Source organism: Listeria aquatica FSL S10-1188 (assembly GCF_000525795.1).
Taxonomy (GTDB): Bacteria; Bacillota; Bacilli; order Lactobacillales; family Listeriaceae; genus Listeria; species Listeria aquatica.
In genome coordinates this window covers 1-57,671 of the sequence record NZ_AOCG01000007.1, presented here as the reverse complement: position 1 = coordinate 57,671, position 57,671 = coordinate 1, and the positions used below count along the sequence as shown (strand labels likewise).

43 protein-coding genes, 1 tRNA gene, 1 rRNA gene and 11 pseudogenes (1 of these 56 running past the window's edge) are annotated in these 57,671 nt (G+C 42.6%); 6 read left to right on the top strand and 50 right to left on the bottom strand.

The genetic code is table 11. The annotated features are described in order from the left end of the window. Positions 1-753, top strand: partial view of a rod-share determining protein MreBH gene (mreBH, locus tag MAQA_RS06090; protein WP_036072297.1) — the 3' portion only. Its footprint begins 243 nt before the window's first position; 753 of the gene's 996 nt are visible here — the last part of the coding sequence; its start codon lies off the left edge, out of view; it ends in the stop codon at positions 751-753. 109 nt (positions 754-862) lie between these two features. Beyond that, positions 863-934, top strand: a tRNA-Arg gene (locus MAQA_RS06085). 201 nt (positions 935-1,135) lie between these two features. On the opposite strand, the gene MAQA_RS06080 is transcribed toward MAQA_RS06085, so the two are convergent. The 9 genes and pseudogenes from MAQA_RS06080 to gltB all read right to left on the bottom strand — a co-directional run bounded on the left by MAQA_RS06080 (position 1,136) and on the right by gltB (position 15,244). Next, the gene (locus tag MAQA_RS06080) at positions 1,136-1,675 is read right to left on the bottom strand and encodes a DUF1697 domain-containing protein (protein WP_036072295.1); all 540 of its coding nucleotides are present in this window, start codon (positions 1,673-1,675) and stop codon (positions 1,136-1,138) included. Between the two features lie 169 nt (positions 1,676-1,844). After that, complete coding sequence (locus MAQA_RS06075; RefSeq protein ID WP_036072293.1) at positions 1,845-2,273, bottom strand: arsenate reductase/protein-tyrosine-phosphatase family protein; 429 nt, start codon at positions 2,271-2,273, stop codon at positions 1,845-1,847. Positions 2,274-2,402: 129 nt separating this feature from the next. Beyond that, positions 2,403-3,491: a DUF871 domain-containing protein gene (locus MAQA_RS06070; RefSeq protein WP_036072291.1), complete on the bottom strand. Its 1,089-nt coding sequence runs from the start codon at positions 3,489-3,491 to the stop codon at positions 2,403-2,405. 59 nt (positions 3,492-3,550) lie between these two features. Beyond that, positions 3,551-3,865, bottom strand: coding sequence for a PTS sugar transporter subunit IIB (locus tag MAQA_RS06065; RefSeq protein ID WP_036072289.1), 315 nt, complete (start codon positions 3,863-3,865; stop codon positions 3,551-3,553). Positions 3,866-4,007: 142 nt separating this feature from the next. After that, positions 4,008-6,688 (bottom strand): annotated as a pseudogene (locus MAQA_RS06060) (sigma-54-dependent transcriptional regulator). 93 nt (positions 6,689-6,781) lie between these two features. After that, positions 6,782-7,948: a DEAD/DEAH box helicase gene (locus tag MAQA_RS06055; protein ID WP_052008493.1), complete on the bottom strand. Its 1,167-nt coding sequence runs from the start codon at positions 7,946-7,948 to the stop codon at positions 6,782-6,784. A 92-nt stretch (positions 7,949-8,040) separates the two neighbouring features. Beyond that, complete coding sequence (locus MAQA_RS06050) at positions 8,041-9,030, bottom strand: Gfo/Idh/MocA family protein (RefSeq protein WP_036072335.1); 990 nt, start codon at positions 9,028-9,030, stop codon at positions 8,041-8,043. A 129-nt stretch (positions 9,031-9,159) separates the two neighbouring features. Then, complete coding sequence (locus tag MAQA_RS06045; RefSeq protein ID WP_036072287.1) at positions 9,160-10,629, bottom strand: glutamate synthase subunit beta; 1,470 nt, start codon at positions 10,627-10,629, stop codon at positions 9,160-9,162. 17 nt (positions 10,630-10,646) lie between these two features. After that, a pseudogene (gene gltB / locus MAQA_RS06040) lies at positions 10,647-15,244 on the bottom strand (glutamate synthase large subunit). A 182-nt stretch (positions 15,245-15,426) separates the two neighbouring features. Here gltB and gltC point away from each other — a divergent pair. After that, the gene (gltC, locus tag MAQA_RS06035; protein WP_036072285.1) at positions 15,427-16,317 is read left to right on the top strand and encodes a glutamate biosynthesis transcriptional regulator GltC; all 891 of its coding nucleotides are present in this window, start codon (positions 15,427-15,429) and stop codon (positions 16,315-16,317) included. Positions 16,318-16,439: 122 nt separating this feature from the next. On the opposite strand, the gene MAQA_RS06030 is transcribed toward gltC, so the two are convergent. The 14 genes and pseudogenes from MAQA_RS06030 to MAQA_RS05980 all read right to left on the bottom strand — a co-directional run bounded on the left by MAQA_RS06030 (position 16,440) and on the right by MAQA_RS05980 (position 27,005). Continuing rightward, positions 16,440-16,958, bottom strand: coding sequence for a GNAT family N-acetyltransferase (locus MAQA_RS06030; RefSeq protein WP_036072283.1), 519 nt, complete (start codon positions 16,956-16,958; stop codon positions 16,440-16,442). A 2-nt stretch (positions 16,959-16,960) separates the two neighbouring features. Continuing rightward, positions 16,961-18,064 (bottom strand): iron-containing alcohol dehydrogenase family protein, encoded by a 1,104-nt coding sequence (locus tag MAQA_RS06025; protein ID WP_241463130.1) that lies wholly within the window; start codon positions 18,062-18,064, stop codon positions 16,961-16,963. A gap of 83 nt (positions 18,065-18,147) precedes the next feature. Beyond that, a complete protein-coding gene (locus MAQA_RS06020) occupies positions 18,148-19,188 on the bottom strand; it encodes a sensor histidine kinase (RefSeq protein ID WP_036072279.1) in 1,041 nt (346 codons plus the stop codon). A gap of 15 nt (positions 19,189-19,203) precedes the next feature. Beyond that, a complete protein-coding gene (ade, locus tag MAQA_RS06015; RefSeq protein WP_036072276.1) occupies positions 19,204-20,940 on the bottom strand; it encodes an adenine deaminase in 1,737 nt (578 codons plus the stop codon). A gap of 14 nt (positions 20,941-20,954) precedes the next feature. Continuing rightward, a pseudogene (locus tag MAQA_RS16380) lies at positions 20,955-21,425 on the bottom strand (hypothetical protein). A gap of 20 nt (positions 21,426-21,445) precedes the next feature. After that, positions 21,446-22,330: an NAD-dependent epimerase/dehydratase family protein gene (locus tag MAQA_RS06005; RefSeq protein WP_036072274.1), complete on the bottom strand. Its 885-nt coding sequence runs from the start codon at positions 22,328-22,330 to the stop codon at positions 21,446-21,448. Between the two features lie 72 nt (positions 22,331-22,402). Further along, a pseudogene (locus MAQA_RS06000) lies at positions 22,403-23,081 on the bottom strand (response regulator transcription factor). 57 nt (positions 23,082-23,138) lie between these two features. After that, on the bottom strand, positions 23,139-23,774 hold the full coding sequence (locus MAQA_RS15460) for a hypothetical protein (RefSeq protein ID WP_241463126.1): 636 nt from the start codon (positions 23,772-23,774) through the stop codon (positions 23,139-23,141). Positions 23,775-23,779: 5 nt separating this feature from the next. Beyond that, entirely contained in the window at positions 23,780-24,595 is an 816-nt protein-coding gene (locus tag MAQA_RS15455) for a hypothetical protein (protein WP_420911936.1), read from the bottom strand. After that, the gene (locus MAQA_RS16590) at positions 24,585-24,920 is read right to left on the bottom strand and encodes an ABC transporter permease (protein ID WP_420911937.1); all 336 of its coding nucleotides are present in this window, start codon (positions 24,918-24,920) and stop codon (positions 24,585-24,587) included. Before MAQA_RS16590 ends, MAQA_RS15455 begins: the two co-directional genes overlap by 11 nt. Further along, entirely contained in the window at positions 24,871-25,128 is a 258-nt protein-coding gene (locus MAQA_RS15445) for a hypothetical protein (RefSeq protein ID WP_241463125.1), read from the bottom strand. The genes MAQA_RS16590 and MAQA_RS15445 overlap by 50 nt, the downstream gene beginning before the upstream one ends. Beyond that, positions 25,115-25,882 carry an ABC transporter ATP-binding protein gene (locus MAQA_RS05990; RefSeq protein WP_036072272.1) on the bottom strand — a complete coding sequence of 256 codons (768 nt, stop codon included), beginning with the start codon at positions 25,880-25,882 and terminating at the stop codon, positions 25,115-25,117. Before MAQA_RS05990 ends, MAQA_RS15445 begins: the two co-directional genes overlap by 14 nt. 132 nt (positions 25,883-26,014) lie before the next feature. Next, entirely contained in the window at positions 26,015-26,443 is a 429-nt protein-coding gene (locus MAQA_RS05985) for an Ohr family peroxiredoxin (protein ID WP_036072270.1), read from the bottom strand. 46 nt (positions 26,444-26,489) lie between these two features. Beyond that, complete coding sequence (locus MAQA_RS05980) at positions 26,490-27,005, bottom strand: hypothetical protein (RefSeq protein WP_052008492.1); 516 nt, start codon at positions 27,003-27,005, stop codon at positions 26,490-26,492. Between the two features lie 249 nt (positions 27,006-27,254). Between MAQA_RS05980 and MAQA_RS15440 the strand changes: the two genes are divergently transcribed. Both MAQA_RS15440 and MAQA_RS05975 read left to right on the top strand, forming a co-directional pair. After that, positions 27,255-27,431, top strand: coding sequence for a shikimate kinase (locus MAQA_RS15440; RefSeq protein WP_241463124.1), 177 nt, complete (start codon positions 27,255-27,257; stop codon positions 27,429-27,431). Then, entirely contained in the window at positions 27,403-27,729 is a 327-nt protein-coding gene (locus MAQA_RS05975; RefSeq protein ID WP_241463123.1) for a shikimate kinase, read from the top strand. Before MAQA_RS15440 ends, MAQA_RS05975 begins: the two co-directional genes overlap by 29 nt. Before the next feature lie 64 nt (positions 27,730-27,793). On the opposite strand, the gene rlmD is transcribed toward MAQA_RS05975, so the two are convergent. The 11 genes and pseudogenes from rlmD to MAQA_RS05920 form a co-directional block, all read right to left on the bottom strand. After that, a complete protein-coding gene (gene rlmD, locus MAQA_RS05970; protein WP_149023322.1) occupies positions 27,794-29,164 on the bottom strand; it encodes a 23S rRNA (uracil(1939)-C(5))-methyltransferase RlmD in 1,371 nt (456 codons plus the stop codon). A 139-nt stretch (positions 29,165-29,303) separates the two neighbouring features. Then, a complete protein-coding gene (locus MAQA_RS05965; protein ID WP_036072268.1) occupies positions 29,304-30,002 on the bottom strand; it encodes a hypothetical protein in 699 nt (232 codons plus the stop codon). A 147-nt stretch (positions 30,003-30,149) separates the two neighbouring features. Continuing rightward, positions 30,150-31,097: a diacylglycerol kinase gene (locus tag MAQA_RS05960; protein WP_036072265.1), complete on the bottom strand. Its 948-nt coding sequence runs from the start codon at positions 31,095-31,097 to the stop codon at positions 30,150-30,152. Between the two features lie 137 nt (positions 31,098-31,234). Then, positions 31,235-32,666: pseudogene (gene gatB / locus MAQA_RS05955) on the bottom strand (Asp-tRNA(Asn)/Glu-tRNA(Gln) amidotransferase subunit GatB). Positions 32,667-32,681: 15 nt separating this feature from the next. Further along, positions 32,682-34,133, bottom strand: coding sequence for an Asp-tRNA(Asn)/Glu-tRNA(Gln) amidotransferase subunit GatA (gene gatA / locus MAQA_RS05950; RefSeq protein WP_036072263.1), 1,452 nt, complete (start codon positions 34,131-34,133; stop codon positions 32,682-32,684). 36 nt (positions 34,134-34,169) lie between these two features. After that, complete coding sequence (gene gatC / locus MAQA_RS05945) at positions 34,170-34,463, bottom strand: Asp-tRNA(Asn)/Glu-tRNA(Gln) amidotransferase subunit GatC (RefSeq protein ID WP_036072330.1); 294 nt, start codon at positions 34,461-34,463, stop codon at positions 34,170-34,172. Positions 34,464-34,610: 147 nt separating this feature from the next. Further along, entirely contained in the window at positions 34,611-35,369 is a 759-nt protein-coding gene (locus MAQA_RS05940; protein WP_052008491.1) for a metallophosphoesterase family protein, read from the bottom strand. Between the two features lie 206 nt (positions 35,370-35,575). Continuing rightward, a pseudogene (locus tag MAQA_RS05935) lies at positions 35,576-36,695 on the bottom strand (CamS family sex pheromone protein). A 3-nt stretch (positions 36,696-36,698) separates the two neighbouring features. Continuing rightward, positions 36,699-38,709: pseudogene (gene ligA, locus MAQA_RS05930) on the bottom strand (NAD-dependent DNA ligase LigA). A 23-nt stretch (positions 38,710-38,732) separates the two neighbouring features. Continuing rightward, positions 38,733-40,928 carry a DNA helicase PcrA gene (pcrA, locus tag MAQA_RS05925; protein WP_036072261.1) on the bottom strand — a complete coding sequence of 732 codons (2,196 nt, stop codon included), beginning with the start codon at positions 40,926-40,928 and terminating at the stop codon, positions 38,733-38,735. 54 nt (positions 40,929-40,982) lie between these two features. After that, positions 40,983-41,630: a geranylgeranylglyceryl/heptaprenylglyceryl phosphate synthase gene (locus MAQA_RS05920; RefSeq protein ID WP_241463129.1), complete on the bottom strand. Its 648-nt coding sequence runs from the start codon at positions 41,628-41,630 to the stop codon at positions 40,983-40,985. A gap of 212 nt (positions 41,631-41,842) precedes the next feature. On the opposite strand from MAQA_RS05920, the gene MAQA_RS05915 reads away from it, so the two are divergent. After that, a complete protein-coding gene (locus MAQA_RS05915; RefSeq protein ID WP_036072257.1) occupies positions 41,843-43,186 on the top strand; it encodes a sodium-dependent transporter in 1,344 nt (447 codons plus the stop codon). A 46-nt stretch (positions 43,187-43,232) separates the two neighbouring features. Here the strand turns inward: MAQA_RS05915 and MAQA_RS05910 are convergent, their stop codons facing one another. The 16 genes and pseudogenes from MAQA_RS05910 to rrf all read right to left on the bottom strand — a co-directional run bounded on the left by MAQA_RS05910 (position 43,233) and on the right by rrf (position 57,606). Continuing rightward, positions 43,233-43,487, bottom strand: coding sequence for a hypothetical protein (locus MAQA_RS05910; protein WP_036072255.1), 255 nt, complete (start codon positions 43,485-43,487; stop codon positions 43,233-43,235). A 15-nt stretch (positions 43,488-43,502) separates the two neighbouring features. Then, entirely contained in the window at positions 43,503-43,802 is a 300-nt protein-coding gene (locus tag MAQA_RS05905) for a YerC/YecD family TrpR-related protein (protein WP_036072253.1), read from the bottom strand. A 124-nt stretch (positions 43,803-43,926) separates the two neighbouring features. After that, positions 43,927-45,186, bottom strand: coding sequence for a phosphoribosylamine--glycine ligase (gene purD / locus MAQA_RS05900; protein ID WP_036072251.1), 1,260 nt, complete (start codon positions 45,184-45,186; stop codon positions 43,927-43,929). Positions 45,187-45,202: 16 nt separating this feature from the next. Then, positions 45,203-46,732, bottom strand: coding sequence for a bifunctional phosphoribosylaminoimidazolecarboxamide formyltransferase/IMP cyclohydrolase (gene purH, locus MAQA_RS05895; protein ID WP_036072249.1), 1,530 nt, complete (start codon positions 46,730-46,732; stop codon positions 45,203-45,205). After that, a complete protein-coding gene (purN, locus tag MAQA_RS05890) occupies positions 46,713-47,300 on the bottom strand; it encodes a phosphoribosylglycinamide formyltransferase (protein WP_036072247.1) in 588 nt (195 codons plus the stop codon). The genes purH and purN overlap by 20 nt, the downstream gene beginning before the upstream one ends. Further along, on the bottom strand, positions 47,297-48,337 hold the full coding sequence (gene purM / locus MAQA_RS05885; protein WP_036072245.1) for a phosphoribosylformylglycinamidine cyclo-ligase: 1,041 nt from the start codon (positions 48,335-48,337) through the stop codon (positions 47,297-47,299). Before purM ends, purN begins: the two co-directional genes overlap by 4 nt. 14 nt (positions 48,338-48,351) lie before the next feature. Then, on the bottom strand, positions 48,352-49,788 hold the full coding sequence (purF, locus tag MAQA_RS05880) for an amidophosphoribosyltransferase (RefSeq protein ID WP_036072243.1): 1,437 nt from the start codon (positions 49,786-49,788) through the stop codon (positions 48,352-48,354). Next, positions 49,773-51,991, bottom strand: a pseudogene (gene purL / locus MAQA_RS05875) (phosphoribosylformylglycinamidine synthase subunit PurL). The gene purF and the pseudogene purL overlap by 16 nt, the downstream one beginning before the upstream one ends. Further along, positions 51,978-52,667: a phosphoribosylformylglycinamidine synthase subunit PurQ gene (purQ, locus tag MAQA_RS05870; RefSeq protein WP_036072241.1), complete on the bottom strand. Its 690-nt coding sequence runs from the start codon at positions 52,665-52,667 to the stop codon at positions 51,978-51,980. Before purQ ends, purL begins: the two are co-directional and overlap by 14 nt. 2 nt (positions 52,668-52,669) lie before the next feature. Beyond that, positions 52,670-52,916: pseudogene (gene purS / locus MAQA_RS05865) on the bottom strand (phosphoribosylformylglycinamidine synthase subunit PurS). Continuing rightward, positions 52,909-53,629 (bottom strand): annotated as a pseudogene (purC, locus tag MAQA_RS05860) (phosphoribosylaminoimidazolesuccinocarboxamide synthase). The pseudogenes purS and purC overlap by 8 nt, the downstream one beginning before the upstream one ends. A 58-nt stretch (positions 53,630-53,687) precedes the next feature. After that, the gene (gene purB / locus MAQA_RS05855) at positions 53,688-54,980 is read right to left on the bottom strand and encodes an adenylosuccinate lyase (protein ID WP_036072239.1); all 1,293 of its coding nucleotides are present in this window, start codon (positions 54,978-54,980) and stop codon (positions 53,688-53,690) included. Between the two features lie 18 nt (positions 54,981-54,998). Further along, entirely contained in the window at positions 54,999-56,123 is a 1,125-nt protein-coding gene (purK, locus tag MAQA_RS05850; protein WP_036072237.1) for a 5-(carboxyamino)imidazole ribonucleotide synthase, read from the bottom strand. Next, entirely contained in the window at positions 56,116-56,604 is a 489-nt protein-coding gene (purE, locus tag MAQA_RS05845) for a 5-(carboxyamino)imidazole ribonucleotide mutase (protein ID WP_036072236.1), read from the bottom strand. Before purE ends, purK begins: the two co-directional genes overlap by 8 nt. A gap of 199 nt (positions 56,605-56,803) precedes the next feature. Next, positions 56,804-57,362, bottom strand: a pseudogene (locus tag MAQA_RS05840) (DUF2179 domain-containing protein). Between the two features lie 128 nt (positions 57,363-57,490). After that, a 5S ribosomal RNA gene (gene rrf, locus MAQA_RS05835) occupies positions 57,491-57,606 on the bottom strand. Between the last annotated feature and the right edge of the window lie 65 nt (positions 57,607-57,671).

Sequence of the window (57,671 nt, the reverse complement as noted above, 5' to 3'; positions counted from 1 at the left end):
CAACAAATTATGAAGCGCATCAATGCTTCTGAAGGAAGTTTTCGTAAACCCAATGTCGTCGTCTCAACACCAAGTGGCGCTACTTCTGTAGAACGCCGTGCAATTAGCGATGCCGTGCAAGCGGTTGGAGCAAAATCTGTAGTTTTGATGGAAGAGCCCGTAGCAGCTGCGATTGGCGCAGATCTTCCAGTTTCTGAACCTGTTGCTAATACAGTAGTTGATATTGGCGGGGGAACGACAGAAATCGCTATTATTTCTTACGGAGGCGTTGTTTCAAGTACTTCCATAAGAACTGGGGGCGATCACATTGATGAAGAAATTATTAACTATATTCGTAAAGAATATAATTTATTAATTGGTGAAGCTACTTCAGAGCGAGTGAAAAAAGAACTTGCCTATGCACCAGTTCCGCATGCAGAACTTAAAGCAGAAATTCGTGGACGTGATCTTGTAACTGGTCTTCCAGAAACTGTCACAATCTCCTCCAATGAAATTCAAAGTGCAATTGAGGAATTGCTTGAACGCGTTCTCGAAGCAATTCGTCTCACACTTGAAAAATGCCCAGCTGAACTTAGTGGGGACATTGTTGATCGAGGTATCGTACTTACAGGGGGCGGAGCACTTATCCAAGGATTTAAAGAATGGCTAGTTGAGCGGATCGATGTTCCCGTACATATGGCGCCAGAACCGCTTAAATCCGTAGCAATTGGAACTGGCAAATCACTTGATTATGTCAAAATGATCTCCAAATAATAAAAAGACCGCTAACGTTGATTTAGCGGTCTTTTATTTGAAAAAAATGGGGAATTTTGCTAGAATAAAACCGTTGGGCTTCTTTTTGCCTGAAACGTTCATTCATCTTGTCCCCTTAGTAAAATGGATATTACAAGACCCTCCTAAGGTTTAGTTGTAGGTTCGATTCCTACAGGGGACGTTTATTTTAAAGTTCTAATAGATGACGCGAGAATGAGTTTCGATTTTTATCGAGCTCGTTTTTTGTTGTTTGGGGCTGAAATGGGGCTGAGGCTTCGGATTTTAATTTTTAACATTATGTAGCGTTACACAAAAATAAGCCAAAAAAGCGGTCTTATTTTATTCGTCTACATTTTCGAGTCTTTAAGACAAGCTTTTCTAATCACATTCCCGCTATTCTTCTAACCGTATTCGCTGTACGAATAGTGATCTTATTTTTTACATTCGAGTTGGCAGTTTTTGACCACCAATTTGTTTTCTGATAGTCTTTTCGACTGAATGACCAGAAAACAACATTTTTATGATGATGTATTTTCTCAAACTCGACTTTAGGACTCCCCATTTCATCGTAAAACGTCTCATAAACTAAAGGGAACAAGAGAAAAATCAAATTGTCGTAGATGGCCTTATCCGCATTTCCCCACCAATCAGGCGCATTTTCAATAATTTCCTTTAGTTCTTCTTGTAAAAGGACATGAACAGGTAATTCTAAGTTAAACTTATTTTTAATCATTGATTTTATATTTTTAGCAAGTAGTAGTGTGTCTTCAAGTCTACTGGAAAAAATCACATTTCCACTATTTAGATGCGTTGTAACCTCAACAAAGTCAAGTTCTTCAAATCCTGTTTTTAATTCCGTCATGACTATTTTATTTTTGCCGCTTACATTGATTCCTCGCAGCAAAGCGATATACCTTTTCACATCATTTCCCTCCTTGTGGTTAATCGATCTTAAGTTAAAACGAATTCCCCCCACTTATTCCACGTTCCATTTGTAGGATATGTAAAATTAAAAATAGCTCCATTCTATTCTATCATATCAAAGAAACTCGAAAGCTTTTTTCAGCACTCAGTAGTAAAGAATCCTAAGGTTAGTTTCTAACCTTAGGATTCTCATAATCAATCTTGCCCGTTTCGATTCGTCTTTTTAAATCTAAAACTTTTTTCTCGATTGTTTTTGCAGTCCTTTCGAACTCTGTTTGACTCTTACCCGTAGGATCATCAAGTCCCCAGTCCTCACGGTGACTACATTTGACTTGCGGACATTGCACATTACACCCCATTGTAATCACGATATCCACTTCTGGAATGGTTTCTAATGTTTTTGACCTTTGTTGTGACATATCAAATTGATATAGATCATAAATCGTTTGTATAGCATCTTCGTTGATTTTAGGGACACTTTCGGTTCCTGCGGAAAAGCTTTCAAAAGTCTCACTTGCTAGCCATTTCCCGAGCGCTTCCGCCATTTGACTACGGCAAGAGTTGTGCACACAAATAAATCCAACTTTAGGCTTCATATTTCTCCTCCTTAAAAAAATCGCTTTGTTAACCCAAAAACAAGCACAATGAATGGATAGATGATTGCTAGTGTATCCTATTAAATAAAGCCCGTCTCATTCGCTAAGTAAACAAGACGGGCTTAGATATCATTTGTTTTTTTCAATCAAACGGAAGTGTTGCCAAGGTTGAATCGTTTCAAGTAAATAACGTTCTTCTGGCACTACCCGTGCTACAACATTCGTATTTCCTGAATTCTCCATCGCTTGAAGCGCGATTTGCATTTCGCCCTTATAACGCTCATAGCCATTATTATCAACCGTCACGTCGCCTAATTCAAGCGAAACCGTGTCATGGGGTGCGAAATCATACTGCTTGTAATTCACACGTGTCATCGTCGAACGGATCACATATGCAGACACATCACCACGATTGAAATGTTTTTGTGTCAAGACGAGCTCTTTTTCAGTAGCAGTGGCTTCATCCACAAACTCAACAGAAAGCTCAAGTTCATTGCGATTTAGTTCACTCAAAGCTTTTAATTCCGCTTCAGAAGCAAACATATTTCCAACAATCACATCATCAATAAGCCCTGTATTCCAAAGATCTTTCGCTTGAACCGCAATATCCATTCCGCGGTGTTCTTCAAGGGTTGGAAGTCCCCCATCTACGACAAACCATGGCCCATATTCTCCTTCATTTGAAGAAACAAAAGCGGCTGTTCGCAAGTTTAATTCTTTAAATTGCTTACTAGTCCGTAAGAATTGTTCACGTGACAAAGCCGTGTAGCGACGTGGATAGAAATTATGGCAACCAATGATATTCGCTCGATTGGCTTCATAACTCAAAATATTATTCACATAACTTGTTCCGTTACTAATATTTAGTTCAATCATCAAATCATTATCATCAAATGACATTTCCGCTTCTTCAGAACCTGAGAAACCAAGATCTAATCGAAGTCCAGCAAGACCGATTTCTTTAAAACGATCAAGTTCTTTATAGGTAATATTAAGAGATTCAAAAACCGTTGGATCTACATCAGCAATTACTTCAAATCCAAGTTCATTCGCACGCTTACAAATTTTTTCAAGCTTCGCAAATTCTTCTTTATCATTTGCTGAGATTAAACATGTAAAAATACGACTAAAACCATATTTTGCTGCCATTTCCACATAATTTAACGAATCCTCAAGTGGTACATGTTGCGGAAAAACCGAAATTCCTAATTTTCTCATAACCTAAAAATCCTCTCTTTGAACGTTTTTTTAGCACAAGTTTGAGCGCCACGCAACTCTTAATCCCTTTCTTCCATCATCGCATATGCTTGATTCAAAACATTTTTGCCATCCATCGTCCCATAATCAATCGCATCAATAATTTCGACGGGAATCTCACGTGAACCAAATTTGCGCTTAAGTCCTTTTGCTAAAAAGCGCACTTGCGGGGCAAGCAAAACTACATCAACCTCTGAAACGTACTTCGAAACATCTGCTTCAGCAACGGCAAGAACCTCTGCATCCAGTTTTTGTAACGCAATTTCTTCCTGCATTTTTTGCACGAGCAAACTCGACGACATGCCGGCAGAGCAAATTAACATAATTTTTTTCACGCTTTTTTACCTCCAACAATGATGATTCACTGTTCATTTCATATTAAATGCAAGTTTTATGCCAATGAAAACAGCGTCACACCAGGTTTTTAGATTCTTTTTACAAGAAGGTGAAGTGTGTAGAAGCTACACACTTCACAGTTTAAGCTTCTACTCGATTAGCGAGCATCATTTGTGTTAAATACGCGATCTCAGATTGCGGAACCGTAATTTGATATTCACGTTCCACATTTTCCATCATTTGTTGTGTCACTTGCATTTCCACCAAGTGCTTTTTAGCAAATTCGTTCAAGTCAGGAAATTCCCGGTCAACTGCTCCAAGACGCATCCGCTCAATCAAGAACGCCATGTGTAAAATCATCCCAATATCAACGCCAGGTTCAAGAATCAAATTCAATTGAATTTGTAGTTCCGAAATCAGCTTCCGCAAAAAGTAAACCAAATCCTCTACAGAATCAACTGCTTTAAGATTCCCCGAAAGAGAAGCAATCAATTTTTCATAAGGGACTTCATCACTGATAATTCGCTTCGCAATATCCAAGCCATCATCAGAAAAGACTTCTAACGCACTGAAAAACGGGATATCCTGATATTCAAACTCAACAGAACCCATAATTGCTAGAATATGGAATTCCTCTTTCAATTGATCGATCCGTTCACGGAAAGCATCCTTATGCAAGAATTGTAAAATGATAATCTCCACTTTACTTTCATCAATAATCGGGGCAATTCGTTTCCGCAGCTGTTCTGCAACGCCTTCACCCGTAAAACAAGTCAAAACAACCGCATTTTTAACCGGCTTAGCGCGTAGCGCATGCGCTTTATATTTATTTTCAAATAGCTGCTGACAGCTTTGATAAATATCCTCTAACCCTCGTCCGAGTGAAGCTTTTCGAATTGCTTCTAAAACAACTGGCGTGCTCGTCATCGTCACTGTTTTTGTCCGAATCCCGAGTTCTTCCACCAACATATTTCCAAAAGAAGCAAGAGAACCCATGTCGGATAAAATGAGCAAGCCTTTTTGCGGGTCCAGTTTCAAAACACGATTTTTCACTTTTTCATACATCGTTTTGACATCCATCGTAAGTGGCATATCAATGGCCGTTCCCGTTTCAATACTAAGAAGCTCTTGGACCGTTTCAACCATACTTGTTGCAGTACTTCGACCATGCATCAATACGAGAACTTCCACTTGTGCTTCACTGCTTACAAACATCGAATCCACCACTTCAGCCGTCAAGAACATGGTTAAAAAGCCTATTTCATCAAAGGGAATTTCAATTTGAAGCGCTTGCTCAATCATCGCTGAAAGCTCAATTGCCGCTTGGAATTCCTTCGGATATTTTTTTTCGAACGTTATTCAAATCCGGATGCACAATGTGCTTTTGCTCTCGAATCCGCTCAATTGTACTTTGCAAGTGAAGCGCAAAAGCAAACCTCATCTTATCATTATAACTGCGCTCAAGCCGTTTTTCCGCAACGTGATAAACCGCTTCCGTTAACTCCCAAATAGCAGGATCAATGATTTCTTTCGCAGTCTGTTGCGTAGGGAGTTGCTCCATGTAATCATGAAAGTATTGATCGACATCTACATAAAGTTCCGCTTCAAGCTCGCTACCATCTTTCCCTTCTTTGAGCAACTCCTCAGCGCGATCTTGAATCGCTTGATAAACATCATCTACTTCTACTACAAGATCTGGACCCGGTTCACTCGCATCAGCAAATTTGAAAATCGTCTTATTCACATCGATTAAACGATTTAGTTTTTCTGGTTCATCCTTCATGTGTAGTAAACCTTTTTGAACATGAATGGGTAAATCATCTTGCTCAATCAAAATATAATTGGCAGCTTTTGTCTTATAATGCAAGAAAGCCTTTGCACAAGCAAGTTTCAAATCGCGTTGCAGTTGCCCAACGTTTGCGCTTGCATGGTAAAGCAAGAACGCAATCAAAGCTTGCCGGTGCACACGAATTGACTGATTGAGTCTCCTTGCTTCCTGCTTCAAAAAGAATTCCACTAACTGGTAGCGCTCTTCCATGCTCCGTTCAGCGAGTTGCGGCAAAGTAATCGTCATGGGAATCCGCCGCGTAAATGTTTCAAGTAAAAAATTATCTGGAGATTCCGTTGTCGCACCAATGATCTCGACTTGTGCGCGGTGCACTTTCGAGCTTTCTCCAAGCGGCCTGAACTCTCCCTTATCAATAAACGTAAACAACATTTCTTGCCCTTCTGGCGGCAAGCGATGAATCTCATCTAAGAACAAAATTCCACCATCAGCCTGCGCAAGAAGCCCATCACGTGTTTCTTCCGCACCTGTATAAGCACCTTTTACGACACCAAAAATATGCCCAAATAAAAGTTGCGGGTTTTGAGCGTAATCGGCACAGTTAAAAGAAATAAACGGGGCATCTTGCGGGATCACCGCCGATTCGCGAGCAAATTCATACATGCATTCGGCAAAAAGAGATTTCCCTGTTCCCGTTTTTCCTAAAATTAAAGTGTGTAAACCATTCGGCGGATAAAGAATGGCCGCCTTCGCTTGCTGGATGCTGATCTTCAAACTTTGATCCGACCCGATCAAGCGATCAAAAGCCGTTGCATCCCCTTTTTCGCGTTTTGCTTCAGCAAGCGCATTTTTCAAAGTTTCGTAATAAACAGGTTTTCCTGGAAGCTTCTTGATCTTGTTTTCTTTAAACAAATCGTTCAGATAACGGCTGACATTGGCACGATCCATGTTGAGTTTACTAGCTACGTCAACCGCAGTCGTTTTTTTGATTCAGCTCATCTAAGAAGGCTAAAACTTCCTCTTTTCTACTCGCCATCCTCTTCGCTCCTTTAAACGCTATGCCCCCATTATACACTTTTACACACATAAGTCGCAATAGCCGTTTTTAAGCAAGAAAAAAACCGCCAAATCAGCGGTTTCTCTTCTTCGTATTCTTTGTCACTTTGTTTTCCTTTGCATCTTCTGGAGAAACAAGCTTGCCGCCAAAAAAGCGAACTGCAAGAGCTGACTTTCCGAGCTCCTTCAAATACTGCTTCAGCGACCGAAGCTCCCGTTGGTTTACAAACGACAGCACCGTTCCCGCTTTCCCCATCCGACCCGTTCTTCCTGCCCGGTGTGTGTATTCCCTTGCACTTTCCGCAAGATCATATTGAATCACATAAGGTAAATCTGGAATATCTAGACCACGAGCCGCAATATCTGTTACTACTAAATATTGTAACTTTCCTGCCTTAAATTCGCGCAATACTTTTTGCCTGGTTTCTTTACGTAAATCCCCATGAATCCCCGCAGCCGAAACGCCATCAAATTGAAGTTTTTCAAGCAAAATATCCATCCGCGGCTTATCGCGCACAAACACAAGTGCTTGCATCCCTTCCACTTGAGCGATCCGCCGTATCAAGCTCGCCTTCTCGCGATTTTCCACTTCCATGTAAAGATGCGTTACATTTTCCGTTGCTCGCGATGTCGGCTTCACTTCCATTTCGACGGGATCCCGCTCAAATTGCCTGAAAAAACAATCCGGATCTAAAGGACGCGTCGCAGAAGCGAGCACTAACTGCACATCCCGCTTCGCATGGCGGACAATATCCATCGTCATCCGGCTATTTTCTTTTGTTAACAACTGATCTGCCTCATCAAGTGTAACCACCTGCACACTGTGCATCTTCACTTTTTTTCGTTCGATTAATTCTAGCAACCGTCCCGGTGAAGCCACAATAATTTGCGGCTTTTTCTTGAGTCGTTCGAGTTGCCTTTTTATGTTAGCCCCGCCAATAATTGGCATCACAGAAATCTTCTTATCAGCATCTAAAAACAAACGGATCGCATCCGCAATTTGCATCACAAGTTCATGACTTGGCGCGAGAACAAGCCACTGCAGTTCCGGTTTCGCTTCGATTTTTTCAAGAATCGGAAGCGTATAGGCAACCGTCTTCCCCGTTCCAGTTGGCGAAATCGCAAGCGCATCACTTCCTGCTTTAAGCACTCCGTAAAGAGCTGTTTGAATCTCCGTTGGCTCATCAAAACCATTCGCCGTAAAAGCCTTCTGCCAGCGCTCCATTAAATTCTCTTCCATGCGTATACTCCTTTTTCTTCTATCATTCCATCATCATACCACAAAAAACAAGTCGCTTCACCCCTCTTTCAGGAAAAGCGACCTGAGTTTACTTACTTTTCTGCATCGAAATAAATATCATTTTGATGGCGAAGTTCATTTGAAAGTTTTAAAACCTGTATACTTAAATCCCGAAGCGCCTCATAAGCACTTTGATCTTTTTTTTCAATAATTTTAGCAAAACGGCCCGCTTCAAACTGCATATCATTTTCAACGATCGGCTCAGCCAGTTCAAGCACTTCTTCGCCGTGATTTCCGTGAAATGACAACTTTTCAATCGAGGTAAGAGGTTCAATCAAAAGCGTGCCTTTTTCACCATAAATCTCACTATTTAAAAATGACGTTGAGTTTTTCCCTTGAATGATTGTGACATTAAAATCCCCATATTCCAAAATAATAGGTCCATTCGCATCAACACCCGTCCGCATTTTTGTTGCAAAGTAATGAGCTGCTTTTGGTTCCCCAAACAGCGCAACCGCAGAATAAAGTGGATAAACACCAAGATCCGTAAGCGATCCTCCTGAAAAATGTAACGAGAAAATATTCGGTTCTTGCCCAGAAAGCACCTGATCATACCGTGAAGAATATTTCATGTAAGCAAGCGTAGCCCCGTGCAATTTACCCACTTTTCCAAGATTTTCCTGTAAAATTTTAAAGTTTGGTTCTTGAATGTGCCGAGCTGCTTCAAATAAAAAGACGTCATTTTCTTTCGCAACTTGGTGTGCCTCGGAAAGTTCACGAACCGTTGAAAAAATAGGTTTTTCAACAATCACATGCTTGCCAGACTTCAAAAATTGAAGCGCATGCTCAAAATGCAGGCCATTAGGCGAAGCAATATAAACCCCATCAATCGCATCACTAAGCGCCATACTTCCAATATCTGTAAAAAGTTCTTGTGTCGCTCCATATTTTTTAGCAAAGTCTGCCGCTTTTTCCATCGTTCGTGAGTAGACCGCTCGTAGTTCCCATTCTCCTGAGCGCGTAGCCCCATCAATAAAAGAATCTGTAATCCAATTCGTCCCAACTATTCCAAGTTTTAGCATAATTCGCTCCCCCAATCATTCATTTCCCCTTTAGTATAACCTAAAAAAGCTTTTTTTACCCGCAAGAAAAACGGACACTAAAAGCCTTCCGCTTCCAAGTGCCCGCTATCCCTTTATCTTTCTTCCGCCTCACGGTAAAAAAGTTTCTCCCATCAAATAAAAATCCACTTCCCTTGCCGCTTCACGACCTTCTGCAATAGCCGTTACAACAAGACTTTGACCATAGCGAGCATCCCCACAAGCAAAAATTCCTTCTTCGCTTGTTCTGTAAAATCCCTTCGCTGCTTCAATTGTCTGTTGCTTCGTCTTCTTCACCTTAAAGTTTTCGAAAATCGCATCTTCCGCTCCTTCAAAGCCCGCCGCAATTAACACCATATCCGCATCCAAAATGCGTTCTGAATTTGGCACTTCTCGGTAGCGTTTAGTCTCCTCATCTCGTTCAACTTGCACCGTCCGGATCCCCGTCACTTCACAAGCCTCATTCTTTACAAAACTCACTGGACTTAGCAAATATTCACGCGGATCCATTCCGTACACTGCTTCTGCTTCTTTGTGGGCATAGTCCATTTGAAAAACATGGGGGTATTCCGGCCAAGGATTATTTTCCGATCGTTCTTCCTCAAGCTTTCCGCGCCTTCCCAACTGCAAAATAGATTTTGCTCCTTGACGAAGCGCTGTTGCTACACAGTCTGCTCCCGTGTCTCCACCGCCGATAATAATCACTCTTTTTCCAGCAGCCGAAAGCGACTGTTCCGTTTTATTTAAAAGCAAATCCCGAATACTCGCCGTTAAATATGGCACTGCCAAATGAATCCCTTTACTATCACGATTTGGGACAGCCACTTCACGTGGCTTCCCAGCACCAGTTGCCAAAACGAGTGCATCGAAATCCCGTTTCAATTCCTGAAAAGAAAGATCCTTCCCGCAGTCCACATTAGTCACAAAACGAATCCCTTCTGCTTCAAGCAATTGGACGCGTCTTGATACACTTTCTTTATCCAGCTTCATCGTTGGGATACCATACATTAAAAGCCCACCAATACGATCACTTTTTTCGAACACCGTAACAGTATGCCCCGCTTGATTGAGCTGATCGGCACAAGCAAGACCTGCTGGCCCAGAACCAATCACTCCAATTTTCTTTTCCGTCCGCACTTTCGGTGGAGTCGGCTTAATCCAACCTTCAGCAAACCCTCGGTCAATAATAGCCCGTTCAATGGACTTAATTCCCACTGCCGGTTCCGAAATGGCTACCGTACAACTCCCTTCACAAGGAGCTGGACAAACACGCCCAGTGAATTCCGGAAAGTTATTTGTTTTAAGCAAAAGCTCAAGTGCCTCTTTCCAGTCCCCCCGGTAAACCGCATCATTCCATTCCGGAATTAAATTATGGAGCGGGCATCCCGATACCCCATTTTTAATTTCCATCCCAATGCTGCAAAAAGGAACCCCACAATCCATACAGCGAGCAGCTTGAATCTTTAAATCCGCTTCTTCAAGTGGCAAGCTATATTCATTCCAATCCCGTACCCGTTCTTTTGGTTTCCTGACTGGCGTTTCAATTCGATCATACTCCATAAAGCCCGTCGCTTTTCCCATTTTCGTTCTCTCCTTTCCTAACGAACCTGTTTCGCATTCTCTCTTGTGCTTTCATAAAAAGCCGCGAGCTCTGCTTCCTCGGCGTCATCAAATCGTTCCGTCAAATCCGCAATCCGCTTGCGCATCGCCTCATACTCAGTCGGGATTACATATACGAAGTTGTTCACTTCTGATTCAAAATCAAGCAAAATAGCGCGAGCCATCTCGCTTCCCGTTGCCTCCACATGTCGCTCTAATAAATCACGTAATTTCGCTTGTTCACTTTGAGCGAACTGACTCCTTACACTAACCAGTTCTGGATTTATTTTTCCTTCAAGCGTAGCAAAATCCTTTGCGTAGAGATAAGCGATTCCTCCGCTCATTCCCGCAGCAAAATTCGCACCAATGTCACCAAGGACAACTACCGCTCCGCCAGTCATATATTCGCAGCCATTATCTCCAATACCTTCAACAACCGCTTCCGCCCCGCTATTTCGAACCGCAAAACGTGCACCCGCTTTTCCAGCAAGATAAGCTTCCCCGAGAGTCGCACCATATAGCACGACATTCCCAGCAATTGCAGATGAATGCGGATCAACAGGAGTTCGCGCGTCATGAAATGCAATCAATTTCCCACCTGAAAGACCTTTTCCAAAATAGTCATTGGTATCACCTTCTACACGAAGCGTCATGCCTTTTGGAGCAAATGCGCCGAAGCTTTGCCCAGCAGACCCTTTAAATGTAAAACGAATCGTATCGTCTGGAAGTCCCGCCTCGCCGTATTTCTTGCTGATTTCTGACCCCACTATCGTTCCCACTGCTCGGTCGATGTTATGAATTACGAAACTTTGTTCCACTTTTTCACCCGATCGGAGCGCCGGTTCAGCCGCTGATCGCAAGAAGCGCTCATCCAAAGTTTCCTCCAGCTGATGATTCTGACCTTTCGTACAAAATTGATCGGCCGCTTGGTAAAATGCATCCGTATAGAGTAAATTGGAAAAATCGAGATACTTCGCTTTCCAATGTTCCTGTTTACGCACCGTTTCTTTAAGATATTCTTTGTGCCCAATAATTTCATCCAAATTTCGAACACCAAGTTCAGCCATCAACTGCCGCATTTCTCCTGCGATAAATTTGAAAAACTGAACAACATAATCCGCCGATCCAGCAAATTTCTTTCTTAATTCTGGATTTTGAGTAGCGACCCCAACCGGACAAGTATCCATGTGACAAACCCGCATCATAACGCATCCCAAAGTCACAAGTGGCGCCGTTGCAAAGCCAAATTCTTCTGCGCCAAGCATGGCCGCAACTAAGACATCTTTCCCTGTCATCAACTTCCCATCCGTTTCAAGCACTACTTTATTTCGTAAATCATTTAAAATTAAGGTTTGCTGCACTTCCGCAAGTCCAATTTCCCAAGGTAAACCGGCATGACGAATACTACTTCTTGCTGCCGCGCCAGTGCCCCCTTCATAGCCACTTACAGAAATCACATCTGCTTTTCCTTTAGCCACCCCAGCCGCAATCGTTCCAACGCCTGTTTTAGAAACTAATTTCACACTAACTCGCGCACTTGGATTCGCGTTTTTTAAATCGAAAATCAATTGGGAAAGATCCTCGATGGAATAAATATCATGGTGAGGCGGTGGGGAAATGAGCCCCACTCCTGTTGTTGAACCACGCGTTTTTGATATCCAAGGATAGACTTTACCACCAGGAAGGTGCCCACCTTCCCCTGGTTTCGCGCCTTGTGCCATTTTGATTTGCAATTCCGATGCATGAACGAGGTAGTGGCTAGACACTCCAAAGCGACCAGAAGCGACTTGCTTAATCGCACTGCGTTTTGAGTCTCCATTCGCATTTTGGATAAAACGCGCTGGATCTTCTCCGCCTTCCCCGCTGTTACTTTTCCCGCCGATCCGGTTCATCGCAATCGCGAGGGCTTCATGTGCTTCTTGGCTGATCGAGCCATAACTCATTGCACCCGTTTTAAAGCGTTTGAAGAGACTTTCTTCCGGCTCCACCTCATCAAGTGAGATAGGCTTTCTCCCCGTTTCTAGCTTCAAAAGGCCCCGCAAGAACGCTTGATTGTGATTTTCCATTAAATCTCGGTAAAGTTCGTAAGCTTCCTGATCACCTTCGCGTGTTGCTCGTTGCAATGAATGAATCGCAAGTGGGTTAAACACATGATATTCGCCGCCGTTTGCTCGGTATTGATACTCACCACCTGAATCTAGCGTCTTACTATCTACACCTTGTGCATGAAAAGCTTTCCGGTGGCGTAACCAGGCTTCTTCTGCAATCACGGCAAGCGGAATCCCTGAAAGTTTGCTCGCCGTCCCCGTAAAATACTTTTCAATCACTTCTTTAGAAAGACCGATCGCCTCAAAAATTTGTGCGCCACGATAGCTTTGCACGGTAGAAATACCCATCTTGGACATCACTTTTAAAAGCCCATCCGTTAGCGCTTCAAGATAACGTGTTTCAGCTTCCGCATGACTAAAACCTTCGATTCGACCGCGTTCAATTTGACTGTGAAACAGCTCAATCGCCAAGTAAGGGAAAACGGCATCTGCACCGTAACCGATTAAAAGCGCTGTATGGTGCACATCGCGCGCTTCCGCCGTTTTTACAATAATACTCGCTTTAGTACGTAAACCGAGACGTGTTAAATAGTGATGCAAGCCGCTTGCCGCAAGAAGCGCAGGGATCCCGATCCACTCCTCGCCGACCCCTTCATCCGTCAAAATAAGTAAAGAACTCCCGCTCTCTTCAATCGCGACTCTAGCCTCTTCAAAAAGCCGTGCCAAAACTTCATCCAGCTCGTTTCGTTCCTCAGGACGGAAAAGAATCTTTAGAACCGTTGTTTTTGTGCTAAATTTCGTTTGATTTTTAAGGGCCTCAAACTCAAGGCGAGAAAGCACAGGGGTCGTTAAACGGATTCTGTTGGCATTTTCGCCACTTGGCTCAAGAATATTCCCTTCATCGCCCAAAAGTGTCATCGTCGAGATCACCGCTTGCTCCCGCAACCCGTCAATCGGTGGATTCGTCACTTGGGCAAATAATTGCTTAAAGTAATGAAAGAGGAGCTGTGGGCGATTCGAAAGAACGGCAAGTGGAGCATCATAACCCATTGCCCCTGTTGGATCTTTTTTTTTCTACAACCATCGGAATTAAAATTTTATTGAGTTCATCTTGCGTATAGCCAAATGCTTGTTGAAGCTTGAGTAATTCCGCATGCTCATATTTTTCAGAAGGCAAATTTTCCTTTTTAGTGAGTTCCTTTAAATCTGTTAAATGATTATCGAGCCACTCCCGGTACGGAGCTTCGTGCATAATTTTTTGTTTCAATTCTTCATCTGAAATGATTCGTCCTTCTTCAAGATCAATCAACAGCATTTCGCCAGCGCCAACGATTTCTTTTTTTTATGATATCCTCAGGTTCAACAGGGATCACACCTGTTTCAGAAGAATAAATGATTGTGTGATCCTTCGTTTCATAGTAGCGCGCGGGGCGCAGTCCGTTTCTATCGAGAATCGTACCGATCACCCGTCCATCAGTGAAGGAAATTGAAGTGGGACCATCCCAAGGCTCCATGAGCGTTGCATGATACGCATAGAAGTCTCGCTTATAGTCTTTTAACTGCTCGTTTTTATCCCAAGGTTCTGGAATTAACATCATCGCCGCGTGGGGCAAACTGCGCCCGGTTTGAACAAGGAATTCAAGTGCGTTATCGAGCGTAGCGGAATCGCTCCCCCTTTCATCAATGATAGGTTGGACAAATTCGAGTTTTTCCTGTAAAAGAGCACTTTTCACTCGCTTTTCACGAGCCTTCATCCAGTTGATATTCCCACGCTGAGTGTTGATTTCTCCGTTGTGTACCAAATAACGATACGGGTGCGCCCGCTCCCAGCTTGGAAACGTATTCGTTGAAAAGCGCGAATGAACTAGCGCAAATGCCGAAGTATACGCTGGATCTGCCAAATCTAGGTAATAAGCGCTAATTTGTTCTGGGGTAAGCATTCCTTTATAAATAATCGTCCGCGTCGACAAACTTGGGACATAAAAAGTTTCTTTGATTTCGGCATCATTTTGTGCAAAATTTTCAATTCGGCGACGTATCACATAGAGCTCCCGTTCAAATGCACGTTCCGTTAAATTAGCTTCTTTCTCGATAAAAACTTGATAAATGGCTGGCTCCTTTTTCCGAGCACGCTCACCAATTTGACTTGAATCAACAGGTAGTGCCCGAAATCCTAAGAAAGTTTGCCCAGCTTCATCAATGATCGTGACAAGTTTTTCCATCAAGCGCTTTCGCTCGGATTCAGATTTAGGGAAATTCAGCATTCCAATCGCATAGTGGTGACGCCTAGGAAGCACGATTCCAAGGTTACCGCAAACTTTTCGGAAAAATGAATCCGAAATTTCAAGTAGAATTCCTGCCCCATCGCCCGTATCACCGCCAACTTCACCACCGCGGTGTTTCAACTGGCCAAGCATATGAATCCCGTCTGTTACAATTTTATGGCTTGACTTATTTTTTACATTCGCCACAAAACCAATTCCGCAAGCATCGTGTTCATCACGTGGATCGTAAAGTCCATGCGGCTCCGGCATCCCAAGCTTCTTCATTGAAATTCCTCCTTCATTTCTTCCATTTATATGAATAAACTAAATTAATAGAAAATTTAACCCTCTTCATCAAAAATCATCCTTTAAAAGGGGTATTTTCTATTTTAGCGCTTTTCATTTATCGAAACAATATATATAATAGAATAAAACTATCTCTTTTTGAGAATGATAGGAGCTTGAAAATGGAACTACGTCAATTAAAATATTTTATGGAAGTAGCCCGTGTGGAGCACATGACGCAAGCCTCGGTCAATCTGCATGTAGCCCAATCTGCCGTTAGTCGTCAAATTATGAAACTCGAAGAAGAACTCGGCGTAGCTTTATTTGAGCGCGTCGGACGAAATATGCGCTTAACTTCTATCGGCGCAAGCTTTCTTGAGCAAACAAAACGTGCCATGCATGAGCTTCAAAAGGCAGAAGCACTTGTCACGGAATATTCAAATCCTGACATCGGAACCGTTCAGCTTGGACTTCCTAATTCACTAGCTCCGCGTGTCCTTCCTTCCGTCATCAGTGCCTTCCGAAAGAAATATCCGCAAATCACCTATGAATTCCGCGAAGGCTCAAATGCAGAGTTAGTGGCGATGGTTCGCTCTGGCGAACTGGATTTGACTTTTCTTTCCCCCCTTCAAGCTGAAAACGATATCTTCACGTCCACGCGTTTTTTCGATGAAGAACTGAAACTCATTGTTCCATCTAGTCATCCACTCGCTTCTAAAACCTGCGTTTCTTTAAAAGAGTTGGCACAAGAAAAATTCATTCTTTACCCTGAAGATTTTAATTTATATCAAATCGTGACAGATGCCGCCCAAAATAAAGGCTTTGTGCCCGAAGTGGCCTTCAGCAGCCAAGATTTCTATACCATACAAGGCCTTGTTGGTGCCGGACTAGGCATTAGCATTCTGCCTGAAATGATTCTTGACGGAGCCGTTTTTAAAAATACAAAGAGCCTTTCCTTCACCGACTCAGAACTTCACAGATCTGTTGGCATCATCAAAACCAAAAAACGCAAACTTGCTCCATCCGAAGCTTTATTTCATCAATTTATTCTCGACTTCTTTTCCAAAAAGTAAATGGGTTGAGACATAAAAACAAAAAAAAGAACAGAATCGTCAAAATTTCCATTTTGCAAATGGTTCCATTGACCGATTTCTGTTCTTTTAGTTTGGCTAGTCTGCCTCATGTCTAAGCCTCTTTACTCCATCTCCAAAAATGGCTGCGGATAGATCAATTTCCCGGCTACCCCTTCGAGATTTTGCCCCGGAAACCCAAGCACCATCCAGTGCTCCTCATCAACAGGAAACGGGGCTTCAATTCCATAAATCTTAGCTTTTTGAAAGCCAAAGCGTGAATAAAAGGATGCATGACCTAAAACACTAATCCCCGGAAAGCGAGCCTTCCTCGCAGACGTAATCCCTGCTTCAACTAGCTTCGAGCCAATTCCCTGATGCTTTTTACTGGTTAAGACAGCAAGTGGGGCTAGCACAAGAATCTCTTGATTTTGATTTTCTTGTGCGATGCTTGCCTTCGTAAGTAAAAGAAAGCCAGCGACTTCGCCTGATTCAAGCTCCGCGACAAGCGCAAGTTCCGGCAAATAAGCCTCCGTTTCACGCAATTTTTCCACTAAATTCGCTTCAAGTGGACTCGGAAAAGCATCTTCTAGCAAGGCTCTAATCGATGCTCTATCCACATATTTTTCCGGACGAATCTTCATCTTTATTGCACCTTAATAGCTGGCACATACTGTTCCAGTTTATCCATAGCATCTCGAACCACAATTGGTGTCACCGTTTGCGGCATCAAATGAATCATCTCACCATCTCGCGCTGCTCGCTCGGCTACCTGCTGCAATTCATTTTCTGTGATATCTAGAAGCCCTAATTCAGTGAGAGAAGCAGGCAATCCTAGTTTCTTGTAAAAAGGCAAAAGTGCGTCAATCTCATCGAACTTTTCTTCAATGACAAGCTGGATCAAAATGCCGTAAGCGACTTTGAGTCCGTGCAAAACATCGTGCGACTTTTCAAGAAGCGTTAGTGCATCATGAATAGAGTGTGCCCCGGCAGTTCGACCGTATTTATCCCCAAAGCCGCCAACCATTCCAGCAAGCATAATATTCGTTTCAACGACTTTCACAAAGGCTGTCCCAAGTTCATGCCGCTCCATCTCGGCAAGCGCCACCTCACTAAAGCGAAGCAAATCATCGCGACATTTTCGCGCGGCAAACGCGGCCACTTCGATTGCCGTCGTTTTTTCGGGAAGTTCAGCAATCACAACATCTGCCTCATACCATTTCGCAAGCGTATCCCCAATTCCAGCGACGAGAAGCTCCTTAGGCGAGTCTAAAATAATCGCTGGATCTAACAAAACAAGCGCATTACTGACAGGAAAAATATCAAACTGGATCATCTCCCCCGTTTCTGTATACATCACGCTAAGGGGCGTATAAGCCGCACAAGTAGAGGCAAGTGTTGGGAGCATAATAACAGGCACGCGGGAAACAAAAGCAGCTGCCTTGGCTAAATCAGAGACCTTTCCGCCTCCAACAGCAACAATGGCTTCAATTTGTTCGGCTTCCATTTTTTCCTTCAAAGCATCCCTTGCTTCATATGTAACTTGACCGCCGTATTCGACAAATGTCGTTTCAAAGTTTGATAAGTCTGGAAATTGGTTTCGTACAGCTTCCCAAGATGCACGTCCATGCAACACTAGTATTCGGTTCAGCTTCCTACGCATCAAATGTTCAGGAAGCTTCTCCCAAGCTCCTACACTTGATACATACTCTGCTGGTGCACCGCGAACAATTAATTCCTCTGTCATAATAAATCCCTCCACTTCGCTAGTTTTTCTCCATATTGTAAACAAAGAACCAGACCCCGTCAAGTAGAGACAAGGACTGGTTTTTATCATTCTTTTGCAACAAGCAAATAATCATCTTTTTGTTCAAACGTTAATATAAGTTCTGTAAAGACACCCTCTTCAGAACGGATTTCAAGTGCATGATCCAATTTTTTCGACATTTGTTTAGCCAAATAAAGACCCATCCCCGTTGCCTTTTTTTCTTGCCTACCGGTGGAACCAGTAAAGCCTTGCTCAAAGACGCGCGGCAAGTCTTCTGGATTAATCCCTCTCCCATTGTCGCGAATATGAAGTTGCGTCGTACTCGTGCAAGACTTATCACACCAGATTTTAATCACGCCGCCCTCTTCAGTATATTTCAGCGCGTTTGAAAGCAGTTGATCCAGTATAAAACCTAGCCATTTGCTATCCGTTCGAACATCAAAATCGACCTCATCTAGTTCTAAGCGTTTATGTTCGGAAATAAAAAATTTGGAATGTCGCTTGATGGCTTCTCGGACTATCGTGCCAAGATTTTGTTCTTGGATGAAGTAGTCTTTTGCAAAGGTATCTAGCCTTGAGAAGTAAAGAGCTTGCATGACGAGCTGATCCACACGATCCAGTTCTTCATCCACTTTTTCAAAAATCGTTTTCGTATCATTCAAATCTGGATTTTTGATTAGCATTTTACTGGCGACAAGTGGCGTTTTCACTTCGTGTACCCAGTAAAGAATAAAATCATGATATTCTTCCTGTTTATCAACAAGCGCGGTCACTTTCTTTTGCTCTTCTCGATGCTTTTTTCGCATCAGTTCATTAAAGAAAGCTTGCTCACTCGTGCGTGGTTTCGGTAACAGCTCAATGACATTTTCTTCAATTTCGCCATCAACAAGATCCTTCATTTCTTTCCAGTAACGATACTTAAAACTATAGCCGAGTATTAAATAGGCCACTAAAAATAAGAAAACGAATATATATAAATAAATGATGTTCCCAATCGTGAGTTTGCTGTTGGGATCGATATAAATAAGTAGTCCGATAAAACACATCACAACCGCAAAAAACAAAATGAAAAAGCGCTTATCACGGACATACCGCCAAAAAGTCATAGCAAGCCCTCCTTTCTATTCAGTAATTTCAAGCGGAACAAAGGAAAAAGCTTCGAAATCAAACAACCCCTGATCGGTGAGCTTATATTCAGGAATAACTGGAAGTGTTAAAAATGATAGCGTCAAGAACGGATCAAACCCCTTGGCAGAACTAATGGTTCCAAAAGCTTTTTCTAAACTTTTGAGACAGCGCGCTACTTCTTCAAACGGTTGATCACTGAGTAAGCCCGCGATTCGAAGCGGCAGAATTTCCTCTACTTTCCCATCTGCCACAACAACGATTCCGCCACGAGCTTCCGTTAAAGCTTTGACTGCAAGCTCAATATCAGAATCATTCATTCCAACTGCAACGATATTATGTGAGTCGTGCGCAACCGAAGTCGCAAACGCCCCGCGCGTAAGCCCGAATCCTGAAACGATCCCAAGCCCAACGTTTCCCGTCCCCTTATGCCGTTCCACAACAACCATCTTGGCTAGGTCACGTGCCGAATCTGGCACAAACTCCCCGTCAACTCGGTCAAGCTTCACCTCGAGTTTTTCAGTAAATAAACTATTAGGTAGCATGCCGATCACACGAACATGATCGCTCAAAAGTTTCAGTCGCAAGTCGCTAACTTTCAGCGAATGGCGAATTTCCGGTGAAGTAAAAGTTGTCGTTTTTTTCGGGAAAGCCGCTTCAAACCGTTCACCGTCCGCGACGACCACTTCCCCGCGCTTCATCACTTTTGTAATTTTAACAGTCTCAAGCTCTTCAAGAAACAAGAGGTCGGCTTGGTATCCCGCCGCAACAGCGCCGAGATAAAGGAGATTGTGGCACGCGGCCGCATTGATCGTTGCCATTTGAATCGCCATGATTGGCGAAACTCCATTTTGAATAGCTAGCTTCACATTATAGTTGATCGAGCCTTCAGAAACTAGATCTGGAATCAGTTTGTCATCTGTACAGAAACAAAAACGATGCGAATTTTTTTCGTTTACAGCAGGTAATGTTGCAAGCAAATCACGTGCTACCGTCCCTTCGCGTAGCATGACAAACATGCCAGCACGAACCCGATCGAGTGCTTCCTCAGCCGTTGTACTTTCGTGGTCTGTCCGAATTCCAGCTGCTAAATAATTATTCAAATTTTCACGAGTAAGCCCCGCTCCGTGCCCATCAATTCGGCCACCATGGGTTTTAGCATCGATAATTTTCTGTAAAATATCTTTCGCACCAGAAGCAACCGAAGGAAAATCCATAACTTCTGCTAGTCCAATCACATTTTCTCGATTATAAAGTGCTCGTAAACTTTCTGCATCAAGCGTTGCTCCATTATTTTCAAACGGTGTTGCTGGTACAGAAGAAGGCAGCATCACAAACATATCGAGAGGAGAGCCTTTTGCTTCTTCAAGCATATAATCAATCCCTGCTGCTCCGGCAACATTAGCTATTTCATGTGGGTCAGTTACAATCGTAGTTACCCCGTTTGGAAGAAGAACCCGTGCCATCTCACTAGGCGGAACCATCGCACTTTCCACGTGAACATGAGCATCAATAAATCCTGGTACAATATAATGACCCTTTGCATCAATGACTTTTTCTGCCTTATGGAATTCACCAATTCCCGCTATGTAACCATTTTTTATCGCAATATCCGCTTCGATAATTTCCGCCGTAAAAACATTGACAATTCGACCATTTTTAATAATGACATCTGCAGGATCTTTATGACTTAGTACATTGATCCGTTCGCGTAAGCTCGTAACTGTTTCCAAAATTTTTCTCTCCTTTATTCCTGTTCTTCAAAAAAGCCTTCATCAGCAAGGTAGCTTTCCGCTTGATCCAGTGATTTAAAGACGGCTTCCACATTTTCATAAGCATACACAATCCACATCTTATTTTCAAAAACAAGTTTTTAAAAGTTCACCCGCATCATTTTGATAAACGAAGGTATCGCCTTCTTGATAAGCCTCGCCATCACTATCCATGTAAGTGATCGCTTGCTCAATAAGCTGGATTAATTTATCTTCAGTCGCCTCGTAAACATTCACGTAGCCTTCTTTATCAAGCACTTCTTCCCCTTCTAGATACGGCGCGTAAACAAAACCATTGCCATTTGGATGAAGATGCTTTACAAGTACCGTTTTATCGCGTTTACTTGCTGGATAGTGATAGTTATAGCGCTTCATCGAAACCGGTTTTTCCTCGAGTACCGTAAAACGAGTAATAATTTTTTCTTTTTCTCTTCAAAGCTTAGCAAAATCCTGTTCCTTCTTTCTTTTAATAGTCTTTTTGGCGAACGTAATTTTCTATCAGTTTAGGCAACCAGTCAGAAAGCGATTCAAACTGAAATCCAAGTGATTTCGCATAGTCATTCGAAAGAAAATAAGAATCCTCTAAATCATAAGGAGATTCATCCTCATCTTCTGTGACTGCTTCAATTTTCGCTTCCTTTCCAAGCTTCTCAGCAAAAAGTTGCATCAAATCGCCAAGCGTAATGCTGCCATTTGAAGCCGCATTAATGGGCCCAGTAGCCTCGCTTGCAGTTCCTGCCCGCTCGAGAAAACGAGCTGCTTCATCTGCATGAATGAATCCGATTTCGGCCGCTTCATTTTGAATCCCGATTTCCGTACCTGCTTCTATCCGCTTCAAATGAAACTCCATCCGCTTCGTATAATCTTCGTTCCCTAACACAACCGGTAAACGCACAGATAAAACAGGAAATTCCGCTTTCTGCGCATAAACCGCTTCTGCCAGTTTCTTTCCTTCCCCGTAATCAAAATCGTCACGGTCACCCGTTACAATCTCATAATGCGCACTATCAAAATCAGCTTCCGTAAGCACTCTTCCCTTATTCGGATAAACGGCAAGCGTTGACACAAAAATCAACCGAGGTTTGCTTTTTTGAAATGCCTTAACAGCATAAAGTGCGTCTTGTGGTGAATAACAAATATCGTCATAAATCACATCATACGTTTCTGATGCTGCAAGCAAGAATAAATCGTCACGCTTTCTTCGGTCAAGAATCACCCGTTTCACTTGATTTTGAAAGGGGTCTCGCGTTTTTCCACGAGTTGCAATTGTCACCTCGTGCCCACTTTCAATCAACCGTTTCACAAGTTGCTTACCAAAAAAACGTGTTCCCCCGAAAACTAAAATTTTCAAAAAAGCCCCTCCTTTTATAAAAACAGGAAGTTAGACTTTAAGAAATCATTCTTAAAACCCACTTCCCTTCTTTTACTCAATCATGTAGCCTTGTCCTTTTTTAGTTTTGATAAAATCTTTGATGCCAATTTCTGCTAATTTTTTGCGAATCCGAACGATATTGACTGTCAGCGTGTTATCATCAACGAAGCTTTCATCTTCCCAAAGCACACGCATAATTTCATCCCGACTCACAATTGCTCCTTTTTGCTTCATCAATTCATATAAAATCAAAAACTCATTTTTCGTGAGTTCAATTTTTTCTTCCAAATAAGAAAGCGTATTGGTATCAATGTGCAAAAATACATTATGATATTCCAAAACATTAGGTTCCTCAAGTTCTGTATACGAATACGTTCTTCTGAGCAAAGCATTTATTCTTGCCATTAAGACATCTAAGTCAACCGGTTTTTCAATGTAGTAATCCGCTCCCATATTCATTCCCATAATTTGGTCCATCCGCGAATTTCGCGATGAAAGGAAAATAATCGGAACATTCGATATCTCACGAATTTGATTACACCAGTAAAATCCATCAAAATAAGGCAAATTCACGTCCAAAATCACAAGTTGCGGTTCAAATTCTAAAAATTCGTTGAGAATATTGTTAAAATCGCTTACGACTCCGATTTCAAAGCCCCACTTTTTTAAGTGTTTTCTGAATCGTATCGCGAATCACAACATCATCTTCTACGATATACACTTTTACCATTCTTTGGACCCTCCATCTTCTGCATAGTTCTATTTTAGCTGATTCCGATTCGTTTGACTAGTCATGACGATGCCGCGATACAATATTCCTATAATTATTAGCTGTCAACCAGTAATAAACACCATAAAAAACATAATAAATCGACGTCACAATAATGAAAGGTAACTTCACGGAGACATCAAAATTCTTAGCTAAGCCAATCATCGCAATAATGCTGTGAGAAATCCCGAAAAGAAGCGGGACAACAAATAGCGGACCAATTTGACTAGCAATAATTTGTCGCAATTCCCGGTCCGTTAGCCCAAGCTTAAATAGAATCCGAAATCCCGGTTCTTCCGAATAAGCATCTGTCACTTGTTTAAAATAAATGATGCTCCCTGTTGCAAGGAAAAACACAATTCCAATAAACACGCCAACAAATAAAATCGCCCCGGTCAAAATGGAAACAATATGATAATTGGAGAAATAGCTCGACATCTTGTTAGACCAGATACTCACTTTCCCTTCAACCGCTTGTTGAATCCGGTTGCCCAGTTTTTCAGAGTGATCCACCTCCGAAACATTATAAATAAAGACTTGTTCCGGTCGAAATTCCGTGAGTAACTTATCATAAACCCTTTGATTTACAACAACTGTGAAATCTGCAAATCCCGTGTTAAATACCGGAAATTCACGAAATCCAACAAATTGCACTGTATCTAATTCTCTTTTTTGATCATCTGAATGCAAGAAAAAAAATGTGATTTTGCAGACGGGTTTTTAAGCTTCGTCGGGATTCGCGTCATATCACTCCCAACAAGAACGCCTTCCCCGTCCCTAAGACCTGAAATACTCAAATTGCGATTTCTCTCGATTTTATTCAAGCGATTAAATTCGTTTTCTGAGATGAAAGAAAAATGACGGCTATTCGCATAAAATTCATAAGGCATTCGTTTCATTGGATTTTTCACAGGAACATTCAGATAGGCACTTTGTGTAGCATATTGCAATTTATTCTCACTACTTCTGCGGATAATCCGGTCTACTTCTTTTTGCTTATCTGGCGTCAAATTCAAAATTTGATAGCTACTTGGGTTTTCCCGCTTGACATCATGAATAGCTCCTGAATAAAAACTCCCGATTGCGCCAATAATCGAAAGCGTTGTCGCGCTCAAAACAGCGATCATCGCAAGCGTATTAGCATTTCGTTTCAAGCGATAACGAAGTGAAGTGATCGTGAGCAAATTCGTACCATGATAATGAACTTTTTTTCGTCCATAGAAATAGCGCAATCCGAGCGGCATTGAAAACCGGATGACAAGCCATGTTCCTACCACTACAGAAAGCAGTATTAAGCCAAAACCCGCAAAAAATTTCAACTTATGCCAAAGAAAGGATTCTTCAATATTTTGTAACGCAAGTGTATAGCCAAAACCAATGAAACATAGTCCAAGGATCGTAAGCGTAACAGAACCACGTGGCACATTTTTTTCCATCTCTTTATTTTGAAAGAGCTGTAGCAAACTATAACGCAAAACCATTCCACACGCATAAAGCGAAGTGAAGGCCATGATCACAAGAAAAACTAAAATCGTATCTATAATAGCTTTTCCCGAAAAGATGATCGTGGTATCCACCCGTAAATTCACAATCCAAAACAGTAACATCGAAAATAGTTTTGAGAAAAAAAATGCCCGCAACAATCCCTGCAACCAGAGCAAGCGAATAAACTAACAAGTTTTCAATCACAAGAATCGCACAAACTTGCCCCTTGCGCAAACCAAGTAACGAATAAAGACCAAGTTCTCGCTTACGTCGCTTTAAAAAATAGCTGTTCGAATAAAAAAATGAAAAAACCAACAAATAAAATAAGGACAAAAGCCGAAGAAGAAAATAGCGAAGAGCCAATCACTTCCCAGCGCAAGAAAATCTTCCGAATGAGTGGATTATTTGCTAGTGACATAAACGTAAAGAAAATCAAAATGCTCATGGAAATGCTGACAAAGTGAAGTAAGTACGACTGGAAGTTTTTAAACATATTTGTAAAAGCAATTTTAGTCACGAGCATCCGTTTCACCGCCAAGCTCTGCTAATACTGCTAAAATTTTCTGAAAAAATGATTTGCGCGTCGAGTCACCTTTCGCAAGTTCTTGATAAATTTCACCATCTTTAATAAAAAGAATCCGATCTGAATAGCTCGCAGCAAACGCATCATGTGTCACCATCAAAATGGTCGCCCCTTCTTCCGTTCGCACTCGCTCAAGATTAGCAAGCAAATGGGTTGCCGCTTTGGAGTCAAGCGCTCCTGTTGGCTCGTCAGCAAAAATCAAATCCGGATTCGTGATCAGGGCTCGGCAAGCACTCGTACGTTGCTTTTGACCACCTGACACTTCATTTGGATACTTATCTCGAATGTCATAAATCCCAAATTGTTTCGCAATATGCTGAAACCTCGCTTCCGTTTCTTGCGAAGAGGTTCGGCTAAGCGAAAGCGGCAGTATAATATTGTCTTTTAACGACATCGTTTCCAGTAAATTATAATCTTGGAAAATAAATCCTAACCGGTCACGTCTAAAAACCGCAAGTTCCCGTGATTTCATTTTAAAAAGATTCGTCCCGCTAATTTTAACTTCACCTGAAGACGGTTTATCAATGGACGATAAAACATTAAGAAGCGTTGTTTTTCCAGCTCCTGATGGCCCCATCACACTCACAAACTCGCCGCGCTCGACTTGAAGCGAAATATCATTAATCGCTGTGTAAAAATTGCTTCGTGTTCCATATACTTTTCTAATTTTATTTGCTTCTAAAACAGGCTTCATGTTAGGCCTCCCGAAAATTACTCTGAACCTTATTGTACAATAACTCGCTCCTAATGAAAATAAGTTTATCGACCGATTTTCACAAAAAAAAGAACTCGGGGGGCAAGAAACCCCAAGCTCTCTTTGATTTATTTATTCAGCAATACGCGTTTTAAGCTCCACATCAATATTCCCACGAGTCGCTTTCGAATACGGACACATTTTGTGAGCTTCTTGCATCAAGTGTTCCGCCTCTTCCCGTGTCGCTTCTGTGATAAAACCCGTGATTTTCGCAGCAAGCTTATATCCGCCGTCTGCTTCATCATCTTCCATCGCAATTTCCACCGTAATTTCAGCTTTTGCTTTCGATTTATTCTTACGCGCAACCGACTGAAAAGCACTTCCAAAACAAGCCGCGTAGCCCATCGAGAATAATTCTTCTGGATTAGTTCCACCGCCACCTTCGCCTTTAAAAGCAACCGGTCTGCTCAGTTCAAATTCCAAATCACTGTTATTCGATGCAACCGTGCCCGCTCTACCGCCAACACCCGTTGCACTTGTTGTAAAATAAACTTTTCCCATTTGCCTCTCCTCCTCGTATAAAGCACTTTACCCGGAGTCGTAACATTTAAAACGAGACCGGCTGTTTTTCTTCAAGAACAGGCGCCAATCTTTCCGCATTTTCGCCAAACTCAGCGATGCAAAATTTGATCAACGCTTCCAGTTCCAAAAGATCGAGCTCGCTATCATAAGCCGTAATATCCCAAGCAAGCTCGGGTTTCCCCTTGATTTCCGTATAAAGCATCAACCTACCGAAACTAAAAAGCCGAACCTTCGGGCGCACTACTTTCACATCAAAAACCGCATCCCAAGACTCAAAATCTCCGCGATAGCCAATCCCAGCTTGACTAAGTTCAAGAGTTGGCATCACATTGAGCAATCTAAAAAACGGGCGCAAAACAAACATAGCAAGAAAGACAAGCAAAATGATTTCTTCCGTTCCCGTAACCCCTTTCAAATGGCTAAATAACAAATAAAGCAAAATACTCACAGCCAGTGACAACAAAACATTTGAAAAAATGAGTCGTTTGTTCACATAAAGTTTCACCTTGTCCCCAGCTAAAATCTTTGATTGCAAATTCATGATTTCTCCTCTCTGTTATTCCTTACCTTCATTCTACACTAAAACGTAAAGCCGCAAAAGGGGGCAGAAAAAAACAATGATTTTAAAATCTAGGCAATCCCTTTACTTTTCGACATGTTTGATTCCGAACCATCCCTGCGAAAAAATAGCACATCTCGCAAACCGCCTCTTCCTATGGTAAAATACGACTAACTAGAGAAATAAAGAAGGGAGAGACTTCCGATTAAATCCATCATTCTAATCGGTTTTATGGCTTCCGGTAAAACGACCGTTGGCGAATTACTAGCCAAAAAAACGGGATTGCCTTTTGTTGATATTGACCGAGCGATTGAAAACGAGCAACAAAAAAGCATTTCAGCGATCTTTTCTGAATCCGGCGAAGCTTATTTCCGCGAACTTGAGCAAAAAAAAACTTTCCGAATTTAAAACGAATGCTGCTGTCATTTCAACAGGAGGAGGCATTATCACAACCGAAGCCACTCGCACATTTTTGCAGCAACACCCAGCTACTATCATTTATTTAAAAACAAGCCCGGTGATCTTTCTCGCACGACTAAAAGGCGACGAAACACGGCCGCTTGCCAAAAACCAAACACCTGAAGAAATCGAAAAATTATTTCAGTCCCGCGAAGCGCATTATGAAGCTGTTGCCAGTTTTAGTATTGAGACCGATTCTTTGAGTCCGCTTGAAATCGTCTCTGAAATCCAAACACAATTATCCTAACATAAAAAAGCCACTTTGGACGAATCATGTGATTCGTCCAAAGTGGCTTTCCACGCTTCGCCTATCAAGCATCCACACGCTCAAGCGCCACAACATTTTCAATGTGTGTCGTCATCGGAAACATATCAACAGGCTGAACACTTCCCGCTTTATATCCGCCGTCCTCCAAAATTCGCAAATCACGCGCAAGCGTGCTCGGCTCACAGGAAACATAAACAACACGCTTTGGCTTCATCGCAAGAATCGTTTCAAGAAGCTTCTCATCACAACCTTTACGAGGAGGGTCCACAACAATCACATCCGCTTTAACCCCTTCTTTATACCAGCGCGGAATCACCTCTTCTGCTTTCCCCGTCTCAAATATCGCATTCCCCAGCTGATTAAGTTCCGCATTGCGTCGCGCATCTTGAATCGCCGCATCAACGATTTCAACCCCATAAACCTTTTTCGCACGCTTCGCAAGACAAAGCGAAATCGATCCAATACCGCAATACGCATCAATCACCGTTTCCTCTCCCGTCAGTCCTGCAGCTTCAAGCGCTTTCGCATATAATACTTCCGTCTGCTCTGGATTCACCTGATAAAAGCTTTTCGCCGAAATTGCAAACTGAATGCCATGAATCGTGTCTGTAATCCGCTCTTTTCCGTCAAGCACACGCGTTTTCTCACCAAAAATCACATTCGTTTTATGCGGATTGACATTTTGCACAACAGACGCAAGCCCATCAATCCGTTTTTTCAAAGCGTCAAGCACTTCCGCAAGAAACGGAAAGTCTTCCGTCCGCGTAATGAGAACAAGCATAAGTTCATTCGTTGACCGACTGACACGCGTCATGATGTGGCGCAAGAACCCTTTGTGCCGAACTTCGTCATACGGTTCAATTTGAAAAAGTTCCATCACATCTCGCACAGCCTGAACAGCCTTGTCACTCCGCTCATCTTGAATCAAACAATAATCCATATCAATAATATCATGAGTTCGTTTTTGATAAAATCCAGCCGCAATCCGCCCATTAATTGTACCAACCGGAACTTGCGACTTGTTACGGTAGCGAAATGGATGATCCATCCCAAGCACCGGCTCCACGTAAGCTTCAATTTTTCCAATCCGGCGCATCACTTGCTCTACGCTATGACGCTTAAATTCAAGCTGGCCAGCGTAAGATAAGTGCTGCAACTGACACCCGCCACATTTATCATAAACCGGACACGGCGGCTCCACTCGGTCCTTACTCGCCTCTTTTAGTTCCATCAACCGACCAAATCCGAATTTCTTATTCAACTTCACAATTTTGATCTCCGCCCGTTCCCCAACAAGCGTGTTTGGAATGAAAAGCGGATACCCATCCACTTTAGCGACGCCACTACCATCGTGCGTCAAGTCTTCTATCCGAACGTCCAGCAGCTGATTTTTCTTCAGTTGGCCCATTTCCACAGCACTTCATCCTTCCTCATCTTTCCATTCCCATATTATAACGTAATCCACAACAAAAAAACAGGACATTTCGCCCTGTTTCTACTTCATCAAATATTCAATCCCGATCGGCTCATCAATCTGAACTTCTTCCTCGCTTTTAAAGACCAGCAAAGAATTTTTTTTCAACCGTAAAATTATAACGGAACATCTTCGCATGCGCTTCAACTTTCTTATAATCCGCACGGAACGAGTCATCCATTTCTAGTTTCCCAGAAGAAACATTCATTTTAAGAACATCGACTGCATCCTCCGCAAGGTCATCCGAATACTCAACAGGAAGCGTCGTTTCTACCGCCCAATTTGTATTCTTTTTCGTAAGCGCAATTGCTTTATCAGCAGATCTAATTTTTCTTTCCCCAGCACTGATTTGATAATTCGATAACCCTTTATAGCCATGCTCCACTGGGAAAACATAGCGTTCATTATTTAAATAATCAGCTACACGATCAGCTTCGACCCGAAGCCGGTATTTTTTGATTCCTTTAAAATCAGGATTTTCATCGGCCATTTCTTTCAGCAATTGCGTGTCAACCACTTCAATTTGCAAGTCGCCGTCCCCGACGATTTTCACCGATGTTCCTTTTTTCTGTGTGACAAAATGAATATCATTCGTCAGCGGGATCTCAGTCTTTGCACCCACCCACGTTTTATTGCTTGTGATTAAATCCTCACTTGTCCCCGCTTTTTCGATTTCATCAGCCTGTACGTGCCAAAAAGCGAATGTAACCGCCCCTCCTAAAAGAAGTGCCACAAAAGAAACGCCTAGCATTCGTTTTAATGGTTTGGTTTTTTTCAAGACTTTTTACACCTACTTCCTTAGCTTAGAACTCCCCCATTATAATGCTTTTTTAGAAATAATACAAATATATGACAAAAAAGACAACTTTTTTACTAGACGTCTCCGTCATAAGTCCCTTTTTCGCACAAAAAGTCCAGAGGAAGATTACTCAGATAAGAGACTCGTCTTTTCATCTTGGTCTAAATCAGCAGCAGGAATAGCCTCCACATCCGCAAAAAATTCAATATGTTGATTCAAATTTTCAAAAACCATAGGCGTTTCTCCGCCGAGTTCCCCGTCCAAATTGATCAACATTTTCTTTTCAGACGTCACGACAACCTTTTGCGATTTCACATAAATCACATTAGGCTCCTTGATATGATCCCCCCGCAGAGCAAGCGTAACTAGTCGAATAAACTCAGGCAAATTGACTTTTTTCAAAATAATCAATGAAAATTTTCCGTCATCAAGTTTAGCATCGGGCGCAATTTTTTCAAATCCCCCGATCGAATTGGTCAGTCCAAGTAAGAAGCACATCGCCTCCCCTTCGAACACGCCTTCATCATATTCAATACGCACTTTTGTCGCTTTAATTGAGGGAAGCATCTCAATTCCCTTTAAGTAGTAAGCAAGCTGACCAAGCATCGTTTTGAGCTTACTTGGGACGTCATAGGTAAGTTCTGTGATTCGCCCACCGCCACCAATATTAATGAAGTAAGTCCCGTTTGCTTTTCCAATATCCATCGCAACAGAGTCCCCTTTTGCAATCAGTTCCGTTGCCTTTATCACATCGCGAGGGACGTGGAGCGCACGTGCAAAGTCATTGGTTGTTCCCGTTGGAATAATACCTACTTTTGGCCGGTAATCTTGCTCAGCAATGCCATTGATCACTTCATTAATGGTCCCGTCTCCACCTGCTGCAACCACTAAATCATAGCGTTCAGCAACCGCAAGTTTAGCTTCTCGCTCTGCATCTCCCGGTTCCGGTGTCGTCGCATGTGCAGAAGTCACATAGCCAGCATCTTCTAAAATCATCAGCACATTTGCCAAATTCTTTTTAATAATTTCCCGACCAGATGTCGGATTATAGATCACACGGGCTCTCTTCGCCATGTAGTTCATCCTCTCTTACAAAACAAAAATACGATTGCCTATCCAACCGATTTTTTTCACACCAACAGTTTCATTATAGCAAAAAACAGCTGGTTTAAAAAGAAAAAGAAGGAAGCTAGTTGCCCCCTTCTCTTGGTTTAACGTTTATTCATTTCTTCGAGTAAAATCTTATTCACCATCGGCGGATTCGCTTGTCCTTTTGTTGCTTTCATAACTTGACCTACAAGGAAGCCAACAGCACGATCTTTCCCGTTTTTATAATCCTCGATGGACTGCGCATTATTATCCAGAATGCCTGAAATAATCTTACGCAACTCCCCTTCATCTGAAATTTGAACAAGTCCTTTTGCTTTCACGACAGCTTCCGCATCCCCGCCATTTTGAGCAAGTTCACGGAAGACTTTCTTAGCAATTTTCGAGGAAATCGTTCCGTCTTCGATCAATTTGACCATTCCAGAAAGGTTTTCCGGTGTAAGCCCCGTTTCATAAAGTTCTTTTTGCTCTGCATTCAGATAGGCAGAAACCTCTCCCATCAGCCAGTTGGAAATTAACTTCGCATCGGCTCCAAGTTTGATCGCCGCTTCAAAGAAATCAGACATCTCCTTCGTAAGCGTAAGCACCATCGCATCATAAGCCGGTAGCCCCAGTTCTTCAACGTAACGCACGCGGCGCTTATCTGGAAGTTCAGGAATTTCACTGCGAATTCGTTCCATCCAAGCTTCATCGATATATAAATCAACTAGGTCTGGTTCAGGGAAATAACGGTAATCATCCGAGCCTTCTTTTACACGCATCAGTGTTGTTTTACCCGTTGCTTCTTCAAAGCGACGAGTTTCTTGCTCGATGATGCCACCAGCCATTAGCACCTCTGCTTGACGTTTTTCTTCGTATTCGATTCCCTTACGAACATTATTAAAGGAGTTCAAGTTCTTAAGTTCTGTTTTCACACCGAATTCCTCTTGCCCAACAGGACGAATTGAGATATTCGCATCACAACGCATCGAACCTTCTTCCATCTTCACATCAGAAACACCCGTATATTGAATGATCGATTTTAACTTTTCAAGATAAGCATAAGCTTCCTCAGCCGAGCGAATATCTGGTTCAGAAACGATTTCAATAAGAGGTGTTCCTTGACGGTTAATATCGACAAGCGAATAGCCATGCGAAGTATGCGTATTCTTCCCAGCATCTTCTTCTAGGTGAAGACGTGTAATGCCAATTTTTTTTCGTTTTACCGCCTACTTCGATTTCAATCCAGCCATGTTCACCAATCGGCTTATCGAATTGCGAAATTTGGTAAGCCTTAGGATTATCTGGATAGAAATAGTTTTTACGGTCAAATTTCGTGTGGCGAGCAATCTCACAATTAATCGCCATCGCTGCTTTCATTCCAAATTCGACAGCACGCTTATTCAGAACCGGAAGCACGCCAGGCATTCCTAGATCAACCACTGTCGTATTCGTATTTGGTTCTGCCCCAAAATGTGCAGGAGCAGAAGAAAAGATCTTCGATTCAGTTTTCAGTTCAACGTGGACCTCAAGCCCAATTACCGTTTCAAAATTCATGTTTCAACCGCTCCTTTATAATGATGGATTTTCTTTGTGGAAAGTCGTTTCTTGCTCGAAAGCGTGTGCCGCGTTATAGATACGACCTTCCTCAAAATGATTACCGATAATTTGTAAGCCGACAGGAAGCCCTTCACTAAATCCGCATGGAACAGAGATAGCTGGTAAGCCAGCCAAATTAATTGGAATCGTCAGTAAGTCATTTTGATACATGGTGATCGGGTCATGAATCATGCCATCGATATTAAATGCCGTTGTTGGCGTACTTGGACCAATAATCACATCAAAATCTGCGAACACTTTTTCAAAATCTTGTTTAATTAGCGTCCGAACTTGCTGAGCTTTCTTGTAATAAGCATCATAGTACCCCGAGCTTAACGAATAAGTCCCAAGCATGATCCGACGTTTTACTTCATCGCCAAAGCCTTCTGACCTTGTCAGTTTATAGAGCTCATCAAGTGTTTCTGCTTTTTCAGAACGGTACCCATAACGAACCCCATCAAAGCGAGAAAGGTTTGAGGAAGCTTCACTTGATGCAAGAATATAGTAACTTGCAACGCCATATTCAGAATGCGGCAATGAAACCTCTTCCACAGTAGCACCTAACTTTTTAAACGTTTCAAGCGCTTCAAGCACCGCTTTTTTCACGCCTTCTTGAACACCATCACCAAGATATTCTTTTGGCACCCCGATTTTAAGACCTTTAACATCACCTGTTAAGTATTTTGAAAAATCTTCGACTGGCTTATCAATCGAAGTCGAATCGTTTTCATCCACACCTGAAATAGCTTGTAATAAATACGCATTATCTTCAACTGTGCGCGTAATCGGTCCAATTTGATCCAGTGATGAAGCGAAAGCAATCAACCCAAAACGCGAAACACGTCCATATGTAGGTTTCATTCCAACGACCCCACAAAAAGCAGCCGGTTGACGAATCGATCCACCCGTATCTGAGCCAAGGGAGAAGAGCACTTCTTTTGCCGCAACAGCAGCCGCACTCCCACCTGAAGAACCACCTGGAACTTTTGAAAGATCCCACGGGTTATACGTTTTGTGGAAATAAGAAGTTTCCGTTGAAGACCCCATCGCGAATTCATCCATATTAAGTTTCCCGATATTAATCGCTTGAGCCGCCTTTAATTTATGCATAACCGTTGCATCATAAATTGGGTCAAAATTATATAAAATCTTACTTGCAGCTGTTGTCCGCAAATTATTGGTTACAATATTGTCTTTGATGCCAATCGGAAGCCCTGCGAGCATATTGTTCGGATCTATTCCAGCGTCAGCCATTTCTTCTGCGACATCAAACGCAGTTTCTTGATTTAAAGTAATAAAAGCGCCGACTTTCTCTTCGACAGCTTCAATTCGGTCAAAAGATTCTTTCACCAGATCATATGGGGAAATTTCTTTTTTCACGAGTAATTCGTGCAAGTTTTTCACTGAATGATCAAAGTATCCCAAAATAAATTCCCTCCTAAAATGGATCCATTCATTAATTTACTCTTCAATAATCGTTGGTACCTTAAACATACCATCTTGCGTATCAGGAGCATTGCGTAAAACCTTCTCACGTTTCAATCCCGGTTTCGCCACATCTTCGCGCAACACATTCGAGACTTCAATCGCATGTGAAGTTGGTTCCACGTTTTGCGTATCGAGTTCATTTAATTTTTCAACCATTTCAATGATTTTATCAAGTTGCGTGGCAAAAGCCCCCGCTTCCTCGTTAGAAACTTCTAGTTTCGCCAAATTTGCGACCTTCAAAACCTCGTCTTCAGAAATATTTGTCAAGATGCCATCCTCCTTTTCCAGTTTTTCCACCAATGCTAAAATTATATCACAAACTACTCCCACTTGCGATACGAAAAACGGCAAGAAACAAAAGAAAACATTAATCATCTTGCTCTCTTTCTTCCCGCCGCAAACCAAGCTTTTCAATTAGACTTGCCTACTTTTTTCACTTTTAAGTTGCGCTAAAAAGTGTTGAGCCTCCCTTTTATAAACTGAATCCACATGGAATGTTTCAAGCCTTTCATAGTCATGGGTATAAGACCGCCCCGTTTTTAATAGTTCTTCATAAAGAGATAAATAAGGATGCCTCTGTTGCTTCGCTTTTTGAAACTCGAATGCCTTATCGTAATTGACCTTTCTAAACTCGGTACCCTTGACACCTGTCTCATCGATCTCTAAAAGCAAATATTCGGCACGTACATCCTTTTGAAACTTTTCCCAGCCATGATAGGGATGTCCAACAGAACCAGGATTTAAAATTAATTGCTCCTGATTACTATATCGGAATATTGGTCGATGTATATGAGCAAAAATGGCAATATCAAGTTCATTCCCATCAAAAAGCGCTTCAAAATTTTCTTGCGGGTTTGTCGGATAGAGAAAACCGCCATAATTTTTATTCGGTAAATTATGTGATAACCCAATTCGAAGACCTTCTATCTCGATCACATCATGTGTCGGCCAACTTTTTAGTTTCATGATATCCGAGTACTTCATTTCTCCATATATATGCCTAACAAGCATGGTCAAATAAAGATCAGACGGATCATTCAAATCCACTTCCCCATTAAGCACCTCTAAAAAACAATCATCCCAATTCCCACGAATACAAACGCTCGCATTTACTTCTTCTAAGCAAGAAAATAAATCCGCCGCGCCCGGCCCTGGTAATAATAAATCACCCAAAAAAAAAGTGTTCAGTTACACCACGCGCTAAACTGTCTTCCAAAACTGCTGAAAGTGCTGTCATATTTCCATGTACATCTGAAAAAACTGCTATTTTTGTCATCTCGTTGCCTCACTTTTCTGTCAATTTTCCCCATTGTAGCAAACCGACAAAAAAAACGGCAAACAAAAACTGGCTAGCGTTAGCTAGCCAGTTTTAAATCCATTTAGTCATAAATATGCGCCGTTGCTGCTTTATCACTTGGACTTCTAGTGATTAAAGCGGCTGGGCCATCCGTTGTAGAGATATTGATTTGAATCTCAGCACTACCTGGTAAATGTTTACCAACAAGATCTGTAATGTACTGTGTGAAACCAATAATTTCAGCTTGTCCGTAAAATTGTAATGGAATATCAATATCAAGCTCCGCCATTTCTCCATTTTCATAGCGTGCACGACCAACTACCCCAGTAAAGTTTGGATAGTAAGACTCAATATCAGCTTTAAAGTTTAAGAAACTATCATTGTCCGTCTTATGGTCGCTATTTGCTTCAGTTGAAGGAAGCACATAGTTCTTTTCTTTGATCGTTTTAAAGTTCGATAAGCTTGCACCATCAGCCGTTGCATACGCCATATAGTTTCCTGGCGCTACAGCATCACGTTTACCTTGTTTATAGATCGCGATTGTGACCGGAACATTCTCAAGTCCCTTCGTTTTACGAATCCGCTCTAACACAGTTTGTGCCATTCTCTGACCTTGTTCAAGTAAAACAGAATCACTAATCCCTTGCTCAAACGTATCTCCATATTTTTCTTTTTGGTAATAATCAACCGAGTTCATCGCAAGTGCAATAGAAACCCCACCAAGTGAGACACTATCACTATCTGTTTGTTTCAAATAATCTTGCTCTAAGATATGAGCTAAATAAATCGGATTTCGATCATCCCCGTAGCCATTGTCAACAGGATTTAGCCCTTCTTTGTTCTTATCACTTTTTCGACCCAGCCAAGAAGTAAGTGTTTCTTTGTCAAGATATTGTCCTTCTTGGAAAAGATATTCATCCGACGAATATTCTTCCTGCGAAACGCGCATTAACCCTGTTTCCAGTTGATTAATGTCATAACGTGAATAAATATTCGAAACAACAAGACCTCGGGACTTACTTGCTTTATAAGGTAACACCGTCTTGTAGTAATTGGACGAAATCTGGTTTTTCGTCATAATCCCAGTTTCGCTTTTTTTTCTTATCGCCTTTTTGCACAACCTCTTCATCAGAAGAAAGCTTCGGCGCACATCCTGCCAAAACGAGCAGTAAACTTGCGATGACTATTAAAAGTTTTTTCATTGATTAAATTTCACCCTCATCCGGTAAGTATTCCATAAGGTCTAGTTCCGACCAGACAGGAATGCCAAGTTCCTCTGCTTTTGTAAGCTTCGAACCTGCATCACTACCTGCAACAACAACATCCGTTTTCTTACTAACACTTCCTGAAACGTTCCCGCCAAGTTTTTCAATTAGCGCTTTCGCATCATTTCGTGTCATTTGTTCCAATTTCCCTGTTAAAACAACCGTTTTCCCAGCAAATACCAAATCTTCTTCTGGAATATCTTCACGTCTTGGTCCTGTGTACGTCATATTCACACCAGCTCTTCTAAGCTCAGAAAGCAGTGCGTGGACTTCTTCATTTTCAAAATAAGTCACAATACTATCTGCCATCTTCTCGCCAATATCTGCCGTTTCCGTGAGCGTTTCTTTATCTGCCGCACGAAGAGCATCCATTGTTTCAAATTTAAGTGCAAGCGTCCTAGCAGCTTTTTCACCGACATGACGAATCCCCAGTCCAAATAAAAGTCTTTCCAACGAATTCGATTTACTATTTTCAATCGAGTTCAACAAATTCGAAACTGATTTTTCTCCCATTCTTTCTAATTCTAACAGTTTTTCCTTCGATAGGAAATATAAATCTGCAACATCGTGAATCAACTCATGTGAAAACAGCTGCACCACAACCTTTTCACCAAGTCCATCAATGTTCATGGCATTCCTTGAAACAAAGTGAATCAATTCTTCTTTGATTTGAGCAGGGCACTTCGGATTGATGCAACGAAGTGCAACTTCTTCTTCCAGTCGAACCAGTTCACTCCCGCAAGTCGGACAAGTTTCTGGCATGTGGAAAGTGACTTCATTCCCCGTACGTTTTTCTGGAATGCTTCGAATGATTTCTGGAATGATGTCGCCTGCTTTTTTCAACAACAACCGTGTCCCCAACACGAATATCTCGTTCATGGATCAAATCTTCATTGTGAAGCGAAGCTCGGCTGACTGTCGTTCCCGCAAGCTGAACCGGATCTAGAACCGCAGTTGGTGTAACTACACCCGTGCGCCCAACATTCAACTCAATTCCTTCGAGTTTTGTTTCCACTTCTTCTGCAGGAAACTTGTAGGCGATCGACCAGCGCGGTGTCTTAATGCGCGCTCCCATCTCTTCTTGTTGCGCAAGGTCATTTAGTTTAATTACAATTCCGTCAATGTCATAATCGAGCGTCTCACGTTTTTGTGTCCACTCCTCAATGTACTGAAAGACTTCATCCATCGTCTTACAAACTCGGCGCTCCTTATTTGTTCGAAGCCCCAGTTCCGTTAACTTATCAAGTCCATCGCTATGACGCGAAACTCCCATCTCACCAAAATCAGCTACCGCATAAAGAAAAATATCTAAATTCCGCGATGCTGCAATTTTTGTGTCAAGCTGTCTGAGTGACCCAGCAGCCGCATTTCGCGGGTTAGCAAATTGTGGAAGTCCGTCTTCTTCACGTTTTTCATTCAACTTCACAAAAGAACGCTTTGGCATATATGCTTCACCACGCACCTCAATAGAAAAGGGCTGTTTAAGCTTCATTGGAATCGAGCGAATCGTCCGTAAGTTAGCCGTAATATCTTCGCCAACAGACCCATCCCCCCGCGTTGCCCCGCGGTTATAACGTCCATTTTCATACGCAAGAGAAACTGCGAGCCCATCAATTTTGAGCTCACACATATATTCACGATCTTCCCCCACTTTTTCACGAATCCGCCGGTCAAAATCAAGCAAATCTTGTTCATTAAACGCATTCGCCAAGCTCAGCATAGGAATTTTGTGCTCCACCTTTTCAAAGCCTTCCAAAACTTCGCCACCAACACGCATAGAAGGCGAGTCGTTCGTAACCCAATCTGGATGTTTTTCTTCAATTTGCAATAATTCCTGCATTAACTTATCATATTCCGCATCCTCAACCGTAGGATTATCCATCACATAATACTCGTAGCTATATTCATCCAAAATACGAATGATATCTTCATAGCGTTTTTTTTCATCCATTTTCAAGGTCCACCCATTTCTTACTAGACTTTTTCGATCGGCGCAAATTCAGCAAGTAGCCGTTTAATACCCACTGGACTTTCAAAAGCAATATCTAACTCCATATTGCTTCCCTCGCCTTTTACGCTAACAACCGTTCCTGTCCCCCATTTTTTGTGCTTCGCTTTATCCCCGACGTTCCAGCCAAGTTGAGCCGCACCAGAGCTCTTATAAACAGAAGTTGTTCGTTTCTCGGGTGTTCGTTTAAATGGAACTTCCTTCAACCGATTTTCATGACCCATTTCAAGTAAATCTTGTGGGATCTCCCCAATAAAGCGGGATTCTGAATTTGCTGTACTTCGTCCAAACAGCATCCGTGAGTAAGCACTCGTCAGATAAAGTTCCTCTTCAGCACGTGTAATCCCCACATATGCCAGTCGTCTTTCTTCTTCCATTTCGTCTTCTTCAAATAGCGCACGAGAATGCGGGAAGATGCCTTCTTCCATCCCCACCAAAAAGACGACTGGAAACTCTAGACCCTTTGCCGAGTGGAGCGTCATAAGCGTAACAGCCCCGCTATTTTCATCTTCTGCATTATCTAGTTGATCGACATCCGCTACAAGAGCCAAATCCGTCAAGAACGCGATCAGCGATTTGTCTTCGCTTTCCTTCTCAAAGTTTTGTGTGACCGACATAAATTCATCAATATTTTCGAGTCGCGTTTGCGCTTCAATCGTTCGTTCATTCTTAAGCATTGTCCGGTAACCCGTTTTTTCAAGAACCTCTTCAACAAGTTCTGTCACAGACAAATAATCTTGCATCTTCGTAAATCCTTTGACAAGATCATAAAATTCGACTAATTGTTTGCTGATTTTAGCTGAGAGCCCAGCAAGTTCAATTCGTTCGAGCACTTCAAAATAAGTTAAATCATAAGCCGCAGCCGTTTGCGCAATCTTATCAAGCGATCCAGCACCGACACCGCGTTTTGGTACATTGACAATCCGTGTCAAACTAATATCATCATCATTATTCGAAATCAAGCGCAAATACGCTAAAATGTCTTTAATTTCCTTACGATCATAGAACTTTGTTCCACCGACCATCGTATATGCCATGCTTGATTTCATGAAGAATTCTTCCATTACCCGCGACTGCGCATTGGTCCTATAAAGGACAGCAAAGTCAGAAAGTGGGCGAGATTCATTTTGAACCTCTTCTTGAATCTTACTAACCACATACGAGGCTTCTTCTTTTTCCGTTAACGCCTTATGGTAAAAAATCTTCTTGCCTTCTTGATTTTTCGTCCACAATTTTTTGGGTTTTCGGTTCCCATTATTTTCAATCACGCGATTGGCCGCTTCTAAAATCCGCTGCGTTGAGCGATAGTTTTCCTCTAGCAAAATCGTTTTCGCGTCTGGATAATCCTTTTCAAACGAAAGAATATTAGAAATATCCGCACCACGCCAGCCGTAAATCGACTGATCCGAATCCCCAACCACGCAAATATTTTGCAACCGCTCAGCAAGCATCTTCACAAGCAAATACTGCGCATGGTTCGTATCTTGATACTCATCGACATGAATATACTGAAACTTACGTCCATAATAATCAAGCACTTCCGGAATCCGTTCAAATAACTGAATCGTCACCATGATCAAATCATCAAAATCAAGCGCCTGATTTTTCTTAAGTTTCTTCTCGTAAGCTTCATATACTTCAGCTACCATATTGTCATAATAGCCACTTGCCTCTTTCTTGTATTCTTTAGCCGTCATCAATTCATTTTTAGCATTGCTGATCGAAGCAAGAATCCCACGTGGCTCAAATTTTTTCGCATCAATATTCTTATCCTTCAAAATCCCTTTAATGACCGATAACTGGTCGCCACTATCCAAAATAGTAAAATTTCGTTCATAACCAATCCGATCAATATCACGACGTAAAATCCGCACGCACATGGAGTGGAACGTTGAAATCCAAATTGATTCTGCAACTCCGCCAAGAAGGCCAACAATCCGCGCTTTCATTTCCCGCGCCGCTTTATTCGTAAACGTAATCGCCAAAATATTATAAGGATTAACTTCCTTTTCCTTGATCAAATAAGCAATCCGGTGCGTTAAAACCCGTGTTTTCCCACTTCCAGCGCCAGCCATGATCAAAAGTGGGCCTTCCGTCGTTTCAACCGCTCTTTTTTGTTCCGGATTAAGCCCCGCTACTAACTGTTCACTTTCCAATTGCATCTTTTCCACCACCATACAAACGTTTGTTCTTTATTTTATCATATTTCGATTCATTTACCTAGTGATTTCTGCCGTTTTCAAAGCTTCACTAAAATTTTCATAAATCAAATTTCCAACCACGATCACATCCGCAAATTCTGCCATTAACCGTGCCTCATGAACCGAACGAATTCCGCCCCCGTACCATAACTCCGTTTCGAGCAACTTACCCTTCACATGCCGTACCAGAGAAACGTCGCCGAGCTTCCCGCTATATTCTAAATAAAACACCGGTAATTGCAAGAAACGCTCCGCGAGTTCAGCGTATGCTGCCACATCTTCCTTCGAAAGCTCCGTGTCCGCCTTTGTCAACTTCGCCACCTTCGCTTCGCCGTTTAAAACGAGATACCCTACTGGCTTAATCTGCTTAAACGGCACATGCGGTGAAAACCGTTTGAGTGCCTTACTAAACTGCCCAACAACCCAGTTGCTATCCGGAGAATTTAAAACGAGTGGAACCAAAAATCGATCCGCAAATGGGAGCACCATTTCCTCGCTACTTAACTCGAGAAAAAGCGCTTTATCCGTTTCCATAAAGCGTTCATAACAAAAAGCCGCATTTTCAGCCGTCACAAGATCCGTACCACCAATGATAAAACCATCCGTATCACTTCTCAGTAAAGCCTCGACCTCTGGATCCGTAAGAACTTTCGCAGGATCGATTTTAAAAAAAATGTCTCATTCTGGAAATTCTCCTTCACCTTTCAGTCATCAATAATTTATTATAGCATTTGTTTCCACCATCTTCACCCTTTCCAACAACAATTTAACTTTTTTTGTACTTTTTTAAAAGTTTTTTAAAAAAAATCCTTTTCTTACTTTTCATTTTTTGGTATCATAAAACTTATACTTTAACTAGATAAAGGAGGAATAGTATGGAAAAAAGGGAAACATGGGGTTCCAAACTCGGATTTATATTAGCTTCTGCCGGCTCGGCGATAGGGATTGGAGCGATCTGGAAACTTCCGTATGTAGCCGCTACAGCAGGAGGAGGCTCCTTTTTTATCCTCTTCCTTCTGCTAACGGTCTTGATTGTTTTGCCTGTCTTAATTGCAGAATTTATTATTGGACGAAGTTCGAAAGCAGATGCCATTACGGCCTATAAAAAATTAGCGCCCGGAACTAAATGGAACTGGCTTGGAAAAATGGGTGTTGCCGGAGCAAGCATCTTGTTTTCTTTTTATAGTGTCGTAGGAGGCTGGATTATTACTTATCTGATTAAAGCCCTCTCGCTTTCACTAAACGGGCTTTCCCAACCGGAATTGCTCGAAGAATTCGGAAAAACGACTGCGAATCCTTATATCTCCATTCTCGCAACATTCGCTTTCATCGCACTCAATGTATTCGTTATTCGCCGTGGCGTTGTCTCCGGCATTGAAAAAATGAATAAATTCATGATGCCTGCACTATTCATTTTATTCGTTATCTTAATCATTCGTTCCTTAACTCTTGACGGAGCGATGGCAGGCGTTCAGTTTTTCTTAAAACCTGATTTTAGTGCCATTACCGGTAGCACCGTTTTAATCGCACTTGGACAAGCCTTCTTCTCCTTAAGCGTTGGTCTATCCGTTATGGTGACATATAGTTCATACTTGAACCGGTCTGTTAGCTTACCACAGTCAGCCGCATCCGTTGCCTTACTGAACCTTTTCGTCTCGCTTCTAGCAGGACTTGCCATTTTTCCAGCAAGCTTTGCACTAGGCATCAAACCAGACGCAGGACCCGGACTTTTATTTGTGATTCTCCCTTCCATTTTCAGTCATCTCCCGTTCGGAACCTTTTTCTTCATCGTCTTTTTATTTTTGTTCCTGTTTGCAGCCCTTACATCCAGCTTCTCGCTTCTCGAAGTAACCGTGGCGCCACTTATGGCACAAGGAACATCGCGCAAGAAAGCGAGCACCCTGACAGGCCTTGTCATTATGCTCCTTGCCATTCCGTCAGCCCTTAGCTTCGGCGTATTTGCTAACATTCACATTTTCGGGCTAACCTTTTTTGACCTTGCCGACTATCTTGTTTCAAATCTTTTACTTCCCATCGGAGCCTTATTAATCGCAATCTTTGTTGGCTTCAGAATGCCACGGAAGCTATTAGTAGAAGAGTTCCAAGCCGGAAGCAAAATCAGCTACAAAATCTTCATCGTTTGGCTTTTTCTCATCAAATTTATCGCCCCGATCGGCATTATTTTTGTCTTTCTCTATGCAACAGGCATCCTCAAATAACAAAAAAGGTTCTGAAACGAAATTCGTTTCAGAACCTTTTTCAAATTCAAAGTGCCATCACAATTAAACTTGTAAGACAAATGGCGAATCCCGAAAGACCAATTGACGTCCCTACAAAACTTTTCGCACGTAAATTTATAAAGGAAATAGCCAAAAAGCCGACAATAAAGACCCAGTGCCACAGCACACTAAAAGTTAGCGGCTCGCGCATCATCACCATATTCCCAATCATAAAAAGAGCAGCGATGCCTAAAAGAGTAGCAATCAAGATTCGTAAGCCTCGAAATGGTTTCTGTTCCAAAAAAAAGCCTCCCTGTTACTTTTCGTCTTCTTTCATGCGTTCAAAAACTTTGCCGTACATGTCATTTCCGTAATTAAGCGAACGTTTCACACGGGAAATAGTCGCCGTACTCGCTCCTGTTTCCGCTTCAATCACATTATATGTCTTTCCTTCCGAAAGCATCTTCGCTACTTGAAAACGTTGCGCCATTGACTGAATTTCATTAACCGTACAAACATCATCAAAAAAGGCATAGCACTCTTCAAGCGTCTCCAGTTTCAAAACTCCTTGAAAAAACGCATCCAGACCTTCCCCTCGAATTTTCTCTATTTGCATACGAAAACCTCCGTTTTTAGTGTTTATACTCTATACTTTCATATTTTAACGTACCAACGTGTAAAAAACAATTGTTTCGCAAAAAAGAGAGACCCAGCCAACCCGCTAAATCTCTCTTTTTATCTTACTCTGCCTTCGAACCAATGTCAATTCGGTAAAAGAAGTTAGGATTATCTAATTTTTTCATTTCCTCATACAAAGCTTGCCTTGCTTCTTGCATCGAGTCTGCTTCCGTCTCAAGCAAGAGAATTCTTCCGCCAGCAGAAACAAGCGCTTCATCTTGCCATTTCGTTCCCGCATGATAAACCCGAACAGTTTCTGTTAAATGTTCTAGCCCAGTAAGCTCGTGTCCTGTCTCATAATGATCTGGGTAGCCAGCACTTGCAAGCACAATGCCGAGCGTAACACCCGATTTCTTGAAACGAACATCCGGTTTTTCATCATGGAGCAGTTTTTGAATCACTTCCGCAAAATCACTTTCTAGACGTGGCAATACCACTTGCGTTTCCGGATCTCCAAAACGCGCATTAAATTCAATCACCTTTGGTCCCGCATTTGTTGCGATCAGTCCAGCATAAAGCACCCCACGAAAAGCTCGCCCTTCTGCTACAAGTCCTCGTGCAGCTGGTTTTAAAATTTCTTCCACAGCTTTTTTCACCAACTGCTCAGAAATTTGCGGTACAGGTGAGTAAGCGCCCATTCCACCCGTATTTGGACCTTTATCTCCATCATAGGCCCGCTTGTGGTCTTGCGCGATTTCCATCGGATAGACTTCTTCGCCATTCACAAAAGCCATGAGCGAAAATTCCTCCCCTTCAAGGAACTCCTCCAAAATAACCTTTTCCGCGGCTGAACCAAATTTATCTTCAAGCATCATTTCTTTTAGAGCAAGTGTGGCCTCTTCAAGCGACATCGCAACTGCTACCCCTTTTCCAGCAGCTAGCCCGTCCGCTTTAATGACAATCGGTGCCCCTTTTTCATCCAGATAAGCCTTCGCCGACTCATAGTCCGTAAAAGTCTTAGAAGCCGCCGTCTCAATCTGATATTTTTTCATAAACGATTTCGCAAAATCTTTGCTTCCTTCAATCAAAGCTGCTTCTTTTCGTGGACCGAAAGCCTTTAAACCAGCCGCCTCAAAATCATCTACGACCCCGAGCAAAAGAGGCACTTCTGGGCCCACAATCGAAAAATCAATGCGTTCCGCTTTTGCAAAGGCAATCAAATTTTCCGAGTCTGTTTCTGGAACTTTCACACACTGAATCCCGTCTGCTTCCATCCCCGCATTTCCCGGCGCACAAAAAACCGTTTCTACTCGATCAGATTCCAACAACTTTTTAGCAACCGCATGCTCCCGGCCGCCGCCTCCAATAACCAAGACTTTCATCTTTGACACACCTTTCTTAGTGTTTAAAATGCCGTACCTTCGTTTTTATCATCGCAAGACCATGTTTGTTCGCCATATCAATCGAATCTTGATCTTTAATCGAACCTCCCGGCTGAATAATCGCCCGAATGCCCGCTCTCGAGGCTGCCTCTACCGTATCATTCATTGGGAAAAACGCATCACTCGCAAGAACCGCACCATTTGCCTTTTCGCCTGCTTGATGAAAGGCAATCTCTGCCGCGCCAATTCGGTTCATTTGCCCCGCACCAATTCCGAATGTCATCTCTGCATTTCCAACGACAATCGCATTCGATTTCACATGCTTTACAATCTTCCACTGAAATAAAAGCGCCTTAAGCTCTTCATCCGTAGGTACGCGATCTGTCATCACTTCATAGCTCTCACTCTCTTCAAGAAACGTATCACTATCTTGAATAAGCAAACCACCTCGAACAGACGTCACGTCATGATAACGCGCGCCACTTGAAATTTCAAGCTCTAGCAACCGAATATTTTTCTTTTTCGTTAAAATCTCCAGAGCTTCCTTAGTAAAACTTGGAGCAATCACAATCTCAAGAAAAATTTCACTCATCTTAAGAGCCGCTTCTCGGTTCACTTCCCGGTTCAAAGCGATAATTCCTCCGAAAATAGACGTTTCATCCGCTTCGAAAGCCTTTTGAAAAGCTTCCTCCACTGAATCCCCCGTTCCAACACCACAAGGATTCATGTGTTTCACCGCCACAGCCACTGGTTGCTCGAACTCAGATACGATCTTAAGCGCCGCATCCGCATCCCGAATATTGTTATACGAAAGCGCCTTACCATGAAGTTGCTTTGCCCTTGCAAGACTTGCTGTACCCGCAAGCGGTTCCGCATAAAATGCCGCTTGTTGATGCGGGTTCTCTCCGTAACGCATCTCACTTTGCAAATTATAAGTAAGCGTCAACTTTTCAGGAAATGCTTCGCCTGAAAGCTCCGTCAAATATCCCGCAATCAGCGCATCATACTGAGCCGTATGGCGAAAAACTTTCGCCGCAAGCTTTTCTCGTGTTTCCCGCTTCGTTTCGCCCGCTTCATTTAGCTCTGCAAGCACCGTCTCGTAATCCGCCGAATCCACAAGCACAGTCACTGCTGCATAGTTTTTAGCTGCCGAACGAAGCATCGAAGGTCCGCCAATATCAATATTTTCAATAGCTTCTTCCAAAGTTACCCCTTGCCTTGCGATCGTTTCCTGAAACGGATATAAATTCACACAAACCAAATCAATCGGCTTTATCCCATGCTCAGCCGCTTGTGCCTTATGTTCCGAAAGATCTCGCCTAAACAGCAATCCGCCATGGATCGCCGGGTGTAGCGTCTTCACACGCCCATCTAACATCTCTGGAAACGCCGTCACCTCTTCAATTCCTACAACAGGGAGCCCCGCCTCAAGAAGTACCTTTTTCGTTCCGCCCGTCGAAATAAGTTCAAATTGATGCGAAACGAGCTCCCGAGCAAAATCAACAATCCCCGTTTTATCTGACACACTAATCAATGCTCTTTTCATTTCTTTTCTTCGACTCCTTTTGCATCATTTTTTTCACAACCGCTGGATAAAAACGATGTTCGACCTGATGAATCCGTTCTTCAAGTTGCGCCTTACTTTCACAAGAGACGATCTCAATTTTTTCCTGCGCAATCACAGCGCCCGTATCCATCCCGGCATCAACGAAATGCGCCGTCACCCCCGTCACACTCTCCCGAGCAGAAAGCGCCTGACCAATCGCATCTTTCCCCGGAAATAGCGGCAAAAGAGACGGATGAAGATTAATAATTCGGTTCGGAAAAGCCTCAAGGAGCGTTTCCCCAAGAAGCCGCATATAGCCCGCAAGCACAATAAAATCCACCTCATACCTAAGGAGCTCTTCCAAGATCACTTTTTCGCAAGAAGCTTTGTTCAAAAAGTCGCTTGCCGAAAACACAAAACGAGGCAACTCAAATTGATCCGCCCGTTCGAGCACTCGAGCTCCCGGCTTATCACACACGAGTAGCTTTACCGCCGGCCGAATCATACTGTCTTCCATCAATGCTTCAAAATTCGATCCACTTCCCGAAGCAAAAATAGCTATCTTCATTTTTCCTCACCTGAAACGAGTCGAACCGCTTCCGTCTCGCGTTTCACAACAGAACCAATCCGGTAAGCCGATTCCCCAAGTAAAGCTAAAACTTCATCCTGAACATCCGCTGGGACAGCTAGCACAAGCCCAATTCCCATATTGAAAATCTCAAACATTTCAAGCTCATCCAAATCCCCTAGCGCCTTCATATGTTTAAAAATCGGTAAAATAGGCCAGCTTCCAAGCTCTACTTCCGCCGCCAAATCCGCATCAAGCATCCGTGGCAAATTCTCAACAAAGCCTCCGCCCGTAATATGTGAAATCCCGTGGACCGGATACTTCTTTAAGACGTTAAGGACCGGCTTTACATAAATCCGCGTTGGTTCAAGAAGCTCCTCCCCAAGTTTCCTGCCAAAATCCTCAACAAACGTATCGAGAGAAAAATCATGATCTTTGAAATACAGCTTACGCACAAGCGAATAACCATTGCTATGTATCCCGCTTGACGAAAGCCCAATCAAAACATCCCCAGCTTTCACCGCGCCAGGTGCAATCAAACGCTCTTTCTCACAAGCCCCAACCGTAAAACCTGCCAAATCATATTCATCTGGCGCATACATATCAGGCATTTCAGCCGTTTCCCCGCCAACAAGAGCACAACCCGCTTCCGTGCAGCCAGCCGCAACTCCCTTTACAATTTGTTCCATTTTAAGCGGTGACGTTTTCCCCGTCGCAATATAGTCCAGGAAAAAAAGCGGTTCCGCACCTTGCGCTAAAATATCATTCACACACATCGCCACACAGTCGATTCCAATCGTATCATGCTTATCCGCTTCAATCGCAAGCAAGAGCTTCGTTCCAACCCCGTCCGTACCAGAAACAAGAACTGGTTCCTTGAGGGCAAGCGAACTAAGATCAAACATCCCGCCAAAAGACCCTAGTGCGCCCATTACACCACGTCGCTTCGTTTGCTCCACATGCTTTTCAATCCTCCGAACCACTTCATACCCAGCTTCCACATCCACGCCTGCTTTACTATACGCATTTTCCGCCACAGTATTTCCTCCTTCTACAATCCGTTTTTTTGCGCCTCAAGACTTGCCAAGTATTCCGCCTCATAGTCATAAAGTGGCGTCGGATAATCCCCATTGAAATAAGCCATGCAAAGCCCGCCATAAGGCTCATCCGGATAAGGCCTACCAATCGCATCAATCAAGCCATCCTCGCTTAAATACTGCAACGAATCCGCACCGATAATCCGGCAAATTTCATCCACACTATAATTCGCCGCAATCAGTTCATTTCGCGTTTGAATATCAATCCCATAAAAGCAAGGAAACGCAAGCGGCGGCGAAGCAATCCGCACATGAACTTCAAGTGCCCCAGCTTCCCGGAGCAAATTCACAATTCGCTTACTCGTCGTGCCGCGTACAATTGAGTCGTCAATCATCACAACCCGCTTCCCTTCGACAACCCCACGCACTGCCGAAAGTTTCATCCGAACGCCTTGTTCACGCAGTTCCTGAGAAGGCTGAATAAAAGTCCTTGCCACATATCGATTTTTGATTAATCCAAGCTCATAAGGAAGACCTGCTTCTTCCGCATATCCGATGGCAGCAGAAATGCTTGAATCTGGAACCCCCGTCACCACATCCGCATCTACAAAAGCCTCCCTAGCAAGCTGTTTCCCACTTCTCTTCCGTGCCGAATGTACATTGATTCCCGCAATATCTGAATCCGGACGAGCAAAATAAATATATTCCATGCTACAAATCGAATGCTTAATATCCTTTGTAAACGAATCAATATGCAAGCCATCATCATCCACTACAATCAACTCACCAGGCTCCACATCCCGAACAAACTCTGCCCCAACCGTTTCGAATGCACACGTTTCAGAAGCAATCACATAACTATCCCCAATTCGACCAATTGAAAGCGGTCGGAAACCATTTGGATCAAGTGCCGCGATCATCGCATTTTCAGTAAGTAGCATATAAGCAAAGCCGCCTTTAACCTTGCGGAGAGCGACCTTTAAATCTTGCATAAAGTCTCCTGTCCGGCTTCGCTTCATGAGATGCGCTAACACTTCTGTATCTGAACTCGTTTGAAAAATGGCGCCTTCACTTTCTAGTTCCTTCCGAAGCGTCTTCGCATTAATCAAATTCCCATTATGCGCAAGAGCAAGTGAAGAATCTTGAAAATGAAACAAAAACGGCTGAACATTTCCAAGGCTTTTTCCGCCAGCTGTTGCATAGCGCACGTGGCCAATTGCGCCACTTCCTGGTAAACCTTCTAGTTCCCCATGTTTAAATACATCTGCTAGCAAACCTAAGTTGCGGTGCCCTCGTAACACTTTGCCGTCTGTTGCAACAATTCCCGCACCTTCTTGCCCGCGATGTTGTAAACTGTGTAAGCCATAATACGTAATTTCAGCAGCTTGCGGGTGATTCCAGACGCCAAAAATTCCACATTCTTCATTTAACCCCTTTATTTCAGCAAGCATGAAAGCGCCCCTTCCCAAATGGTCCGAAGTGCCTCAGTTTCTTTTTCTAGCACATCTTCTCCGCTTTTAATAACCAAGCGACCATTTTCCGTTACCGTTCCAATTTCGCGTGCTATAAGCCCTTCAACATGCCGCATAAAAGACTCCCGGTTTTCCTGCTTCACCGATACAAGAAAGCGTGATTGCGACTCACTAAAGAGCTCAGTAAGTGAAAACGGGATCTCGACATCCGCTCCGAAATCACCTGCAAAACAAGCTTCAGCAAGAGCAACAGCAAGTCCACCTTCTGCAAGATCGTGCGCACTCGCAACCGTTCCCGCTTGAATCGCCGCAAGAAGTGCCGATTGTGTTTTTTGTTCGACTTGAAGATCAAGCTCCGGTGCACGCCCACTGATTTTTCCTTCCAAAAGTTTTTGCAGTTCTGAACCATTAAATTCAGCTTTTGTTTCTCCAATCAGGAAAATAAGATCTCCAGGCGCCTTAAAGTGCTGCGTTGTGATATCTTTTGTTTGTTCAATTAGCCCAACCATCCCGATTACAGGCGTTGGATAAATACCCGTTCCATCTGTTTCATTATAAAGCGAGACATTACCAGAAATAACAGGCGTGTTAAGAGAACGACAAGCCTCACTGATTCCGTCTGCCGCTTTTTCAATTTCCCAAAAAATTTCAGGTTTTTCCGGATTTCCAAAATTCAGCCCATCCGTAATGGCAAGTGGCTTTGCTCCACTACAAACAATATTTCGTGCTGCCTCAGCAACAGCGATCGCTCCACCCACTTCAGGATCAAGATACAAATAACGCGAGTTACAATCCGTCGTCATCGCAATGGCTTTATCCGTTCCTCGCACGCGAATCACTGCTGCGTCAGACCCTGGTGCAACCGCCGTGCTCGTTCGCACTTGATAATCATACTGCTCATAAATGTGACGTTTACTTGCAATCGTTGGGGAAGCAAGGAGTTTTTCAAACACAAGTCCATGATCGGCGATGCGCGGCGCAAATGGCGTTTCATTTTGAAAAGCTTGGAAGCGTGCAGGTTCCTTAGATGGCTTCTCGTAAACAGGCGCATCCTCAGCCAGCGCATCTACTGGTACATTTGCAACCACTTCACCTTGATGAATGATTTTATACATCTTATCATTCGTCACATGGCCAATCGTTACCGCATGCAAACCATAACGTTCGAACAAAGCTTGAATTTCTGCTTCATGACCCTTTTTCACACAAAGCAACATCCGCTCTTGTGATTCAGAAAGTAACATTTCATAAGCAGACATCCCTGTTTCTCGTTGCGGGACATCATCCATCACAAGTTCAAGCCCTGCTCCCGCTTTTGAAGCCATCTCCGAGCTTGAACTAACAAGACCCGCAGCTCCCATATCCTGGATACCAACCAAAATATCTGCATGCTGCTCAATCACTTCAAGGCAAGCTTCAAGCAGTAGCTTCTCCATAAACGGATCCCCTACTTGCACCGCCGAACGTTGCTGCTCGCCTTCTTCACTAAACTCAACAGAAGCAAACGTTGCGCCGTGAATCCCATCTCGACCTGTCTTCGCACCCACATACATGACGGGATTCCCATCACCGGCCGCTTGCCCTTTTTGGATATCTTCTTGCTTGATGAGCCCTACACACATCGCATTTACTAAAGGATTCTTCTCATAGCAAGCATCAAACTGCACCTCGCCACCAACAGTTGGAATCCCAATTGAATTCCCGTAACCAGCGATTCCCGAAACAACTTCACTCACTAAGTACTTCGTATGCGACTTCGTCAGCTCACCAAAACGGAGCGAATTTAGCATAGCAATCGGGCGAGCCCCATCGAGAACACATCGCGAATAATTCCGCCAACGCCTGTTGCAGCACCTTGATAAGGTTCGACATATGAAGGGTGATTGTGGCTTTCCACTTTGAAAGCTACGCCAAGCCCGTCGCCAATGTCTACGATCCCAGCCCCTTCCCCAGGACCTTGAAGCACCTGTTTTCCTTCCGTAGGGAATTTCTTTAAAACAGGCTTCGAATTCTTATAGCTACAATGCTCCGACCACATAACAGAAAACAAGCCCGTTTCCGTATAGTTGGGCTTTCTTCCAAGAATGGACACAATGAGCCCATACTCACTATCCGTAAGCCCCATCTCAAGATACACTTTGTTCGCTTCAATTTGAATCGCTGTAGGTTCATTTGCTTGCACTTTGATAAGCCTCCTTAAAAGAACTCAAAATCGATTGAAACAATTTAATCCCATCCGTTCCACCGACCAGTTCCTCGACTGCCCGTTCCGGATGGGGCATCATCCCTAAAACATTTCCCGCCGCATTCACAATCCCAGCAATATCACCCGTACTTCCATTTGGATTCTCACTTATATAGCGGAACACAATTTGATGATTCCTTTCTAGCTCTTGATACGTCTCCGGATCACAATAGTAATTCCCTTCCCCGTGCGCAACCGGAATCCTAATTTCCTGATGCGGCTCATATCCACTTGTAAAGATGGTATTCGTATTCTCAACTCGAAGCGGCACCGTTTTACAAACAAAATGCAAGTTATCATTTCGAAGAAGCGCACCGGGCAGAAGACCAACTTCTGTTAGAATCTGGAATCCATTACAAACGCCAAGCACAGGTTTCCCATCACTCGCAAAACGAAGCACTTCTGGCATAATATTCGCAAACTTAGCAATCGCCCCCGTCCGCAAGTAATCGCCATAAGAAAAACCGCCAGGAAGAAGAACCGCATCAAAACCATCTAGCGAAGTCTCAGCATGCCAAACAAATTCTGCTTCTTCTCCGAGCACATCGCGAATAGCATGTAGCATATCAATATCACAATTTGAGCCTGGAAACTGAATCACCGCAAATTTCATCTTCAAGCCTCCTCGATTTCATAGCGATAATCTTCCATCACTGGATTAGTTAGCAATTTATCACAAAGTTCGTCCAACAATTCATGAATATCCCGCTCTGATTTTTCTACCTTTAGTTCCATATACTTTCCGATGCGCACATCATTCACAGCATCATAACCCACACTTTTAGCAGCATCTTTGACTGCCGTTCCTTGTGGATCAAGCACACTTTTTCTTTAAAGTCACATAAATTTTAACATTATACATTTCTTACAACCTCCTCTAGGCGAGCTAAGATTTCATCATAAACTGTAATTAAATTCCCAATATTCCGACGAAAAACATCCTTATCCAGCTTTTCGTTTGTTTCCACATCCCAAAGTCTGCAAGTGTCTGGTGAAATTTCATCTGAAAGCAAAATGCTCCCGTCCTTCGTCCGACCAAATTCCACTTTAAAGTCAACCAAGGTAACACCCGCTTTTTTAAAAAGTTCGGTGAGCGCTGCATTGATTCGTTTCGCTTCTTGCTTCAAAATCTCCACTTCCCGATTTGTAGCCACTTCTAAAAACAAAACATGATCATCATTGATAAATGGATCATTTAGCGCATCCTCTTTGTAATAAAACTCCACAATCGGCTGTTCAATTAGTTCTCCTTCTGATTTACCGAGTCGCTTTGCGAGGCTTCCAGCAAGAACGTTCCGAACGACTACTTCAAGGGGAATAATCTCCACTTCTTGAACAAGCTGTTCAGTTTCTGAAATTTCTTCAATAAAATGACTGTCAATTCCTTTTGCCTTCAGATAACGAAAAATAAGCGAAGTGATTTGATTATTGCGTCTTCCTTTTCCTGCAAAAATCTCTCGTCGTTCGCCGTTTAATGCCGTTGCGTCATCTTTATACGCCACACGCAAAACACCCGCTTCTGGGGTCTTATACAATTTTTTTTGCCTTGCCTTCATAAATCAACTCGTCTTTCACGCTATAACGCTCCTTTTTTATTGAAAGTAGCGTGCCCGCAAAATGCGGGCATGCTCTGTTAAAGACCTAAACGGTTAAAAATCATATCAACATTTTTCAAGTGATAATTATAATCGAAGCAATCGGCAATTTCTTCTGCCGAAAGTAAGGAAGTAATTTTCGGTTCACTTTCCACCAGCTCCCTAAACGGTGTGTGCGTTTCCCAAGCTTCCATCGCTTTCGGTTGAACGATGTCATACGCTTCTTCACGTGCCATCCCTTTATCAATTAAAGCAAGTAGAACGCGTTGTGAATATATCAGTCCAAGTGTAGCATCCATATTTCGTTTCATATTTTCTGGGAATACCGTCAAGTTTTGAACGATCGAGCCAAAGCGGTTTAAAATATAATCCAGTAAAATCGTCGCATCTGGCAAAATGATTCGTTCCGCTGAACTGTGTGAAATATCGCGTTCATGCCAGAGTGGTACATTTTCGTAAGCTGTCACCATGTGCCCACGGATCACACGTGCGAGTCCCGTCACATTCTCAGAGCCAATTGGATTTCGCTTATGTGGCATTGCAGAAGAACCTTTCTGCCCCTTCGCGAAAGCCTCTTCTACTTCACGTACTTCACTTTTCTGTAAACCGCGAACTTCCACCGCAAATTTTTCAATCGAAGTTGCAATCAGCGCTAAAGTCGCGACATATTCTGCATGACGATCACGTTGTAATGTTTGTGTTGAAATAGGCGCAGGTGTTGTACCAAGTTTCCGGCAAACATATTCTTCAACAGCAGGATCAATATTCGCATACGTCCCAACAGCTCCAGAAAGCTTTCCAAATTCAACTCCTTTTGCAGCATGGTTGAATCGTTCCAAATTACGCTTCATTTCTTCATGCCATAAAGCCAATTTCAAGCCAAAAGTAGTCGGTTCTGCGTGAACACCATGTGTCCGTCCCATCATCACCGTATATTTATGCTCTTTAGCTTTTTCTGCAAGAATTTGGATAAAAGCTTCCATATCTTTGCGCAAAATCTGATTAGCTTGCTTGAGTACGTAAGAGTTAGCCGTATCCACTACATCTGTTGACGTTAAACCATAATGGACCCATTTTCGTTCTTCACCAAGCGATTCAGAAACAGCTCTTGTAAAAGCCACTACATCATGACGAGTTTCTTGCTCAATTTCCTTAATTCGCTTGACATCAAACGTTGCGTGTTCACGAATTTTAGCAACATCTTCTTTTGGAATAACACCAAGCTCTGCCCAAGCTTCACAAGCCAAAATTTCAACTTCAAGCCAAGCATTAAATCGATTTTCCTCCGTCCAAATTTCGCCCATTTCTTTCCTCGTATAGCGTTCTATCATTCGTTTTTGTTCCTCCACTTAGTCCCAAATTTGTGTTTCTTTTAAATCTTGTAATACTGCATCTGTATCATTTGTAAGAATCGTAATATGCCCCATCTTGCGATCACGTTTTACTTCTTTTTTACCATAATAGTGAACAAACCAGCGCGCATAACTTCCCATAGCCTTGTTAACGCCTTCCACATGTTGCCCCAAAATATTTACCATCACAGCGGGTTTCAAAAGTTCTGGCTTTAAAAGTGGCAAGCCTACAATTGCTCGGATGTGTTGCGTAAACTGCGAAATCGAACAAGCTTCAATTGTATAGTGCCCCGAATTATGCGGACGCGGTGCTAGTTCGTTTACATATAATGCACCCGATTTGGTCACGAACATTTCTACGGCAAGCACACCTTCTAAGTGTAAGTACTCGGCGAGTTTCTCAGCAATCGCATGTGCTTCCTCGTCTCCATCTTGATTAATTTTTGCAGGTACAACAGAAGTATGCAAAATGTTATTCACATGAACATTTTCACTGACAGGGAAAGTTTCTACCTGTCCAGCCCCATTTCGCGCCACAACAATTGAAATTTCTTTTTCAAAAGGAATAAAGGCTTCAAGGACACATGATCCATAACGAAGAAGCGGAAGAGCTGCTTCAATATCACTTTCCTCACGCAAAACAAATTGACCTTTTCCATCATAGCCACCTCGAGCCGTCTTCAAAATGGCTGGGTAACCGATCCCCTTGATTTTTTCCCGAATATCTTCTTCGTCGACAACAACTGCATAAGGGGCAATGTTGATATTACATGATTCTAAATATGCTTTTTCAAGAATTCGATCTTGTGTAATGGATAAAAGTTCTGTCCCTTGTGGAACCCAAACAATTTTTTCAATATCCGCAAGCGCATCATAATCGACATTTTCAAATTCGTATGTCACAACATCTGCATGAGTCGCTAGATCACGAAGTGCTCTCCGGTCATCATATTCCGCAACAATCTGTTCATCGCTAACTTGACCTGCCGGACTGTCAACGGTCGGATCTAACACGATAATTCGATACCCCATCGCCTTAGCAGACAATGCCATCATTCGACCCAGTTGACCGCCACCGATAATTCCAATCGTGCTATTTGGAAGTAAATGTTTTTTACTCAAGACTATCACTACTTTCCTGTACATTTTCTTCTAGTGTAGCACGTCTTTTCGCTAATCTGCCAGTAATAGTTCCATTAGAAATTGATAAGATTTGAGCGGCAAGCAATCCGGCATTCGTAGCTCCTGATTCCCCGATTGCAACGGTCGCAACAGGAACACCTCCAGGCATCTGTACAATCGAAAGAAGAGAATCTAGACCATTTAATGCTTTCGACTGAACAGGAACACCAATCACCGGGAGTGTCGTTTTCGCTGCAACCATCCCAGGAAGATGGGCAGCACCTCCAGCACCAGCAATAATCACCTTAATTCCTCTCTCTCGAGCTGTCTCAGCATATTGAAACATCATATCTGGTGTACGATGTGCGGAAACCACCTTTTTTTCATAAGGAATTTCTAGTTCATCCAATATCAGACAAGCTTTTTTCATTGTTTCCCAATCTGAGGTACTTCCCATGATAACACCAATTTCAGCAGACATTAGCTGCTCATCTCCTCTTCATCTGAACTAAACGCCGATAACAATTTCATTCTAACAATAGCACGCTAAAAAGTCAATTTAAAAATCGAACATTTTTATAACTTAAAACACGAACGTTCGTATTTATAGGTGTTTTTTGAAATTTACATAGCAAAAAGCGGACAAGAAATAAGAAATTTCTTGCCCGCTCCATTTATTATTATTCGTTTTCTTGATTTTGCTTGGCTTGAAGTCTTCTAACATGCCTAACCCAAAAGCCACCGTGAATTTGTTTAGGTTCTGACGAAACAATAAAAGGCCTTTTCATCAATTGCAATAATTTGTTTATACAGTTTATGTTCATACTTTCGTGGTGTCAAAATTTCAAGCATCATTCGTTCACCATCACGACCGTTTGCTAGCCAACTGGTTACTCCGTATCCCTTTTCACGAATTTGATTTGGTAAATCTAAATTATACTCTTTAGTGATCACGTTAACAGTGATATACCCAAGGGCGAGTCTTTCTTCAATCTTCATTCCGATAAATAGTCCGACACCATAACCTACTGCATAAGCAATGACATTGACAATATTATTTAAATTATTAAGGACTAAACTTAGAGCAACAACATAAATGATCATTTCGAGCATACTAACAAAAGCAGCTAAATACCTATACCCTTTCATTGTTAGCAAAAGTCGCACAGTCGAAATTGCAACATATAAAATATTGACTATAAAAATGGTGATAACTACACCCACTGCTCCTTCTAGCATGACGACACAACCTTCTATTCAAATAAATTTTTTTAGTGTTCTCTAATATTATTCCATTTAATAGCGACACTCAAACATAAATGAGTATATGAAAAAAGAATCCGGAAATAAATCCAGATTCTTTACTTGCCCGGCGGCGACCTACTCTCACAGGGGGAAGCCCCCAACTACCATCGGCGCGGAGAAGCTTAACTACCGTGTTCGGGATGGGAACGGGTGTGACCTTCTCGCCATAGCCACCAGACAAGGAATATGAAAAGAACGTCGTTCTCTCAAAACTAGAGAAGAAAAGCGTGTGAACCAGAATCT

Bases quoted from the DNA above. Each gene is read 5' to 3' on its own strand.
- MAQA_RS06075 (WP_036072293.1), bottom strand. From the start codon at position 2,273: ATGAAGCCTAAAGTTGGATTTATTTGTGTGCACAACTCTTGCCGTAGT.
- MAQA_RS06070 (WP_036072291.1), bottom strand. From the start codon at position 3,491: ATGAGAAAATTAGGAATTTCGGTTTTTCCGCAACATGTACCACTTGAG.
- MAQA_RS06055 (WP_052008493.1), bottom strand. From the start codon at position 7,948: ATGGAAGAGAATTTAATGGAGCGCTGGCAGAAGGCTTTTACGGCGAAT.
- MAQA_RS06050 (WP_036072335.1), bottom strand. From the start codon at position 9,030: ATGCTAAAACTTGGAATAGTTGGGACGAATTGGATTACAGATTCTTTT.
- MAQA_RS06045 (WP_036072287.1), bottom strand. From the start codon at position 10,629: ATGGGAAAAGCGACGGGCTTTATGGAGTATGATCGAATTGAAACGCCA.
- gltC (WP_036072285.1), top strand. From the start codon at position 15,427: ATGGAACTACGTCAATTAAAATATTTTATGGAAGTAGCCCGTGTGGAG.
- MAQA_RS06030 (WP_036072283.1), bottom strand. From the start codon at position 16,958: ATGAAGATTCGTCCGGAAAAATATGTGGATAGAGCATCGATTAGAGCC.
- MAQA_RS06020 (WP_036072279.1), bottom strand. From the start codon at position 19,188: ATGACTTTTTGGCGGTATGTCCGTGATAAGCGCTTTTTCATTTTGTTT.
- MAQA_RS15445 (WP_241463125.1), bottom strand. From the start codon at position 25,128: ATGCTCGTGACTAAAATTGCTTTTACAAATATGTTTAAAAACTTCCAG.
- MAQA_RS05990 (WP_036072272.1), bottom strand. From the start codon at position 25,882: ATGAAGCCTGTTTTAGAAGCAAATAAAATTAGAAAAGTATATGGAACA.
- MAQA_RS05985 (WP_036072270.1), bottom strand. From the start codon at position 26,443: ATGGGAAAAGTTTATTTTACAACAAGTGCAACGGGTGTTGGCGGTAGA.
- MAQA_RS05980 (WP_052008492.1), bottom strand. From the start codon at position 27,005: ATGAATTTGCAATCAAAGATTTTAGCTGGGGACAAGGTGAAACTTTAT.
- MAQA_RS15440 (WP_241463124.1), top strand. From the start codon at position 27,255: ATGGCTTCCGGTAAAACGACCGTTGGCGAATTACTAGCCAAAAAAACG.
- MAQA_RS05960 (WP_036072265.1), bottom strand. From the start codon at position 31,097: ATGGCGAAGAGAGCCCGTGTGATCTATAATCCGACATCTGGTCGGGAA.
- pcrA (WP_036072261.1), bottom strand. From the start codon at position 40,928: ATGCAATTGGAAAGTGAACAGTTAGTAGCGGGGCTTAATCCGGAACAA.
- MAQA_RS05915 (WP_036072257.1), top strand. From the start codon at position 41,843: ATGGAAAAAAGGGAAACATGGGGTTCCAAACTCGGATTTATATTAGCT.
- MAQA_RS05905 (WP_036072253.1), bottom strand. From the start codon at position 43,802: ATGCAAATAGAGAAAATTCGAGGGGAAGGTCTGGATGCGTTTTTTCAA.
- purD (WP_036072251.1), bottom strand. From the start codon at position 45,186: ATGAAAGTCTTGGTTATTGGAGGCGGCGGCCGGGAGCATGCGGTTGCT.
- purH (WP_036072249.1), bottom strand. From the start codon at position 46,732: ATGAAAAGAGCATTGATTAGTGTGTCAGATAAAACGGGGATTGTTGAT.
- purN (WP_036072247.1), bottom strand. From the start codon at position 47,300: ATGAAGATAGCTATTTTTGCTTCGGGAAGTGGATCGAATTTTGAAGCA.
- purF (WP_036072243.1), bottom strand. From the start codon at position 49,788: ATGCTTGCTGAAATAAAGGGGTTAAATGAAGAATGTGGAATTTTTGGC.
- purQ (WP_036072241.1), bottom strand. From the start codon at position 52,667: ATGAAATTTGCGGTGATTCAGTTTCCAGGCTCAAATTGTGATATTGAT.
- purB (WP_036072239.1), bottom strand. From the start codon at position 54,980: ATGATAGAACGCTATACGAGGAAAGAAATGGGCGAAATTTGGACGGAG.
- purE (WP_036072236.1), bottom strand. From the start codon at position 56,604: ATGTCTGCTGAAATTGGTGTTATCATGGGAAGTACCTCAGATTGGGAA.